Origin of the sequence: Agromyces protaetiae, assembly GCF_004135405.1 — a bacterium.
Taxonomy (GTDB): Bacteria; Actinomycetota; Actinomycetes; order Actinomycetales; family Microbacteriaceae; genus Agromyces; species Agromyces protaetiae.
This window is the reverse complement of sequence record NZ_CP035491.1, coordinates 3,596,316-3,652,397: the sequence shown is the minus strand read 5'-3', so window position 1 is coordinate 3,652,397 and position 56,082 is coordinate 3,596,316. Positions and strand designations below refer to the sequence as shown.

Genomic DNA, 56,082 nt, shown 5'->3' with positions numbered 1-56,082 from the left:
TGGCGGCGTTCGGTTCAGCAGGTCGTCGGAAGACTCGTGGATGCGGTCGCCCGCAGCGCACAGGATGCGCGTCGCGAGTTCGTCGGCGTCGTCGCCGTCGTGCACCATCCCGACGAGGCTCTGCGGGCCTGTCGCACGCTCGATGAGGAGCGCGTCGCCCTCGCACCGCAGCACGCGCGCCGCCCCGCGGCCGTCGAGTGCCAAGAGCAGCGCGCCGCCGCGACGCTCCTCGTCGATGCGCGAGAGCTTCAGCATCGCGGGCACGCCATCCGCGGTGCGCACGGGGATGACCCGGCTCGACGGAGTCGTGAGGGGTTCGCCGTCGGGGCGAAGCGACCACTTCGAGAGGAGCGCCGACTCGGCCCCGTAGCCGGGGTCGATCGGACCGACATCGCTCATACGGGCATGCTCGCACGTTCCTCCGACACGCGGCGTACCGCGTTCAGCGTGCCGCGAGGCGCCACGTCCGGTCGCGGTCATCGAGCGCGAAGCGTCGGGCGGATGTCTCGTCGAGCGGCACGTCTCGCAACCACATCGTCTCGTCGGGGCCCCACCCCGCGACGACGCTCGCGCGCCCGTCGCCGAGGTCGATCGCGCGCCCGGCCGCGGCGAGGTAGCCCGCGACGGTCAGGTGCACGGCGTCGAACTCGTCGGCGACACTCGCCCAGTCGGGCACGGCCCACGCGCCGTCGCGGCCGGTCGTACGGAACCAGTCGTGGCGGCGCGAGGCCGTGACCTCGATCGGATGTCTCGCGCACAGGTCTGCCCACGCATCGGTGCCGTCGATCTCGAGCACACGAGTCGAGTCGGGCACGACGACCCGGAGCGCCGTCGCCCGCTCCCACCCCATCCCGTCTTCGACGGCATCGAGCGCGACGGGGCCGAGCCCGTCGTCGCGGGTCGACCGCGCGAGCGTCGACGGGGGAGTCGACCACCACGTGCCGCTCCACCGCGCGTGCGGGTCGGTGGGACGGTCGCGGGCGGCCGTGCGCTCCTCGATGTCGACGCCGAGGCGCCAGCTCGCGAGCACGTCGGCGGACGGTTCGGCTCCGGCCGGCCCCGGGCTGCCCGGGGCGACCGAAGAGGGCTCGCGGCGGAGCATCCATTGGCCGTCGTGCGCGATCGGCGCGCGCCACCATCGCGCCGCCTCCGCCGACTCGACCGCCTCAGCGACGCGCGCGAGCGCCTCGACGACCTCGGGCTCGGCGGCGAGCACGTCTTCGCCGTCGGGCTCCTGCCAGTACCGCGCCGAGTCGGTCGAAGCGACGAGGGCGGTGCGCAGCGTGCGTGCGTCGTCGAGGGCTGCGAGGTCGGCGGCGTCGATGAGCCGGGCGACCTCGGCCGGGCTCGGTTCGGGCGGAGCCTCGCTCGCTGCGGCGCCCCACCCGAACAGCACGACCGACGACCCGCGGCCGGGGTCGAGGGCGTATGCCGCGAGGAAGACGGCCGTGCCGAGCTCCGACGCACCCGTGAGCGGGTCGGCGCCGAGCGCGCGCACGAGTTCGAGGCACACGCGGCGGCCGCGCGGGCCCGCGAGGAGGTCGTGCACGGCATCGGTCACGCGCCCACGCTAGCGGGAGCCGTCGGGGTCACGGCACCCGGTTCGCGCCGTTCCGGCCCTCGTGGTCCGAGACGGCGTTAGGGTGAGGGCATGGTGAACGGAGCCGTTTCCATGCGGGCCGCGGTCGTGATCGTCTCGAATCGCAGCGCGCGGGGCGAGCGCGCCGATACGGTGGGGCCGACGCTCGTCGGCAGGCTGCGCTCGGCGGGGTTCGACGTCGCCGATCCGCGCGTCGTCCCCGACGGCGTCGACACCGTGCGGCGCGCGATCGCCGCCGAACTCGCAGCCGGATCACGTCTCATCGTCACGAGCGGCGGCACGGGCATCGGCCCGCACGATCGCACGCCCGAGGGCACCGCACCGCTCCTCGCGCACCACCTGCCGGGCATCGCCGAGGCGCTCCGCCGCGAGGGCATGACGCGCACGCCGCACGCCGCGCTCTCCCGCGGCCTCGCAGGCGTCGCCGACCAGCCCGGCACGGGCGGCGCGCTCGTCGTCAACCTTCCCGGTTCGCCGGGCGGAGCGGCCGACGGCATCGCGCTCGTGCTCGAGCTCGCGCCGCACGCCATCTCTCAGCTCGACGGCGGCGACCACTGATGGACGCCGGCATCGAGACATCCGCTTCGAGAGTCGTCATCGCGGCCGTGACCGACGCGCCGCTCGACGTCGCCGCTCACCTCGCGGCCGTCGAAGACGCGCGTGCCGGCGCGGTCGCGACGTTCATCGGCGTCGTCCGCGACCACGACCCCGGCACCGTTGGAGAGGTCGTCGAACTCGACTACACCGCCCATCCCGATGCCGAGCGGTTCATGCTCGAGCTCGCCGAACGGTTCGCGGCACCGCTTGCGGATGTCCCGGGCGACGACCTTCCCGATGGCGCAGACCTCGTCCGCATCGCCGTGAGCCACCGCATCGGCACGCTCGGCGTGGGCGACCTCGCGCTCGTGTGCGCGGTCGCGACCGCGCACCGCGCCGACGCGTTCGACCGCTGCCGGGCGCTCGTCGAGGCGATCAAGGCCGAGCTCCCCGTGTGGAAGCGCCAGCGCACCGCCGACGGATCGACGAACTGGGTGGGACTATGACGATCGTGCAGCGGCTCCCGATGCCGACGATGCGTCCGGCGCTCTCGCCGGTGGAGACCCGCGGTCCGCTCGTCGACCGCTTCGGGCGCGTGCACCGCGACCTCCGGATCTCGCTCACCGACCGCTGCTCGCTGCGCTGCCAGTACTGCATGCCGGCCGAAGGTGTGCCGTGGCTCGCGAAGGACAACATCCTGACGACCGACGAGCTCGAACGCGTCGCGCGCGTCGCCGCGTCGCTCGGCATCACCGAGGTGCGGCTCACGGGCGGCGAACCGCTCATCCGGCGCGACGTGGTCGACGTCGTGCGCCGCATGGCCGCGATCGAGGGGCCCGACGGCCCGCTCGAGGTGTCGATGACGACGAACGGGCTGAAGCTCCCCGAGCTCGCGCCCGCGCTCGCCGAGGCGGGGCTCACACGGGTCAACATCTCGATCGACACGCTCAAGCCCGAACGGTTCGCCGAGCTCACCCGCCGCGACCGCCTCGACGACGTCCTCGCGGGCATCGACGCCGCGCGCGCCGCCGGGTTCTCGCCCGTGAAGCTCAACGCCGTCGCGATGCGCGGCGTCAACGACGACGAACTCGTCGACCTCGTGCGCTACGCCGTGTCGATCGGCGCCGAGATGCGCTTCATCGAGCAGATGCCCCTCGACGCCGGACACATCTGGTCGCGCGTCGAGATGGTGCGCGGCGAGGAGATCCTCGAGCATCTCGCCGAGGCGTTCACGCTCACGCCCGTCGGTCAGCGTGGCGCGGCGCCCGCCGAACGGTTCCTCGTCGACGACGGTCCCGCGACCGTCGGCGTCATCGCGTCGGTCACGGCGCCGTTCTGCGGGGCGTGCGACCGTGTGCGCCTCACCGCCGACGGGCAGCTCCGCAACTGCCTCTTCGCGCGCACCGAAGACGACCTGCTGCCGCTCCTCCGCGGCGACGGCGACGGGAACGGGATCGGCACCGACGACGATCTCGCCGCCGTGTTCGTGCGCTCGATCGGCGCGAAGCTCGCGGGCCACGGTATCGACGACGAGGGCTTCCTCCAGCCCGACCGCCCGATGAGCGCGATCGGCGGGTAGCGGCGTTCCTGTCGCTCTCGTCGACCTGCCCCGCTCCGCAATTCAGGAAGAACCGGGACACTCGCGGTGTGTCGGGACCCGACCCGCCGACGAACAGCCGATTCGTCCTGAATTGCGTTTCGGGGTCGCGGGGTCGCGGGGTTCGCGGGTTCGCGGGTTCGGGGAGTGCGGTGACTGTGGCGGCTCAGCCGCCCGCGAAGGGCGGCAGCACGTCGACGGTTGCGCCGTCGGGGATGCGAACGGATGCCTCGCCCGCGCGCACTCCGTCGACGAGGAAGCTGCACCGGCCGAGCACGCGCTCGAGCGCGGCGCCGTGCCGGGCGACGAGGGCGGCGCGGAGCGCGCCCAGGTCGAGCGACCCAGGACCGGAAGATACGAGACCGGATGTGTCGAGCGGCTCCTGCTCGAGCCCCGCGGCCTCGGCGGCCGCCGCGAAGTACCTCACCGTCACCACGAGTCCGTCACGCCTCCCGCTTCCACTCGCCCGACTTGCCGCCCGTCTTGGCGACGAGCCGCACGCCCTCGATGGAGACATCCTTGTCGAGTCCCTTGACCATGTCGACGACCGCGAGCGCGGCGACGGTCACCGCCGTGAACGCCTCCATCTCGACGCCCGTGCGGTCGGCGGTGCCGACGGTCGCCCGGATGCGCACGCCCTCGTCGACGACCTCGAGGTCGACCGAGGCCGCGTGCACGCCGATCACGTGCGCGAGCGGCAGGAGTTCGGCAGTGCGCTTCGCGCCCTGGATGCCCGCGATGCGTGCGACGGCGAGCACGTCGCCCTTCGGTACGGTCCCGTCTCGGAGCGCGGCGACGACCGCGGGCGGGCAGTGCACGAACCCCTCGGCGGTCGCGCGGCGGACGGTCGGCGCCTTCTCCGTGACATCCACCATGCGCGCGTGCCCCGCGGCGTCGAGGTGCGTGAAAGGCTGGGCGGGCTCGGTCACGAGGAGACCTCCAGGACGGGCAGGATGTCTCCCGCGGCGACTTCTGCGGTTCCCGACGGCACGATCGCGAACCCCTCGGCCGACGCGAGCGCGCCCGCGAGGTGCGAGGCCGATCCGCCGCCTGTCGCGGGCCGGATGCGCCCCTCCTCGTCGAACCGGACGGGCATGTACTGACGGCGCTCGTCGCGCGGACGCCAGCCCTCTGCGACCACCGCCTCGCGCGCGGGAGACGCGACGGGCGGCAGCCCTTGCAGCGCGCGGATCGCGGGCCGCACGAACACCTCGAACGACACGGCGACGCTCACGGGGTTGCCCGGCAGTCCGAAGAAGAGCGCACCCGACGGCAGCGCGCCGAACGCCTGCGGACGCCCGGGCTGCATGTCGACCGTGCGGAACGCGATGCGTCCGCCGGGCGCGAGCGCGGCCTTGACGGGGTCGTGCGCGCCGACGCTCACCCCGCCCGTCGAGATCACGACGTCGGCGGATGCCTCGGCCACGACCCGTTCGACCTCGGCGAGGAACCGCGGCGGATCGTCGCCGACGCGCGACACCGAGACGATCTCGGCGCCCGCGGAGGCGACGACGGCGGCGAGGAGGACGGCGTTCGAGTCTGGGATCCGGCCGCGTCCTGTCGCGCGACGGCCGGGCGCGACGAGTTCGTCGCCCGTCGTGATGATCGCGACCCGTGGCGCGCGGTGCACGGCGACTTCGCCGACCCCGCCGCGGCGATCGCGCCGAGCCGGTAGGGGTCAGCAGCGATCCCGCCGGAACCACGAGGTCGCCGGGGGAGAGGTCGGCTCCGGCATCCCGCACGAAGGCGTGCGGACGCGCGGGGGCGAGCACCTCGACGGTCTCGCCCACCTCGGCCCACGACCGGTCGACCGCGTACGCAGCGGTCTGCTCGACCGGCACGACGGCGTCGGCCGCCGACGGGAGCGCGGCGCCGGTCATGATCCGCACGGCCTCGCCCGGTGCCAGAGGCGGGTCGTCGGGGCTGCCCGCGGCGACCTCCGCGACGACCCTGAGTGCGACCGGTTCGGCCTCGGTCGCGCGGGAGGTGTCGGCGGCGCGCACCGCGTAACCGTCCATGGCGGAGTTGTCGAACGGAGGCACGGCGGCCCATGCGCGCACGACGTCATGGGTCGCCCGGCCCGCGGCGCGTTCGAGCGGCACGACGACGGTGTCGAGCGGGCGCGCCGCGGCGAGGATGTCGGCGAGGTGCTCCTCGACGGGGATGCCGGGGGCGTGGCCGTGATGGTCGTGGCTCATGCGGTCGCTCGCGGAGCGTGGCCGTCTGCGACAGGTGCGGCCCCGACGCGAACCGGCCCCGGCCAGTCCACGAACCCGCCCGCGAGCACCCGCACGCGCACTCCCGATTCGACGCCGGCCCGTGCGAGCGCGATCGCCGCGCGCTCCGCGCGCGCTTCGAAGTGGCAGTGCACGACGACCTCGGTGCCGGCGAGCGCCTCGAGCGACGCCAACGCCGCGTCGGGGTCGCGGAGCACCTCTCCGAGCGGCAGGAGCACGGCGCCGTCGATCGCGCCCGCCGCGAACTCGCCCGGCTCGCGCACGTCGACGAGCGCGAAGCGCGCCGCCCCGGCGGTGCGGGCTGCGAGCAGGTCGGCGAGTGCGGCGGGGTCGACGCGCTCGATGTCGGGGAGCGGAGCAGGCGCCGGTTCAGGCGCAGGAGTGCGCCCGGATGCCTCGGACACGGCCCGCACGACGGGCAACGCGCCGCTCGAGACATCCGCCCGCTTCAACGGGATCTCGCGCTGGCGCGCGGTGAGCGAATCGATGACGAGCACGCGACCGAGCAGCGGCTCGCCGATGCCCGCGATGAGCTTGATCGCCTCGCTCGCCATCATCGCGCCGACCTGCGTGCACAGGGCGCCCATGACACCGGCCTCGGCGCACGACGGCACCTCGCCCGGCGCGGGCGGCTCGGGGAAGAGGTCGCGCAATCGAACCGGATCGCCGCCCGTCGGGCGCGACCAGAACACCGACAGTTGCGCATCGAAGCGCAGCACGCTCGCCCACACGAGCGGGATGCCGAGCTCGTCGCACACGTCGCCGATGAGGTACCGGGTCTCGAAGGTGTCTGTGCCGTCGAGCACGAGGTCGTACTCGGCGAGGATCTCGCTCGCGTTCGACCGGTCGATGCGCACCTCGTGCGTGCGGATCGCGGTGTCTGGTGCGATCGCCGCGATGGTCTCGGCCGCGCTCACGACCTTCGGCCGACCCACGTCGGCGACGCCGTGCACGGGCTGGCGGTGCAGGTTCGAGAGCTCGACGACGTCGTCGTCGACGATGCCGATCGTGCCGACGCCCGCCGCGGCGAGCGACAGGAGGGCCGGCGCGCCGAGCCCGCCGGCGCCCACGACGCACACGCGCGCGGCGCGCAAGCGGCGCTGCCCGAGCTCGCCGAGTTCGGGAAGGCGCAGTTGTCGGTCGACGCGCGCCTGCTCTCTCGGGGGGAGCGCGTCTGCGGGTTCGACGAGCGGCGGCAGTGCCATGTCCCCACGCTAGCCCCGTCGCGGGCCGATGGGTGGAGTCGTGATGATTCCGCGGCCGTGGATCGCGTGACTTGCCGCAGATGCGGCGATATGCTCCGGATCATGCCGCAGTTTCGGATCGCCGAGGTGGCAGGCCTCCTCGGAGTCAGTGACGACACGGTTCGTCGATGGGTCGATCAAGGTGCGCTCGCCGCGTCGACCGACGACCACGGACGACTCGTGGTCGACGGCGCCGACGCCGCGCGGCGCGCGGTCGAGGTCGCCGACGCCGCCGACGACCCGTCGAGCGTCGGCCGGAGCGCCCGGAACCGCTTCGTCGGCCTCGTGACGCGCGTCATCCGCGACGGCGTCATGGCCCAGGTCGACATCCAGGCGGGGCCGCACCGCGTCGTCTCGCTCATGTCGGCAGAAGCGGTCGACGAACTCGGACTCGAAGTCGGCACCCTCGCGGTCGCGGTGGTCAAAGCCACGACCGTCATCGTCGAAACCCCAGGAGGCTCAAGATGAACCGGATGTCCCGCACCGCACGTTCCCGTCGCTCCACCCTCGTCGGCGTCGCCGCGCTCGCCGCGGGCGCGACGCTGTTCGCATTCTCGGGCTGCGCCTCGGGAGGCGGCGCACCGGCGACGGAGTCGCCGACGCCGACGGCGACCGAGGAGGCCGACACCCTCACGGGCGACCTCACGATCTACGCGGCGGCGTCGCTCAAGGCGGCGTTCGACGAGCTCGCGGGCGAGTTCGAGAAGGCGCACCCCGACGTCACGATCGTGCCGATCGTCTACGACGGCTCGTCGACCCTCGCGACCCAGCTCGTCGAGGGCGCACCCGCCGACGTCTTCGCGTCGGCCGACGAGAAGAACATGACGACCGTCTCCGACGCGGGCCTCCTCGAGGGCACGGCGCAGCTCTTCGCGACGAACACCCTCGTCATCGCAACGCCGCCCGACAATCCCGGCAACGTCCAGTCGCTCGCCGACCTCGCGAATCCGGATGTCTCGGTCGTGCTGTGCGCCCCCGAGGTGCCCTGCGGCAACGCTGCGCACCAGCTGCTCGACCTCGACGGTGTCGCCGTGACCCCCGTGAGCGAGGAGCAGAACGTCACGGCCGTGCTCACGAAGGTGACCGCGGGCGAGGCCGACGCGGGGCTCGTGTACGCGACCGACGCCGCTGGCGCGGGCTCGAGCGTCAAGGCGATCGTGCCCGAGAACGCCGACCAGGTCGTGAACAAGTACCCCATCGCGGCGCTCGCAGGGGCGGCGAACCCCGACGCGGCGGCGGCGTTCGTCGAGTTCATCCTCGGCGACGAGGGCCAGGCGGTGCTCGAGCGCCTCGGGTTCGGCCGGCCCTGAGACATCCGAAGCTTCGCGCTGCCGCGCCGACCGCGCGGGGCGGAGCCGCAGCCATATGATCCGCGTATGACCCGCGCCCGACGAACCGAGCCCTCGCCGCTCGGTGCGATCCCGCCGGCCGTCCTCGTGCCGGCGGTGATCGCGATCGCGGTGCTCGTGCTGCCGCTTCTCGCGCTCGTCGGGCGCGTCGACTGGTCGACGTTCTGGGCGGATGCGACCTCGCAGGCCGCCCTCGAGGCGCTCGGGCTCTCGCTCGTGACGGGCGTCGTCGCGACGCTCGTGTGCCTCGTGCTCGGGGTGCCGCTCGCGCTCCTCATCGCGCGTGCGACGCCCCGGGTCGCGGGGCTCCTGCGGGCGCTCGTGACGATCCCGTTGGTGCTGCCGCCCATGGTCGGCGGCATCGCGCTGCTGTTCCTCCTCGGCCGCACGAGTCTCGTGGGCGGGTGGCTCGACACGGCGTTCGGGTTCCGGCTGCCGTTCACGACCGCGGCCGTCGTCATCGCGCAGGTGTTCGTCGCGATGCCGTTCCTCGTGCTGTCGGTCGAGGGCACGTTGCGGGCGACGGGCACCGACTACGAGCGGGTCGCGTCGACGCTCGGCGCGTCGCGGTGGACGGCGTTCCGCCGCGTGACCGTGCCGCTCGCGGCGCCCGGACTCATCGCCGGAACCGTGCTGTGCTTCGCGCGCGCGATCGGCGAGTTCGGCGCGACGGCCCTCTTCGCAGGCAACGCCGCGGGCACGACGCGCACGATGCCGCTCGCGATCTACACGGCGTTCAACGGCGCGGGCGTCACGCAGGGCACGGCCGTCGCGCTCTCGATCGTGCTGCTCGTCGTCGCGGTCGCGATCCTCCTGCTGGTGCGCGGGTGGCGGCCGGGGAGCGTGCGATGAGCGCTTCGCAGTCGACGGATGTCCCGGTGTCGCAGCCGACCGCGCGCGGGGCGCTCGCCGCCCGCATGCGGATCACGCGCGGCGCGTTCTCGCTCGACGTCGCCCTCGACGTGCGTCCCGGCGAGACGCTCGCGCTCCTCGGCCCCAACGGCGCCGGCAAGTCGACCGTGCTCGGCGTGCTCGCGGGGCTCCTGCACCCCGATGAGGGGCGCCTCGAGCTCGACGGGCGGGTGCTCGTCGAGGCATCCGCCGATTCGTCTCGAGCCGAGATCGAGACCCGGCCCGAGCGGCGCGGGATCGGGCTCCTCGGGCAGGAGCCGCGGCTCTTCCCGCACCTCACGGTCGCGCAGAACGTCGCGTTCGGGCCGCGATCGGCGGGCATGCCGCGCGGTGACGCGCACGAGCTCGCGCTCGACTGGCTTCGACGCGTCGACCTCGACGGATTCGGCCCGCGCCGCCCCGCGCAGCTCTCGGGCGGCCAACGACAGCGCGCCGCGATCGCCCGCGCGCTCGCCGCAGGCCCGTCGCTCCTCCTCCTCGACGAGCCGTTCGCGTCGCTCGACGTCGAGTCGGTGCCGGCGATCCGCGCGCTCCTGCGCGAACGCCTCTCCGACACGGGCACGTCGGCGATCGTCGTGAGCCACGACGTGCTCGACGCCGTCGTGCTCGCCGACCGCACGGCCGTGCTCGACGCCGGACGGGTCGTCGACGACGGGCCTACGCGCGACGTGCTCGCGTCGCCCCGGAGTCCCTTCACGGCGGCGCTCGCGGGCGTCAACCTCGTCGCGGGCGTCGCCGACCACGGTGCCGTCGTCGCACGGCGCAGCATCGGCGCCGACGTGCGGTTCACGGGCGCCGTCGGCGAAGACGGAGCACCGGATGCCTCGGAGCCGCTCGCCGACGGACAGCCCGCGGCCGCGGTGTTCCGGCCCTCGTCGGTCGTGGTCGCGACGACCCGGCCCGAGGGCACGAGCCTCAGGAACGTCTGGAGCGACCGGCTCGTCGCCCTCGAGCCTGCGCCGAGCGGCGTGCGCCTGCGGTTCTCCGATCCGCCCGTCGCCGCCGACGTGACGGCCGCCGCCGTCGCGGAGCTCGGGCTCGCGCCCGGCCAGGAGCTGTGGCTCGCCGTCAAGGCCGCCGAGGTCCGCGTGCACCCCCTCGGCGGGGGTGCTCGCTAGGCTTCCCGTATGTCCGATGCGGTCCAGCAAGCGAAAGACGCGGCCGCGGCGGCAGCCGCCGCAGCCCAGGCGCTCCAGGCGCAGGCGCAGGAGGCGATCCGCAAGGCCGAGGAGGCGCAAGCCCTCGCGCAGGCCGCGATCGAGGCGCAAGAGCGGGCCGCGACGGCGCAGGCCGAGGCGGATGCCGCGTCGGCGACGCCGCCCGCAGGTGCTCGGCCCGAGGCATCCGCGCAGCCAGAGGCATCCGCCGTCCCTTCGCCCGTCGCAACCGGCCCGCTCGCCGAAGCCGACGTCGAAACCATCCGAGCCGGGTACGCGTTCGACGGGCTCGCCCTCGAACTCGGCGCCCTCGTCAACGGCGACCCGCGGCCCGACGTGCAGGTACGCATCCCGATCGCGATGACGAACCGCCACGGGCTCGTCGCGGGCGCGACGGGCACGGGCAAGACGCGCACGCTCCAGGTGCTGGCCGAGCAGTTGTCGGCGGCGGGCGTCGCCGTGTTCGCGGCCGACGTCAAGGGCGACCTGTCGGGCATCGCGACGCCGGGCGAGGCGAGCGCGAAGCTCCTCGAACGCACCGAGGGCATCGGGCAGTCGTGGTCGGCCGAAGCCTTCCCGACCGAGTTCTTCTCGCTCGGCGGCATCGGCCGCGGCGTGCCGATTCGCGCGACCGTCGCGGGCTTCGGGCCGCTCCTGCTGTCGAAGGTGCTCGGCCTCAACGACACGCAGGAATCGAGCCTGCAGCTCGTCTTCTCCTACGCCGAGAACGCGGGGCTCGCCCTCCTCGACCTCGAAGACCTGCGCGCCGTGCTGCAGTACCTCACGAGCGACGACGGCAAGGCCGAGCTCGAGGGCGTCGGCGGGCTCAGCAAGGCGACCGTCGGCGTGATCCTCCGCGAACTCGTCGTGTTCGCCGAAGCGGGCGCCGACGTGTTCTTCGGCGAGCCCGAGATCGACACCGCCGAGTTCATCCGCCAGGCGTCCGACGGTCGCGGCATCGTGAGCCTCCTCGAAGTGCCGGGCGTCGCCGACCGGCCCGCGCTCTACTCGACGTTCCTCATGTGGCTCCTCGCCGACCTGTTCAACGACCTCCCCGAAGTCGGCGACCTCGACAAGCCCAAGCTCGTCTTCTTCTTCGACGAGGCGCACCTGCTGTTCACGGGCGCCTCGAAAGACTTCCTCCAGCAGATCGTGCAGACCGTCAGGCTCATCCGCTCGAAGGGCGTCGGCGTCTTCTTCGTCACCCAGACACCCAAAGACGTGCCGGGCGACGTGCTCGCCCAACTCGGCTCGCGCATCCAGCACCAGTTGCGCGCGTTCACGCCCGACGACGCGAAGGCGCTCCGCGCGACGGTGTCGACCTACCCGACGTCGGCGTACGACCTCGAAGAGGTCCTCACGACGCTCGGCACGGGCGAGGCGGTCGTCACGGTCATGAACGAGAAGGGCGCTCCCAGCCCCGTCGCGCGGACGAGGTTACGTGCGCCCCAGGCGCTCATGTCGCCGACTCCGGATGCCTCGATCGACGCCGCCGTCGCGGCCTCGCCGCTGCAGGCCCGATATGGGGTCGCCGTCGACCGCGAGTCGGCCGCCGAGCTCCTCACCTCGAAGATGAACGCCGCCGCCGAGGCCGCCCGCGCCGCCGACGAAGCCTCGGAGCGGGCCAAGGCCGACGCCGAGTACGAGCGGCAGGTCGCCGAGATCGAGAAGCAGCGGCGCAAAGAGGAGAAGGCGGCCCAAGCCGAGTACGACCGACTCATGAAGCGCACGGGTTCGTCAGGGTCGTCGCGTTCGTCTGGTTCGTCGCGCGCGCGTTCGACGCGCGGGTCGCAGTCGGTGCTCGAACAGGTGCTCGGCTCGAAGGCGACGCGCGACGTGCTGACGAGCGTCGTCGAGGGCATCTTCGGCACGAGGCGCCGCCGGTGAGCGGGGCCGAGCCCGAGGCATCCGTCGCCTTCGCACCGATCATCCGCCTGTACCGCCCCGCCGACCGCGACCAGGTCGCCGAGGTGTGCCTCAAGACCGCCGCGTCGGGCGGCGACGCGACCGGGAAGTACTTCGACGACCTGCTCATGCCCGACGTGTTCGCGCTGCCGTACGTCGAATACGCGCCCGACCTGGCCTTCGTCGTCGCCGAGACGACAGCCGACGGGCGCCCCGACCGTGTGCTCGGGTACTGCATCGGCGTCGCCGACACGGCCGACTTCATCGACTGGTGGACGCGCGAGTGGACCCCAGGCTTCGCCGCGAGGCATCCGCTCGCCGACGCCGTCGCACGCCCGTTCGGTCAGGGGATCTTCGACTTCGGCCTCGACCCCGAGCGCATGCGCATCGCCGAGCTCGCCGACTATCCCGCGCATCTGCACATCGACCTGCTGCCCGAACTGCAGGGCCTCGGGTTCGGGCGGAAGCTCATCGACACCATGCGCGCCGCGCTCGCCGCACGCGGCGTGCCCGCCCTGCACCTCGGCGTGGACCCGCGCAACACGGGCGCGCGGGCGTTCTACGAGCGGCTCGGATTCCACGAGCTGCCGTCGAGCACGCCCACGGCGCCGCTCTACGGGATCGCGACGAGCGACTGACGCTCGGCTCGCTCGCGGCTCAGCCGCTGAATCGCTCGAACCAGTACAGGAAGCCCGGGTCGCTGCGCCGCAGTTCGCCGACCGTCATCGGGTTCGTGCGCACGACCTCGTCGACCTCGAGCGTCGCCGCGACCTCGTCCATCGCCTCGCACTCCCAGAACGCCCCGCGCATGCGCAGCAGGCAGCGGCCGTCGCGGCCGACGACGAAGAGCTGGGCGGATGTCTCGTCGCTCGCCCCGCGGTAGAGGTCGAGCCGCACGACCGACGCGACGTCACGCGCGGCGACCGAGTTGATGCGGCCGAAGAACCCGCGCTCGACGACGCCGTACCGACTGATCGAGACCTCGGTGCGCCGGTACCGCACGAGCGCGAACGCCGTCACGGCGAACACGACGATCGCGCTCGCGGCGAGCGCCGAGCGAAGCCCGGGATCGGGCTGCTGCAGACTCCACGCGGCGATCCCGACGAGCGGAAGCGCGACGATCGCGATCTGCAACCCGATGCTGCGAGCAAGCGAGCGACGCGGCCTCAGGGTCAGAACCCTGAGGCCGTCGCCCCCTACTGCCGTCGATACCGTGACGGAGCCCCCTGCGTCCCCACTCCTCAGATTCATCGGTATCGCTGACATCGAGTACATGATGCGGAATCACGAGGATCCCGCGCTATTCGGCATTAATGAGGACACGGGAGTTTCGAGGGGGCGGGGGCGCGTTGTTTCGGCGGATGTCGCGGGGTCGGCACAGAATGCGGATCCCCTTGTGCAGGAGTATCTTGCCGCCGTGAGGGCTGGTCGACCGTGCCTTCGGGTGCGTGCCGACACCTGGACTTGGGGGTCGCCATGAACGCCGTCAGCGTGCGCCGCTCGTGCTCTGTTCTCGGGGCGATCGCTCTCCTGCTCACCGCGGCCGGTTGCGCCGATGGCGCGAGCGGGCCGTCGCCATCGCCAACCGCCTCCGAGCCCGAGGAGCCTCCGGACGTCGACATCGGCGAGCTCGGTGCCGAGTCGATCGAGGTGGAGCCCTTCGGCGACTTCCTGATGTCTTCGGGCGACCTGGTGTGGGTCTCGGGCGTCGCTCCGGGCATCGTCGCGTACGACGACACCATGTCGCCGGTGTTCCAGGTCGAAACGGGGACCGTGTGGTCTGCGCTCGAGTTCGGCCACGGGTACATCTGGGCGGCTGAGGCGGCCGACGACCTCCAGGCGACGGCGCTCGTGCGGATCGCGCCCGCAGACGGGACCGCGGTCCGCTTCGCTGTGCCGTCGCCCGGTGTACCGCAGGAGTCGTCGATCGCCGTCACGGAGGACGCCGTCTGGGCGGGCATCCCGCCGGCCGCGGACGGCGCCTGGTCGCTCGTCGGTCTCGACCCGGAGTCGGGAGCCGTGGTCCACACCTTCGACGCCGGCTCCGACGCGATCGCGGCCGTGCGCGGCGGGTTCGGGTCGCTGTGGGTGACGAGGCCGACCGGTGTGCTGGCGCGCTTCGACCCCGGCACCGGTGAGCTCGTCGCCGAGATCGAGCTCCCGCCCAGTTCGACGTTCCTGTCGGTCGGTCCCGACGCGGTCTGGGTGATGGATCAGCGCGGCCGGGTGTCGAAAGTGGACCCCGAGACGAATGAGGTGTCGGCGACGATCGACGCGAATCCGCTCGGCATCATCGGCGGGGACATCGTCGCCACGGCCGATGCGGTGTGGCTGCAGGCGACCAGCCGCCTCGCGGTCGAGATCGACCCTGCAACGAACGCCGTCGTGCAGCGACTGCTTCCCGCGGAAGGCAGCGGCAGCGTCGCGGTCACCGCCGACGGCGCCGTCTGGATCACCGCCCACGACGTGCTGAAGCTCTATCGGATCCCGCCGGGATAGTCGCTCGGAACGCCGAACGCCCCGGGCTTCATGCCGAGGGGCGTTCGGGTGGTGAAATCGGCGGAGGATGGGGTGTCTGAGTTCGCGACATAGGTCACAGGTGATGTGTCGCTCATGAGTCGCGTCATAGGTCACAGTCGGCGGCATGTCGAAGCACCGGGTGATCGTGTTGAAGATCGTCGCGAAGCAACTCACCGTCACCGAGGCGGCGGAGCAGTACGGACTCTCTCGGCGGCATCTGCACCGGCTCCTCGCCCGTTACCGGGAGGAGGGACTGGATGGCCTGGAGTCTCGTTCCCGAGCCCCTCGAACCTCACCGCAGAAGACGACAGACCGGGTGCGGGACCGCATCGTCGAACTGCGCCGCGCTCTGACCGACGCCGGAAGCGATGCCGGGCCGGTCACGATCGCCTGGTATCTGCGCACGGAAGGGCTGCGACCGCCGTCGACGTCCACGATCCGACGGGTCCTGCACGCCGCCGGCCTGATCATTCCCGAGCCGAGGAAGCGTCCGAGATCCTCCTACGTGCGGTTCGAAGCATCCCAGCCCAACGAGACCTGGCAATCCGACTTCACCCACTGGCGCCTTGCCGACGGCACCGATGTCGAGATCCTGAACTGGCTCGATGACCACTCCCGCCTGCTGCTGTCCTGCACCGTCCACCACCCGGTCACCGGCCAGGACGTCGTGGACACGTTTCTCGCCTGCGTCGACGACTACGGCCCGCCGGCGTCCACGCTGACCGACAACGGCCGCGTCTACACCGCCCGACATGGCGGAGGACGCAACGCGTTCGAATACGTCCTGGCCGTACTGAACATCGTGCAGAAGAACGGCGCCCCGAACCGCCCGCAGACTCAGGGGAAGATCGAACGCTTCCACCAGACCCTCAAACGCTGGCTGACCGCCCGACCCCGCGCGACCACGATCCCCGAGCTGCAACATCAGCTCAATCAATTCCGGGAGCACTACAACCAGCACCGCCCGCACCGCGCTCGAGAAACGACTCCCGCGATCGCCTACGCAGCCTCACCGAAAGCCGCGCCCGCCAGCAGCCGCCCCGACACCATCCACTACCGCGTCCGCCACGACCACGTCGGCAGCAACGGCAAGATCAGCTTCCGCCGTGCCGCCCGCATGCACCACCTCGGAATCGGCGCGAACCACCGCGGCACACCCGTCATCCTCATCGCCGACGAACACACCGTCACCGTCATCGCACTCCGCACCGGCGAAATCATCGCGACCAACACCATCGACCCCAACAAGGCCTACTGGCGCAACACGATGAGAGCCCCAGGCCGATGGCCCGGGGCTCTCAAAACGTGACCTATGTCGCGACTCAGGTGAGACCTATGTCGCGACTCATCACATCGGCGGAGGATGGGGGATTCGAACCCCCGAGGGCTTTCACCCAACACGCTTTCCAAGCGTGCGCCATAGGCCACTAGGCGAATCCTCCAGGGACCCCTCACGCACCCGCCAGAGCCCGGTTACCCTTGCTGCGTTTCCGCCCTGGGGGAGTTGGCCTGGATGGCGCCACGTGAGGAGCCTGGGACAGTCTACCTGAGCGCGATGCTCCCGCCGAACCACGGGCGGTCGCACCCGACCGGCAGCCCGACCCGCCGCCCGCACGGTCCGGCCCGCACGGCCCGCCCCGCCCACGCGCGCCGTAGGAGATTCGGCGCGGCGCGCCGGGTCGGCCCCGGCGTGGTGGCAAGAATCTCCTACGGCGTGGACGGCGGCCGCCGGGAAGGGCGGAGACGGCAGGGCGGAGACGGCAGGGCGGAGACGGCAGGATGGGCGTCAGACGCCCGGGTACCGCTCCGCGACGAAGGCCTCGAACGCCTCGCGGCTCGTCTTCTGCGGCGTGTAGCCGAGTACGGTCTTGAGCCTCGTGTTGTCGAGCACGGGCCGGTACCGGAGGAACCCGACGCGTTCGGGGCCGTGCACGGTCAACCGCAGCGCGTGTCCGACGCGGAGCGCGAACGCGAGGAGCCCCGCGGGCACGACGAGCGTCTTCTTGCCGAGCCGGGCGGCGATCTCGGGCACCGTGACCTTGCCGTCGCCCGCGACGTTGAACGCGCCGCTCACCGAAGACGAGCCCACAGCGCCCGCGACGATCGCACCGACGACGTCGTCGACCCACACGAACACGAACGGGCTGTCGCTGCCGCGCACGACGAGGAGCCGCGGGCCGTCCCAGAGCGCCGTGATCTGGTTGCGAACGGTCGGGCCGAGGATCGTGCCGATGCGCAGCACGACTTGCGAGAGCGACGGGTGCGATGCCCGATACGAAGCCAGCATCTCCTCGACGAGCCGCTTGTGGCGCGAGTAGCTGAACTCCTCGTTGCCGCGGATCGGGTCGTCCTCGGTGAGCCACTCGGGCGCGTCGGCGTGGTAGCCGTAGGCGGCGCCCGACGATGACACGACGATGCGGGTCACGCCCGCGGCGACGGCGGCTTCGAGCACGTTGCGGGTGCCGTCGACGTCGACCCGGCGCTCGACGTCTTCGCCGACCGTGCCGGGGTTCACGATCGCGGCGAGGTGCACGATCGTGTCGATCGAGTGGGCGGCGAGGGCGGCGGCGATGTCGCCGGGCACCGTCACGTCGACGCGCTCGAAGACGACGCCGTCAGGCAGCGCGGCGGAGTCGGCAGGCGACCGCACGTCCGCGGAGACGACGAGCGAGACATGCGGATGCTCCGACAGCGCCCGAACCGCAGAAGACCCCAGGAACCCGCTTCCGCCCGTGACGAGGATGCGCTTCATGCAGTCGCCTCAGGCGCGGAAGCGGAAGAGGCGACGCCCGAGGCATCCGCCCCCTCGCGCTTTTTCGAATGCCGCGCCCACAGCGTCGCGACGATGAGGCCGGCGATGATGTCCCACACGCCCCACCAGCCGGCGACGACGGCCATGCCGCCGAGCCCGTGGAAGAACGTGAACACGAGGCCGAGGCCGAGGCCCGCGTTTCGGATGCCGACCTCGAACGTGATGGCCTTGCGGTCGCGCGGCGGCAGCCCGCCGATGCGCGCGGCGCCGTAGCCGAGGGCGAGCGCGACGGCGTCGTGCAGGAACACGACCGACAGCACGATGCCGAGCACCGACACGAACACCGCCCAGTTGCCCGCGAGGGCGGCGACGATGAACCCGACGAGGGCGAGGAGGCTGATCCAGCGCGCCCACGGCTGCACCTTCGCCGCGAACCTCGGGAAGCGCGCCCGCAGGAGGAACCCGACGGCGAACGGCAGGCCGATGATGAGGAGGATCTCGAGCATCATCTGCCACCCGTTGAGGCTCACCTGCTCGAGGAACGCCGAGCCGGTCGGGTGCAGACCGCCCCAGAACGCGAAGTTCAGCGGCAGCACGAAGATGTAGATGACGTTCGTGACGGCCGTCATCGACACCGACAGGGCGACGTTGCCGCGCGAGCGGTAGGTCAGCACTTGCGAGATGTTGCCGGGCGGGCAGCACGCCACGAGGATCATGCCGAGCGCGATCGACCCCTGCACCTGCAGCAGCAGCGTGAGCCCGAACGTCACGGCGGGCAGCAGGACGATCTGCGTGACGAGCGCGATGATCATCGCCTTCGGCGCCTTCGCGACGGCCTTGAAGTCGTCGACGGTCGTGTCGAGCGCGATGCCGAACATGATGAACCCGAGCACGACGTTCAAGATCACGAGCGAGCCGGGGGCGAAGTTCACGACGACGTCGTCGACGTTCATGCGCGGGTCCCTTCAGGGGTGGGAGAGGCGGAAGGAGCGGTGGCGGATGTCTCAGCCGCCGCCTGCGGCAATGCAGGCAGCGTACGCGCCAGCTTCTTGACCGTGCGGCGGTAGGCGTCTTTGTTGACGTAGTACGACATGCGGTCGAGCCCCAGGTACTTGTACCCGCCCGTCAGGTCGGGCCACGGGGCATCCGCCCGCGCTCTGAACGCGGCCGCCCGCTCGGGCGCGTCGCGCACGGCGGCGAGGTAGGCGGCGACGAGCTCGGCCTGCTCGGCGCGCCCCTGCCAGCCGATGCCCGACGCCTCGATCATGCCGAGCACGAACAGCCCGTTGAACGACGGCGGGAACACGTTGAGGTAGAGCGTCGGCGACGCGTTCGTCCAGTTGAGGAGCTGCTTGTCGACGAACGGGTAGTCGAGCGTGTAGCCCGTCGCGAGCATGACGAGGTCGTAGTCGGCGCTGCGTCCGTCCGTGAAGTGCACGGTCGTGCCGTCGAACCGCTCGATGTCGGGCATGATGCGGAGGTCCCCTGGCCGAGGTGGTGCAGCACGAGCGTGTTCACGATCGGGTGCGACTCGTAGATCTTGTAGTCGGGCTTCGGGAACCCGAACTTCACGGGGTCGCCCGTGAACAGCTTCAGCACGCGCGAGTCGAACGCCTGCTTGAGGCGCGCGGGCAGCGGACGGCCCTGGTTGAGCGTGTCGGCGGGCTTGCCGAACAGGTAGCGCGGCACGAAGTAGTAGCCGCGGCGCACGCTCAGATCGACGGATGCCGCGTGGTGCACCGCGTCGACGGCGATGTCGCACCCCGAGTTTCCGGCGCCGATGATGAGCACGCGCTTGCCGTCGAAGACGCTCGCCGACTTGTACGCGCTCGTGTGCACGATCTCGCCCGTGAACTCGCCCGCGAACGTGGGCACGTTCGGTTCGGCGAGGGTGCCGTTCGCGAGCACGACGGCCGAGAAGGTCTCGGTTGCTTCGGCGGATGTCTCGGCGTCGCCGTGTGCGGACACCGTCGTCACGAGCCATCCGCTCTTCCCGGTCGCATCGCCGTCGACGGGCTCGACCTTCGTGACCTTGCGACCGAATCGGATGTGCTCGCGGAGGCCGAACCGGTCGGCGAACTCGCGGAAGTAGCGGTGCAGTTCGCGGTGGCCCGGGTAGTCGGTCTCGGAGTCCATCGGGAACTCGGCGAACTCGGTCGTCGTGCGCGACGAGATGAGGTGCGCCGACTCGTACACCGTCGAGCGGGGGTTGTCGATGTTCCAGAGTCCGCCCACGTCGTCGGCGGCTTCGAAGACGACGAACGGAAGGCCCGCGCGGGCGAGGGCGCGCGCACCGGCGAGGCCGGACGGCCCCGCGCCGATGACGGCGATGGGGTTCACAGAAGACTCCTGTGTCTCGAGTGGAGCGTGCCGCTTCGGGTGCGGCGGCACCGCGTGGGGAGCGCGGGCGTCAGGACAGCATAAGCCGGATGTCTCGGCGCCGAGGTTTCTCCCTCCCGCGGCGCCCCCTGCGCCAATAGGCTGGTGCCGTGGCGCACAGCATCTACATCTGTTCCGCCGAGGGCAACACGGGCAAGTCGACCGTCGCGCTCGGAACGCTCGACACGCTCGTGAGAAGGGTCTCGCGGGTCGGTGTCTTCCGCCCGATCACGCGGTCGGTCGACGAACCCGACTATGTGCTCGAACTCATGCTGGGCTACGACGGCGTCGTCGACATCCCGTACGACGAAGCGATCGGGGCGACCTACGACGAGGTCCACACCGACGCCGACGCGGCGCTCGCGAAGATCGTGCGTCGGTTCAAGGCGGTTGAGGCGAAGTGCGACGCCGTCGTCGTCATCGGCTCCGACTACACCGACATCGGCAGTCCGACCGAGCTGGGGTACAACGCCCGCATCGCGGCGAACCTCGGCGTGCCGGTGCTGTTCGCACTCGGCGGACGTCGGGCGCGGTCGGGTCCGACCTCCGAGGGCAAGGGCACGACCGAGGCGCGCACCCCCGACGAGCTCGCCCAGCTCGCCGAGATCTCGCTCGACGAGCTCGCGCGCGAGCACGCGACGATCCTCGGCGTCGTCGTGAACCGCGCCGACGCCGAGAAGCTGCCCGAGATCATCGCGGCCGTGAGCGCGACGTCCGCGCTCGCCGAGGCCGACGTGCTCGCCGCGGCGGGCGGTCGCCCGCACGTGTGGGCGATCCCCGAAGACCAGTACCTCGTCGCGCCGTCAGTGCGCACGATCATGCAGGCCGTGCACGGCGAGCTCGCGTCGGGCGACACGGGCCTGCTCGAGCGCGAGGCGCTCGCGGTCGTCGTCGCGGCGATGTCGATGGAGCACGTGCTGGATCACCTTGTGGAGGGCGCGGTCGTCATCGTCCCGGGCGACCGCAGCGAGGTGCTCCTCGGCGTGTTGACGGCCCACCACGCGGCGACGTTCCCGTCGATCTCGGCGATCGTGCTGACGGGCGGATTCCCCCTGCCCGAGACGGTCGATCGTCTCGTCGAGGGCATCCGATCCGGACTGCCGATCATCCGCACCGATTCGCCGACGTACGAGACGGCGGTCGCGATCACGCAGACCCGCGGTCGGCTCGCGGCCGAGTCGCAGCGCAAGCGCGACACCGCCCTCTCCCTCTTCGAGACCCATATCGACGGGCAGGCGCTCCTCGACGCGCTCGACGTCGCCCGAACCGACGTCGTGACGCCGCTCATGTTCGAGTACGGCCTGCTCGAACGCGCACGGCGCGCGAAGAAGCACATCGTGCTGCCCGAGGGCTACGACGACCGCATCCTGCGGGCTGCCGCGACGCTCCTCGCGCGCGAGGTCGCCGACCTCACGATCCTCGGCGAGGAGATCGAGATCCGCGCGCGCGCGATCGGGCTCGGGCTCGACATCTCGAAGGCGAAGGTCGTGTCGAACCACGACCCCGTGCTCGTGCTGAAGTTCGCCGAGGAGTACCGCCGGCGTCGCGCGCACAAGGGCGTGACGTTCGAGGCGGCGCGCGACACGGTGCAAGACGTGTCGTACTTCGGCACGATGATGGTCGAGCTGGGCCTCGCGGACGGAATGGTGTCTGGCGCGATGCACACGACGGCGCACACGATCCGTCCGGCGTTCGAGATCATCAAGACGAAGCCCGACGTGTCGGTCGTCTCGAGCGTGTTCCTCATGGCGCTCGCCGACCGCGTGCTCGTCTACGGCGACTGCGCGGTCGTGCCCGATCCCACGGCCGAGCAGCTCGCGGGCATCGCGATCTCTTCGGCGGGTACCGCGACCCAGTTCGGCATCGAGCCGCGCGTCGCGATGCTGTCGTACTCGACGGGGGAGTCGGGGTCGGGCGTCGACGTCGACAAGGTGCGCACGGCGACGGATCTTGTGAAGCTGCGGGCTCCCGACCTGCCGGTCGAGGGCCCATCCAGTACGACGCGGCGGCCGACGTCGCGGTGGCGCGTGCGAAGCTGCCCGATTCGACGGTCGCGGGGCGCGCGACGGTGTTCATCTTCCCCGACCTCAACACGGGCAACAACACCTACAAGGCGGTGCAGCGTTCGGCGGGCGCGGTCGCGATCGGGCCGGTGCTGCAGGGTCTCCGCAAGCCGGTCAACGACCTGTCGCGGGGGCGCTCGTTCAGGACATCGTGAACACGGTCGCGATCACCGCGATCCAGGCCGAGGGGGATGTCTCGTGAGGGTCGTGCTGGTCGTGAACTCGGGTTCTTCGTCGTTCAAGTACCAGCTCATCGACGTGGAGTCGTCGACGACTCTCGCGAGCGGGCTCGTGGAGCGCATCGGCTCGGGCGACGCGGCGGCGCGGCATTCGAATTCGAGCGGCGACGGCGACGGGCGGTGGGATTCGGATGTCTCGGCGCCCGACCATTTCGCGGCGTTCGACGTCATGGTCGCGGCCTTCGCCGAGCACGGCCCGTCGCTCGCCGAGTTCGCGCCGGCGGCGGTGGGGCACCGTGTCGTGCAGGGCGGCGCCCGGTTCTTCGAACCGACGATCGTGACGCCGCTCGTGAAGATCAACATCGACGAGTTGTCGGCGCTCGCGCCGCTCCACAATCCCGCGAACCTCGCGGGCATCGAGGCCGCGCAGCGGGCGTTCCCCGATGTGCCGCATGTGGCGGTGTTCGACACGGCGTTCCACCAGACGATGCCTCCTGCGGCCTACACCTACGCGATCGACAAGAAGCTCGCCGCGAAGCATCGCATCCGCAGGTACGGCTTCCACGGGACATCCCACCGCTTCGTGTCGCACGCGACCGCCGAGTTCCTCGGGAAGCCGCTCGAAGACCTGCGGCTCATCATCCTGCACCTCGGCAACGGGGCGTCGGCGTGCGCCGTGTCGGGCGGGCGCTCGGTCGACACGAGCATGGGGCTGACGCCGCTCGAGGGGCTCGTGATGGGCACGCGGTCGGGCGACCTCGACCCCGCCGTCCTCGTCTACCTGCAGCGCCGGGCGGGGCTGTCGGTCGACGCCGTCGACGCATTCCTCAATTCGCAGAGCGGTGTCCTGGGGCTCAGCGGACACGCCGACATGCGCGACGTCGAGCAGGCCTCGGCCGCGGGCGACCCCGACGCGACGCTCGCGCTCGAGGTGTACGCGCATCGGCTGCGCGGCTACATCGGGGCGTATGCGGCACAGCTCGGGCGGGTCGATGCGATCGTGTTCACGGCGGGGGTCGGCGAGAACTCGTCGCTCGTGCGCGAGTGGGCGCTCGCGGGCCTCGAGAGGTTCGGCGTCGAGCTCGATCCGTCGCTGAACGCGGTGCGCGCGTCGGTCGCGCGGCGGGTGTCTTCGGATGCCTCGAAGGTCGAGGTGCTCGTCGTGCCGACGAACGAAGAGCTCGAGATCGCCCGGGAGACGGCGGCCGCGGTCGGGGGGTAAGCGGGAGACCTCCGAAGTTCTACAAGAAGACTTGTACAACAGTTCTTGTAGAATTATCGTGGAGGCATGACCGAGCCCACGAGCACCGAGCCCACGAGCATCGACGTCCGCGACCCCGGGCCGCTGCGCGCCCTCGCGAACCCCGTGCGCCTGCGCCTGCTCGGCATGCTGCGCGTCGACGGCCCGGCGACGGTCGGGCAACTCGCCGAACGCTCGGGCGAAGCCGCGGGATCGGTGAGCTACCACCTCCAGACCCTCGCGAAGCACGGGTTCGTCGTCGAGGTGCCTGAACTCGCGCGCGACCGCCGCGAGCGGTGGTGGCAGGCCGTGCACGACTTCACGCACGTCGGCGCCGAGAGCGCGGCAGGAGATCCCGAGCGGCGCGATGCGTCCGAGGCCATGCGTCGCGCCGTGCTCGACTCGTACCACCGCGAGCTCCTCGACGCGCTCGAGGCCGAGCTCACCCTCGAACCCGAGTGGATCGAGGCATCCGATTCGAGCGACATCGCCGCGCACCTGACCCTCGACGAGTTCCGCGAACTCGCCGCGGACCTCGCCGCCGTCCGCGACAAGTGGTTCGCGCGCGGTCGCGACCGCCGCGACGGCACGCGCACCGTGCGGCTCATCACGCACGCCTTCCCGAGGGTCGAGCGATGAGCGAGCGGCGTGCGGCCGAGGCATCCGTCGACGGCGGCGCAGCCGCCTTCCCGACGCGCGAGATTCCGGATGCTCCCCGCCGACGTCTGCCGCTCGTGGCCCTGTTCACGGCGCAATTCGCATCGCTCTCGGGCAACGCGCTCGCGATGGTCGCGATCCCGATCCTCGCCCTCCAGCAGACCGGATCGCCGCTCGCGGCGGGCACTGCGGGTGTCTTCGCGACCGTCCCGCTCGTCATCGGGGGAGCGCTCGGCGGAGTGCTCGTCGACCGGTTCGGGTTCCGCATCTCGAGCATCGTCGCCGACCTCGCGAGTGCGCTCGCCGTCGCCGCCGTCCCGCTCCTGCACGCGACCGTCGGGCTGCCGTTCGGGGCGCTCCTCGCGCTCGTGTTCCTCGGCGGGCTCCTCGACACCCCGGGCGACACCGCGAAGACCTCGCTCATGCCCGACCTCGCCGCGCTCGCGCGCACCCCGCTCGCCCGCGCCGCGGGCGCCCAGTCGGCCGTGCAGCGCACGGCGTCGATGATCGGCGCGGGCCTCGCGGGCGTGCTCGTCGCGTCGTTCGGGGCGATGTCGGCGCTCGTCGTCGACGCGATCGGGTTCGCGGTCGCGGCGGGCGTGATCGCTGCGTTCGTGCCACGGGCCGTCGAGACGCAGGCCGTCGCGCCGGACGCGCGCGAGGCCGGCGCCGACGCGAGCGCGGCCGACGGCGAGCGCCCCTCGGCACTGCTCGGCAGCTTCGCCGCAGGCATCCGGTTCGTCTGGCGCACGCCGCTCCTGCGCGCGCTCGTCGCGCTCGTGACCCTGACGAACGCGATCGACGCGGCGGGCGTCACGGTCTTGAAGCCCGTCTATGCGACGCGCGTGCTCGGCGACCCGGCGCTCCTCGGATTCATGCTCGGATGCTTCGCCGCAGGCGCCCTGGCCGGGTCGGCGCTGTTCGGGGCGGTCGGGCACCGCGTGTCGGGGCGCGTCATGTTCGCCCTGTGCTTCGTGCTCGCGGGCGCACCGCCCTACCTCGCGATGGCGGCGGGCGCCGAGGCATCCGTGCTGTTGCCCGTGCTCGTGCTCTCGGGCTTGGCGGCGGGTTCTCTGAACCCCATGATCTCGACGGCGATGTACGGACTCGTCCCCGAGGGCATGCGGGCGCGCGTCTTCGGGGCGACGACGGCAGGGGTCGCCGCGACGATGCCGCTCGGGGCGCTCTGCGGCGGGCTCGCGGTCGAGGCGTTCGGACTCGTGCCGACGCTCGCGGGTGCTGGACTGCTCTACGCCGCCTTGGGCGCCAGTCCGCTGCTGTTGCGGACGTTCTCAGGGCTCGCGGCCGCCCGGGCGTGAGCCGGGCCGTGGGACATGCGCAGGCCGGGTCGTGCGCGGGTCAGCGCTCGCGCCTCAGCGCTGGAGCCGGGCGCAGTCGATGCAGAGCGTCGCGGTCGGGCGGGCTTCGAGCCGCGCGACGGCGATCGGCTTGCCGCAGCGTTCGCAGACCCCGTAGGTCCCGTCGGCGAGGCGCGCGAGCGCGCGGTCGACATCGGTGAGCTCGGCTTGCGCGTCGGCGAGGACGGCGGTGCGCTGCGACCACTCCTGGGTCATCGTGGGGCCCTCGGGGTCGTGCTCGTCGTCGGCCTGCGTGCCCGCGCGCGCGGAGCGCACTTCGGCCATGCCCTCGCGGTGCTCGGCGAGTCTGCTCGAGGCCTCGGTGAGTTCGGCCTGCAGGAGGCGCTCGAACTTCGCGATGCGTTCTGGGGTGAAACTCCTCGTCATGGGGCGCTCCCTTCTGCCGGCGTCATCGCGCGGCACCCGTCGCGCCATGCTACGCCGGAAGTGTGCCTCACAGCCTGAGCGGCACGCAGGGCCGGGTGTCGGCGGGGCTGACTAGCATTGGGTCGTGGTCACCGCCCTGTATCGCCGCTATCGGCCTGAGACGTTCGCCGAGATGATCGGCCAGTCGCAGGTCACCGACCCGTTGATGACGGCGCTCCGCACCGACCGGGTGAACCACGCCTATCTCTTCAGCGGCCCGCGCGGCTGCGGCAAGACGACGTCGGCGCGCATCCTCGCACGCTGCCTCAACTGCGCCGAGGGCCCCACCGATTCGCCGTGCGGGGTGTGCCCGAGCTGCGTCGAGCTCTCGCGCGGCGGCGGCGGGTCGCTCGACGTCGTCGAGATCGACGCCGCGAGCCACGGCGGCGTCGACGACGCCCGCGACCTGCGCGAGCGCGCGGTGTACGCCCCCGCACGCGACCGCTACAAGATCTTCATCATCGACGAGGCGCACATGGTCACGTCGGGCGGGTTCAACGCGCTCCTCAAGATCGTCGAAGAGCCGCCCGAGCACGTGAAGTTCATCTTCGCGACGACCGAGCCCGACAAAGTGCTCGGCACGATCCGTTCGCGCACGCACCACTACCCGTTCCGGCTCGTGCCGCCGGCTCCCATGCTCGAGTACGTGCAGAAGCTGTGCGACGAAGAGGGCATCGGCGTCGAGCCGGGCGTGCTCGCCCTCGTCGTGCGGGCGGGCGGCGGGTCGCCGCGCGACACGCTCTCCCTCCTCGACCAGCTCATCGCGGGCTCCGAGGGGTCGACGATCGACTACGAGCGCGCGGTCGCGCTCCTCGGCTACACGCACGGCGCCCTGCTCGACGAGGTCGTCGACGCGATCGGCGCGCACGATGCGGCGGGCGCGTTCGCGGCGGCCGACCGGGTCGTGCAGACCGGGCAAGACCCGAGGCGATTCGTCGAAGACCTGCTCGAGCGCCTGCGCGACCTCATCGTCGTCGCGGCGTCGTCGCCCGAGGCCGCCGCGGCGGTCCTGCGCGGCGTGCCCGCCGACGAGCTCGCCCGCATGGCGTCGCAGGCGCGCGCGTTCGGCGCCGCCGAGCTCTCGCGCACTGCCGACCTCGTGAGCCAGACCCTCACCGAGATGACGGGCGCGACTTCCCCGCGCCTCCACCTCGAGCTCATGCTCGCGCGCGTGCTCGTGCCCGCCTCCGACGACACCGAGCGCGGCGCGCTCGCGCGCGTCGAGCGGCTCGAGCGACGGGTGGGCGTCGAGGGGGCTGCCGGTGCGTCGAGTGCGCCGGTCGCGTCGCGTGACGAGCGGGCGGATGCCCCGGCCGCACGCGCTGCGCAACAGGCGCCGACTGCGGCTCCCTCCGAGCCTGCGGCTCCTCCCGCTCCCGCGGCTCCCGCCGAGGCGGTGAAGCCCGAGCGTGCTGCCGAGGCCGAGCCTGCGGCTGCGGCGAAGCCCGTGCGGGTCGGCCCCGTGACGCTCCAGCTCGTACGCGACGCGTGGCCCGAGATCCTCGGGGTGCTCGAGCGCACCAAGCGCACCGCGTGGATGGCGGCGCTCACTGCGCAGGTCATCGAGTACCGCGACGGAGACGTGCTCGTCCTCGGGTTCCCGAGCCAGAACGACGTCGACGACCTCCGCAGCGGCGCCCCCGGGCAGAACCCGGCCGAGTTCCTCCGCACCGCGATCGCCGACGTGCTCGGCGTGCAGGTCAAGTTCCTGCCTCGCGTGATCGGCGCGGGCGGCGGTCGCGACCAGTCGTCGGCTCCTGCAGCCCCGCAAGGCGGCCCGACCGCGCCTCCGGCGCCTGCGCCCGCGCCGGGGCAGACCGCGCGGGCCGCGCCTCCGGTGCAACGGCAGGCACCGCCCGCCCCGGCCTCATCGTCCACGGCGTCGCCGAAGCAGTCGTCCCCGTCCGCGTCGGCGTCCTCGCCCGCGCCCTCGCCCGCGCCCGCGCTGCAGGCGAGCGGCCCCGTCGATTCATGGGCGACGGTCTCGATCCCGGCCGACCCGGCCGCGGTGACCGGCCCCGAGGCATCCGCGTCGCCTTCGCGCACCTCGACCGCGCTCGCCGAGCGCCCGTCGCCGAGCCGTGCGCCCGCCGACGTGCCCCCGCCGAGCGACGACGACGCGCCGCCCTTCGACGACGAGCCGCCGTTCGATCCCGACTACGACCGCGACCCGGGCGACACGCCGAAGGCGCCACCCCGACAGGCGCCGCGTCCGGCACAGGCCGCGCCCGAGGCATCCGCCGCGAAGGCCGCGCCGACCGCGCCCGCGCGCCAGGCGCCGAAGCGCGCCGAACCGCGCCGCCCGAACGCGCCTGCGGCGCCCGCCGACGGCATCCAGCGCTACGGCGAAGCCGTCGTGCGCGAGGTGCTCGGTGCGACCTTCCTCGAAGAGGTCGACGTCGACGGGGAGCGTGGCTGAGCGTGTACGAAGGCATCGTCCAAGACCTCATCGACGAGTTGGGCCGGCTCCCGGGCATCGGGCCGAAGTCGGCGCAGCGCATCGCGTTCCACATCGTGCAGACCGAGCACTTCGACGTGACGCGGCTCGCCGAGATCCTCCTCACGATCCGCGACAAGGTGCGGTTCTGCGAGATCTGCGGCAACGTCTCCGAAGAGGCGACGTGCTCGATCTGCCGCGACCCGCGCCGCGACCCGGCGCTCATCTGCGTCGTCGAAGAGGCCAAAGACGTCGTCGCGATCGAGCGCACGCGCGAGTTCCGCGGGCTGTACCACGTGCTCGGCGGGGCGATCAGCCCCATCGACGGCGTCGGCCCCGACGAGCTCCGCATCCGCCAGCTCATGCAGCGCCTCGCCGACGGCAGCGTGCAGGAGGTCATCATCGCGACCGACCCGAACCTCGAGGGCGAGGCGACGGCCACCTACCTCAGCCGCCTGCTCACGACGCTCGAGATCAAGGTCACGCGCCTCGCGTCGGGGCTTCCCGTGGGCGGCGACCTCGAGTACGCCGACGAGGTCACCCTCGGCCGCGCGTTCGAAGGGCGTCGCGTCGTCGGCTGAGCAGGCTCCTCGTCAGCCCTTGTGCGGCCGCGGCATGTACCACTCGGTGAACTCGGTCGCGCGGCCGTCGTCGGCCAGGCGCAGCACCCACAGGTTCACGTAGTCGTTGCCGCGCGCCGGGTACACGGTGCGTCCTTGGATGAACGCGATGCCCGGTGCCTCGTGCAGGAGACGCCAGTCGAACGCCCACGTCCCCGGCTCGTCGAGGTCTTCGAGCCATCCGGCGACGATCGCATCGCGCCCGCGTCGAGGGGTCGCGTCGGGGGCTGTGAGGTAGACGGCGTCGTCGGTGAAGAGCGCCCCGATGTCGGCGGGGTCGTTCGTCTGCCACGCCTGCACGTATCCGGCGACCCATTCGGCTGCTGCGCTCGGCATGCCGCCATTCCATCGGGCGCGCGCCGCGGCGTCAAGCGAAGCGCGAGGATGTCTCGGGAGCGGCGGGGCCCGGGCGCGAGCCCGGAGACATCCGCTCGGCGACGTTTTGCGCGCGCAACCCGGTGACTGCAGCAATTCAGGAAGAAGCCGACCGGATGCGGCGTGTCGCGCCGCGACACGCCGCCTCGGCGGCGGTTCGTCCTGAATTGCGCGAGGGGGAAGAGGCGAGGGGATCAGCGCAGCACTTCGACGAGCACGATCCACGCGTGCACGATCGCGGAGGCGATCGCGACGATCGCGCCGAGACCGATGAGCCACAGGCCGGCCGACGCGGTCGCGGCATCGGGCCCACCCCCGCCCACGAGCACCGCGATCGCCCCCGCGAGGTAGACGACGACGGGCGCCGCGCCCGCGACGATCTTCGAGACGCGCTCGCGCGCGGTCACCGACCGTTCGCGATCGGCGAGGATCGTGCGGATCGCGTGCCCCTCGAAGCCTGCCGCAGCGAGTGCGACGACGAGCACGACGAGCCCGTAGACCCGGATGGGCTGGTCCGGGACGAGGCCGAACGCCGTCGCGGCGATCGCCGCAACGAGGGTCGCGAGCGTCGAGGCGACCCGGGCGGGCAGCGACTTGCTCGACGTGATCGTCTGGATGTTGACCGACATCGCGACGATCAGCAGGCCCGCGAGCGCGGCCGTCGCGCCCGCCATCGCGACGTTGAACTCCGACCATCCCTCGAGCAGCCCGTCCATGGCCGCATGCTACCGGCGCGAAGCGCCGCAGCACGAGGCATCCGACGCCCGTCCGTCACATGGCAGAGCGCGCATTCCGGCCGCCGTATGATGAAATCTCCCAACCCCACCCCATCCTGTGGAGACCACGTGAGCTTGATCGTGCAGAAATTCGGCGGTTCGTCCGTCGCCGACGCCGAGAGCATCAAGCGTGTCGCCAAGCGCATCGTCGAGACCCGCAAGGCGGGCAACGACGTCGTCGTCGCGGTGTCGGCGATGGGCGACACGACCGACGAGCTCATGGACCTCGCGAACGAGGTCACGCCCATCCAGGCGCCGCGCGAGCTCGACATGCTGTTGTCGGCCGGTGAGCGCATCTCGATGGCGCTCCTCGCGATGGCGATCAAGGGCATGGGGCACGAGGCGCGCAGCTTCACGGGCAGCCAGGCCGGCATGATCACGGATGCCACGCACGGCGCCGCACGCATCGTCGACGTCACTCCGGTGCGCCTCCGCGAAGCGCTCGACGAGGGCGCGATCGTCATCGTCGCGGGCTTCCAGGGCTTCAGCCGCGAGTCGCGCGACATCACGACGCTCGGCCGCGGCGGCAGCGACACGACGGCGGTCGCGCTCGCCGCGGCGCTCGACGCCGACGTGTGCGAGATCTACACCGACGTCGACGGCGTGTTCACGTCCGACCCGCGCGTCGTCAAGAAGGCGCGCAAGCTCGACAAGGTCACGAGCGAAGAGATGCTCGAACTCGCGGCCTCGGGCGCCAAGGTGCTGCACATCCGTGCCGTCGAGTACGCGCGCCGCCACGGCGTCACGCTCCACGTGCGTTCGTCGTTCAACAACAACGAGGGGACGATCGTCTACGACCCCTCGCGGCTTCCCGAAGGAGCAGCTGTGGAAGATTCCGTCATCGCCGGTGTCGCGGTCGATCTGAGCGAAGCGAAGATCACCGTCGTGGGCGTGCCCGACAAGCCCGGCGCAGCCGCCGCCATCTTCAAGACCGTCGCGCAGTCGAACGCGAACGTCGACATGATCGTGCAGAACGTGTCGGCCGCGACGACGGGCCTCACCGACATCTCGTTCACGCTGCCGAAGACCGACGGCGAGAAGGCCCTGCAGGCCCTCAACAGCGTGCAGACGCTCGTCGGGTTCGAGTCGCTGCAGTACGACGACCAGATCGGCAAGCTCTCGCTCGTCGGTGCGGCCATGCGCTCGGCGACGGGCGTCTCGGCGCGGCTCTTCGAGGCGCTCTTCGAGGCCGGCATCAACATCGAGATGATCTCGACGAGCGAGATCCGCATCTCGGTCGTGACGCGCGCCGACAGCGTCCACGCGGCGGCGCGCGCCGTGCACACGGCGTTCGACCTCGACGCCGAAGAAGACGCGGTCGTCCACGCGGGCACGGGTCGCTGAGCAGTCAGGATGTCTCGTCCGAGGCATCCGGGAATGGCCGACCCTCATCCGTGGTTTGTCGGACAAACGGCTGTTTGTCGGACGTATTCGCCCCAACGTGTCCGACATTGCCGCAGATGTCCGACAAACTGATTGGGCTGGGGGCGGGGGGCTGGGGGCGGGCTGGGGGGCTGGGCTGGGGCCGGATTGGGTGGGGTGGCTGGGCGCGAGCAGCACATGAGCAGCATGAGCTTGAGCAACACGCAACACGAACAAGTCTGAGGAGCAAGAGATGGTTGACGGAGTGAACATCGGAGTCGTCGGCGCGACCGGTCAGGTCGGCGCGGTCGTGCGCAAGCTGCTCGAGGAGCGCGCGTTCCCCGTGGCATCCATTCGCTACTTCGCCTCCGCGCGCTCGGCCGGCACGACCCTTCCGTGGAAGGGCGAGGACGTCGTCGTCGAAGACGCCGCGACCGCCGACCCCACGGGCCTCGACATCGCGATCTTCTCGGCAGGTGCGACGACGTCGAAGGCGCAGGCGCCCCGCTTCGCCGCGGCCGGCGTCACGGTCATCGACAACTCGTCGGGCTGGCGCATGGACCCCGAGGTGCCGCTCGTCGTCGCCGAGGTCAACCCGCACGCGATCGACGAGGCCGTGAAGGGCATCATCGCGAACCCCAACTGCACGACGATGGCCGCGATGCCCGTGCTGAAGCCCCTCGACACCGAGGCGGGCCTCGAGCGGCTCGTCATCTCGACCTACCAGGCCGTGTCGGGGGCGGGTCTCGCGGGCGGCGAAGAACTCTACGAGCAGGCGAAGGCCGCGCTCGAGCAGAACACCCTCGGCCTCGTGCACGACGGTCGGGCGGTCACGCTGCCCGAGCCCGAGAAGTTCCCGCGCCCGATCGCGTTCGACGTCATCCCGCTCGCGGGCTCGATCGTCGACGACGGCGACCTCGAGACCGACGAAGAGAAGAAGCTCCGCAACGAGAGCCGAAAGATCCTCGAACTGCCGGGCCTGCGGGTCGCGGGCACGTGCGTGCGCGTGCCGGTCTTCACGGGCCACTCCCTCTCGATCCACGCCGAGTTCGCGAACCCCATCACGCCCGAGCGCGCGACCGAGATCCTCGCGTCGGCGCCGGGCGTCGAGCTCAGCGACATCCCGACGCCCCTCCAGGCCGCCGGCCAGGACCCGAGCTACGTGGGCCGCATCCGTCAAGACCAGTCGGCGCCCGACGGCAAGGGCCTCGTGCTCTTCATCTCGAACGACAACCTGCGCAAGGGGGCGGCCCTCAACGCCGTGCAGATCGCCGAGCTCGTCGCGGCGAAGCTTCCCGCGAGCGTCTGAGACATCCTCTGCGCGAAAGCGCGAAAGCGCGAAAGCGCGAAAGCGCGAAAGCGCGAACGAACGGCCGGTCCCTTTGGGGGCCGGCCGTTCGCCGTCCCGGGCGCACCCGGCCAGTAGGCTCTGAACATGCCGGGTTCGGGGGAACCGCAGGGGCGGAGCGCCACGTTCGACCGCTCGGTCGTGCTCTCGCAACTGTTGTTCGGCGTCGTCCTCGTGGTCGTCGTGTTCACCCTTCAGCTCCTCGCCGCATCGCGGGTCACCCGGCCTGAGATCCTCGCGGGCGTCGCGCTCGCCTTCGTGACGACGGGCGTCACGGTCTTCGTGCCGTGGCATCGGCTGCCGCGTTCTCTCGTCATGATCGTGCCCGTGCTCGATATCGTCGCGGTCACGCTCGTGCGCGTGGGGGATCCGACTTCGGGCATCGGGCTCTTGTGGGTGTTCCCGACGATCTGGCTCGCGAGCTACTTCGGCCTCCGCGGGGCCGTGACGGCGATCGTGCTCACGAGCGGTGCCGTGTGGGGGTCCGAGATCGTGGCCGACCGCGAGTTCACGCCCGCGAGCATCGCGGCCGTCGTCCTGCTGCCGATCGCGCTCGTGTTCGTCGCGACGAGCGCGTACCTCACGAGCCGGCGCGCGAGGGCGCAGCGCGTGCTGCTGCGCGCGCAGACGCGGCAGCTCGAACGGGCGCTGCGGCGGGCGAACCGGCAGGAGGCGCTCCTCGCCGACGTGCTCGACGCCGTCGACTTCGGCGTCATCCGGCAGGGCCGCGACGGCAGCGGTGCGATCATGAACCGCTCGTACGCGCGCCTGTACGGGCTCGACGTCGGCGACCCGGATTCGGCACGCGACGGCGTCGCCTTCGGCGAGGACCGTGCGACGCCGCTTCTCGCCGAGGCGCTGCCGTTCAACCGGGCTGCCGCGGGGGAGGAGTTCGACGACGTCGTGACGTGGGTGCCCGACGGGTCGGGCGGCCTCCGGGCGCTCGCGGTGACGTCGAGGCGCCTCCACGACGAGGACGGCGAGGTCGACGGAAGCGTCACCGTCGCACGCGACGTGACCGCCGAACTCCGCGCGGTGCGCGCGCGCGATGACCTCGTCGCCTCGGTGTCGCACGAGCTCCGCACGCCGATGACGTCGGTGCTCGGCTACGTCGACCTCTCGCTCGAAGACCCCGCACTGCCCGACGGCGTGCGGCGGAACCTCCAGATCATGGAACGGAACGGCGAACGCATGCTCGACCTCATCGGGGCGATCCTCCAGGGGGCGAAGCAGACGGGCGGCCCCGAACCGCTCCGCCGCGAGGACGTCGACCTCGGGGAGATCGTCGTCGAGGCGGTCGAGGCGCTGCGTCCGAGATCGGACGAGCGAGGCATCCGCGTCGTCGTGACGGCCGCCGAGCACGTGCGCGCCGAGGTCGACGGATTCCGCATCCGGCAGGTCGTCGACAACCTGCTCTCGAACGCGATCAAGTACAACCGCGACGGCGGCGAGGTCGCGATCGGGGCGACCTCCGACGGGTCGACGGCGTGGATCGTCGTGCGCGACACGGGCATCGGCATCCCCGAGACCGAACTGCCGCGCGTCTTCGACCGGTTCTACCGCGCCGACGGCGTCCGGCAGGGCACCGAGCACGGCAGCGGGCTCGGGCTCGGCATCACGCGCGAGATCGTCGAGCGGCACGGCGGAACGATCGAGATAGACAGCGAACCGGGGTCGGGCACGACGGTCGTCGTGCGGCTGCCGGTCGCGGGAGCGGTCGGCGAGGAAGGGGCGGATGTCTCGTGACCCTCGATCTCGCGACCATCCAACTCGCGCTCAACACCGTCGGGATCACGGCGGGCGTCGTCTTCATCCTCGACACACTGCTGCGGCGGCCCGACGCGGCCGGGCGCATCTGGACGGTCGCGTTCATGGCGGGCATCCTCGCGTCGATCGCGAACGAGATCTGGGTCGCCCTGCCCGGCGCGTGGTGGGCGGTCGTCGTCGCCGACGCGGGCATCGTCATGACGGTCGGACTGCTGTGGTCGGGCGCGCGCGCGTTCAACGGCCGCCGCGATCTCGTGTGGGTCCCGGCGCTCGGCGCCGCCGCGACGGCGATCGCGGTGCTCGCCGCTGGCCCGGCGGGGGGCGCATGGGCGGGCGGCGCCGTGCTCCTCGGACTCGTCGTCGTGTTCGCCGTGCTCGGCGCGCTCGAGACGCTGCGGGCGCCCATGCGCGAGAGCTGGGCGGCGCGAGGGCTCACGGCGGTCTTCGCGGTCGTCGCGGTGTTCACGACCGCCCGGCTCACAGTGTTCGTCATCGGCGGCCCCGACGACCCGTGGTTCACGACGTACTTCTCGAGCGAGGCGACGGCGCTCGTGTTCATCGCCCTCATCGTGCTCGCGGTGTCGTGCCTGCTCATCCTGCAGGCCGAGCGGCTGCCGCGGAGCGGCGGTCGCGGTACGTTCGCGTCGCTCTTCACGCCCGAGGGGGTGCTGACGGAGGCCGCGTTCCGGGTGGTCGCGGGGGACCGGCTCGAACGGGCGGACTTCCACGACGAGCAGCTCGTCGTCGCGCGTGTGCGGCTCGACGAGCTCGACGCGATCACGACGGCGTTCGGCCGGTCGGCGGCCGACGAGATCGTCGCGCGCTTCATCGTGGGTGTGCGCCGGTACGCTCCGGCGGATGCCGCGATCGGCGCGCCTTCGCCGGGGGAGCTCGTCGTCGTCGCGGGCTTCGTGCGCCTCGAGGAGGCGCGCCGTGCCGCCGAAGCGATGCAGGCCGGGTTGCGGGATCGTCCGATCGATCAGGCTCAGGGCCTCAGGATGTCGGCGAGCATCGGCCTCGCCGGCACCGACGAGCACGGGTACGACCTGGCGACACTGCTCGCGGCCGCGGGGCGCGCGGCCGAGGGCGCGCGGGCGGCAGGCGGCGACGCGGTCGAGATCGCGTCGGGCGAGTGAGCGGTGAGAACGGCGAGCGGATGCCTCGTGCCGGGCCCTACTCGGCCGGCGCGAGCCCGATCATGAGCACGTCGACGGCGGTCTGCTTCGCGTAGTCGGTCGAGTCGGGCGCTGACTGCTGGAGCAGTTCGAAGTGCATCGACAGCTCGATGCTCGTCGCGGCGGCGTCGACGGGCGGCAGGGTGAAGGTCTGGCTGAAGCTGTACGGGTCGAGGATGAGATAGCCGGGGGAGACGCTCGCGGAGTCGACGAGATACTCGAACCCGGGCAGCTGCTCGCCGTTCGCGTCGCGCACGACGGGTTCTGCGGAGACCCGCGAGAGGTAGAGCTTCTGCCCGTCGGCAGGTTCGATGGTGCCGTGCAGCGCGAAGCTCAGCGGCTTCGCCGCGTCGGGCGTCCACTGATCCATCGGCAGCGTCGACCAGTAGTCGATCGTGAGGGTGACGGCCCCCGCTTGCACCGTGCGGGTGAGGGAGCCTGCGGCGAGGTCGTTCTGCACCGGCGGGGTGGTCGTCGTGCGGGTGGGCGTCGGGGTGGTGGTCGCGTTCGGGCCGAGCCACGGGGCATCCGAACAGCCCGCGAGCAACGCGGATGTCGCGATCGCGACGATCGCGAGGGCGAACCGGATGTCTCGGCGGCGCCCGCCGGATCGCTCGTGCCGCACGCGATTCCTTCCGCTCGGCGACGCCCGGCCCCCCGAACGCCGAATCCTGAGGAGATCTTGAGGCGACGCTATCGCATCCCAAGGCCGACATGAGGCTCGCTCGGGAAGGATCGACGCAGCGGCCGGGTCCGCAGCGGACGACCCGAATCCGAACCCTGCACCAAGGACCCGGCCGCGACCCGAACCCCTGGAGCCCTGCCTTGCCCGAGACCCCCTCGCCCTCGACCGCCGCACCCGCCGCCTCGCGCTACGCCGACGACTTCCTCGCGGTCGTTCAGACGCTGCCCGAATCGCGCGCGACGATCGGCTGCGTCGTGCCGGCGTACAACGAGGAGGAGTCGATCGGCCAGGTGCTCGAGGCGCTCCTCGCCCAGACCCGTCTGCCCGACGTCATCCACGTCGTCGTCAACAACACGACCGACCGCACGGTCGAGCGCGCCGCCCGCTTCGCGGGCCTCCACACGGTCACCGACGAGCACGGCGGCGAGCGGTTCACCGAGGTGTTCGTGCACGACATCGGCGAGAACCCCGACAAGAAGGTCGGCGCGCTGAACTACGGCTACACGCTCGTCGAGGGCCTCGACTACCTCCTCGGCGTCGACGGCGACACGGTCGCCGACCCCCGCGCGGTCGAGTTCCTCGAGGCCGAGATCGCGTCCGACAGCCGTATCGGCGGCATCTCGGCGATCTACTCGATCGACGACCGGCCGTTCACGGGCGTCGTCGCGCCGTTCCTCATCGCCGGCCAGCGCGCCCAGTTCGCCGCGTTCAACATGCAGAACATGCTGCGCGGACGCAACATGGCCGTGCTCGGCGGCCAGTACTCGATCTTCGCGACGCGAGCGCTCCGCGACGCCATGGCGGCCAACCGCCAGACGACGCCGTGGGTGAAGGACAGCGAGGTCGAGGACTCCCTGCTCTCGCTCCAGATCAAGAGCGCCGGATACCTCACGAAGATCTCTGCGCGCGCCCGTGCCGACGTCGGCGGCATGACGACCCTGAACGGGCTCGACGCCCAGCAGGTCAAGTGGAACTACGGCGCGATCGAGCTCATGTGGCCGGGTCAGCGCGGCGACACGAAGGGCCAGCCCTTCCACCCGAACCTCCGCCTGCGCTGGTTCGAGAACCTCTCGATGGCCGTCAACGCGCTCACGCGCGTGCTCTTCCTCGTGCTCCTCGCGGGCTCGCTGTCGATCGACGCGTTCGTGTTCAGCCCGATCTGGCTCGTGCCGCCCGTCGTCGCGGTGCTCCTGAACCTGCGGACGGCGCTCTCGATGCAGAACCGGAACTGGCGAGACATCCTCTTCGCCGTGCTCATCTTGCCCGCCGAGGTCTACATGTGGATCCGACTCGGGCACTTCGTGCGCGCGTGGACCAAGTTCGCGAGCCGCAAGCAGGTCGACAACTGGGCGGCCCAGGCCAAGGCCGAGCGCGGCGGCGGCCATGCCTACCTCGCGCCCGTGCTCGTCGCGCTCGCCGCCGTCGTCGCCATGGTCGCGATCTGGTTCCAGCTGACCCCGGTCGTGCAGTCGTCGATCCTGTGGATCGGGTGGCCCGTGCTCGGCGTCATCACGGTGCTGCAGACCCTCGGGATGTTCGGCAAGCTCGTGCGCCGCCACCACGGCTACCGGGTCTGATCCCGTTCAGCCTTCGTCGGCCGTCAGCCGATAGCCGACGCCGCGCACGGTCTCGATCCACTGCGGCTGCGTCGCGGACTCGCCGAGTTTGCGTCGGAGGTTCGCCATGTGCACTTCGACGGCGCGCTTGTCGGCGTCGCTCACGTAGTACGACGTGACGTAGCTCTCTCCGCGGAGCGCGAGCGCGAGATCGGCCTTGCTGCGCACGCGTCGCCGGGTCGTCATGAGCAGGTTCAGCAGCTCGAACTCGCTGCGCGTGAGCTCGATCTCGTCGCCGTCGAGGGTGACGAGATGCATCTCGGGGTGCAGGCGGAGGCCGCGGTGCTCGAGCCAGCCGTCGGTTTCGTTCGGCTCGGCAGGTGACGACTCCGTGGCTGCGTCGGCCGTCGCGAGGACCTCCGCGGTCTCGTCGTCGACGTCACGGGTCGCGGTGGCGTCGACGCCCCGGTCGTATCGCGCGGCAGGGATCGGCACCGAGGCATCCGCTCGCCTCTCGCGCGCGCGGCGCCGCAGCATCGCATCGATCCGCGCCCGGAGCTCGCGCGGTCGGAACGGCTTCAGCAGGTAGTCGTCGGCGCCCGACTCGAGGCCCATGAGGGTGTCGATCTCGTCCCCGCGCGCCGTCAGCATGATGAGGTACGTGTCGCTGATCGCGCGGATGCGCTTCGCGGCTTCGAAGCCGTCGATCCCCGGCATGCTGACGTCGAGCGTCGTCACGGTCGGACGGTGCGCCCGCACCAGTTCGACGCCTTCGAGCCCGTTCGCCGCACTGTGCGTCTCGAAGCCGCCCTGTGCCAGCACCTCCGCGAGCAATCGGCGGATGTCGGCGTCGTCCTCGATGACGACCGCCACACGGTGTTCGTCCGCCCCCATTGCCACCCCTCCGGCTGTTCCCCTGCGTCCAGTCTGGCCGAATCAGCCCGCGTTGCGCACGAGTTCGACGGCTTGTCTCGGCCACCACTCGCCCGCGGGCGGGCCGCCGTTGCACTCGCCGTCGCTCTCCCCGGGCGGCTTCACCCACAGCACGCCGTCGAGCACGTCGTCGCCCTCGATCGCGTGCGGGTCCTCGCCGATCGCCCGCCCCGGCACGTTGCACCACGCGCCGTCGCCCGGAGGTCCGTTGCCGTTCCGAGAGACGTCGACGACGGCGTGGGCTCCGTCGATGCCGTGCGCGTCGCGGAGCGCGGTCGCGACCGCTGCGGCGTAGGTTCGCTCAGCCTCCGTCGTCTGGGTGTTCGACACGTTCGTCGCGAAGCCGCGCGCGCCCGCGACGCCCGCATCGGCGAGGAGCGTCGCCATGCGGTCGGCGGGCAGCCACGCCGAGTGCCCGCCGTCGAGGTAGAGGATCGCGCCCGTGCCGTCGAAGCGTGCGAGGGCGTCGGCGACGAGAGCGACCCGCCCGTCGGGGTCGGGGCACTCGGGTGCGAGCGCGAGCGCGTCGGGTTCGAGCACGACGACCGCGGCGCGCTGGCCGAGCGCTGCGGCGATCTCGTCGACCCACGCAAGGTACTCGCGTGGCGGCAACCCGCCCGCCGAGTGGTTGCCGCAGTCCCGGTCGGTGATGCCGTACACGGCGAAGACGGGCAGCGCGTTCCTGGTCGTCGCGGCCGCCACGACGGCGGCGACCGTCTCGCCGGCGCGGCCCGCGGGGTCGCGCTCGGGGGTCAGCCAGATCGCCGTCGCGCGTGCGGCGAGCACAGTTGCGGCATCGCGCTCGGCGGCGGTCTCGCCGTCGAGCGCTGCGCGCGCCGCCAACGAGTCGGGGTCGACGTAGAGCGCGCGCTGCGCGAGCGGGCCGCCGCCGCCGCGGCCGCCCCACAGCGTCCACGCGATGACCGCGAGCCCTGCGACGATCACGACCGCGGCGACGATCGCGACGACCGTGCGGCGGGTGCGCCGCCGCCCGACCTGAGTGCTCGCCTCGCTCACCGGCCCTCCCCGCTTCGCAGTCTAGGAGGGCGAGGCCCGGCGCCGCGCGTCAGCCCTGCGGCACCGCCGCGACGACGTCGATCTCGACGAGGATGTTCGCGAGCCGCGAGCCGACGGTCGTGCGCACGGGGTACGGCTCGGTGAAGAATTCGGCGTAGGCCTCGTTGTACTCGGCGAAGTCGGCGAGATCCTCGAGGTGCGCCGTGACCTTCACGACGTCGTCGAACGTCAGGCCGTACTCGGCGAGCACGGCGCCGACGTTGCGCAGCACCTGGCGGGTCTGCTCCTTCGCACCGCCCTCGACGACGAGCCCGGTCGCCGGATCCTGCGGCCCGAAGCCCGCCGTGAAGAGGAACCCGTTGGCGACGACGCCGTGGCTGTACGGGCCTGCGGGCTTCGGGGCGTTGGGGAGGGTGACGGCGGTCTTCGGCATGGGGTGCTCCTGCTCTGATCGGTTGCGGGTGGGTGGGTGGTCGAGGGGCTCAGCCGAGTTCGCGCGAGATCGCCTGTGCGGCCTCGCGCATGCTCGGAAGCAAGGATCGCAGGGCGTGGAGGTCTGCGACCATGCGGATCGCGGTGACCGAGATCGCGCCGACGACGCCGACGCTCGACGCGATGGGGACGGCGAGGCAGTTGACGAACGGCTCGAATTCGCGGTCGTCGGTCGCGTACCCGCGGGCCTTCACGATCGCGAGCTCGCGGTCGAAGCGCTCGCGCGTCGTGATGGTCGTGTCGGTGAACCGCTCCCACGTCGCGTCGGCGAGGATCGCATCGCGCGACCCGCGGTCGAGGTCGGCGAGGATCGCCTTGCCGACGGCCGAGCAGTGGGGGATGACGGCCTTGCCGATGCGCGAGTACATGCGCCCGCCGGACTCGTCTTCGGCCTTGTCGACGTACACGATCGAGCGGTCCATGAGGGCCGCGAGGTGCACGGTGTTCCCCGTGCGACGGTGCAGGCGGCGCACGTGCTCGCCGCCGACGTCGCGAAGGTCGAGCGAGTCGAGCGCCTCCTTCGCGAGCGCAGCGAGGCGCGTGCCGAGCGCGTAGCGCCCGGTCGGGCGGCGGCGCACCCAGCCCACCTGCTCGAGCGACTGCAGCTCGCGGAACATCGTCGAGCGGTGCAGTCCGAACTCCTCGGCGAGCTCTGAGACGGTCGGCGGCGCCGCCGCGACGCGGTCGACGATGCGCGCGGCGCGCTCGACCGACTGCGACATCAGGCGGCCCCGGTCTGCGAGGTGGTGCGAACCGCGCGGCGGATGCCCCGGCCGGGCGTCTTCCCCGTGAGCGCGCCGTCCGCGAGCACCCGGACCCCCGCGACGAGCACGTCGTCGATGCCTTCGCCCAGGCCGAGGGGCGCGTCGTAGGTCGCGCCGTCGCGCACCCGGCCGGGGTCGGCGAGGACGAGGTCGGCGATCTCCCCGACGCGCACGCGCCCGCGCTCGCCGAGTGCGAATCGGTCGACGGCGCGCGTGGAGACGAGGGCCGCGAAGCCTGCGAGGTCGAGCACGCCGTGCCGCCGCACGAGTTCGGCGAAGTAGCGCGGGAACGACCCGCGCGCCCGCGGATGCGGGTGTCTGCCCACGAAGATGCCGTCGGAGCCGCCCGTCGCCGCGGGCTGCGAGAGGATCTGCGCCAGGTCGTCGTCGGTGCGGCGGTACCGCACCGCCATGACGACGTTGACCTCGAGGCGGCTCGCGACGAGCACGTCGAGTGCGAACTCGGCGGGGGAGCGTCCGGCGCGGGCGGATGCCGCGGCGATCGTGAGCCCGTGCGCCCAGCCGTACTCGGCCGCGGCGATGTGGCCGAACGTCAGCATGCCGGGCCAGTCGGGCCCGAGGCTCGGGTAGTCGACGATCGAGGGGAACCACTCGGCGAGCAGACGCGCGCGCTCTCCGGGGTCGACGAGCAGCGCGAGAGCTTCGTCGACGGGTCGCACGGTGATCGCCGGCGGCAGGATCGGCATCGCGAGGAGCGAGCAGCCGCGCGCGTACGGGTAGGCGTCGAACGTCGCATCGATGCCGGACGCCTCGAGCTCGTCGAGAAGCCCGAGCACGAGGTGCGGCTCCGCGTGGAAGTGCGACACGTGGATCGGCGCGCCCGAGACGCGCGAGATCTCGGCGAGCTCGGCGATGCCCGCGGCCGACCCCGTTTCGTATCCGCCGCGCATGTGCGACACGAAGACCCCGCCGGCCTCTGCGAGGGGCCGGGCGAGGGCGGCGAGCTCGGCCGTCGACGCGAAGATGCCCGGCACGTAGTCGAGCCCCGTCGAGAGGCCGACCGCGCCCGCGGCGAGCCCGTCGGCCACGAGCGCCGTCATGGCCGCGAGGTCGGCGGGCGAGGGGGCATCCGTCGACCTCCCCATGACCTCGAAGCGCACCGTGCCCGCGGGCACCAGTGCCGCGACATTGAGCGGCGTCGCGTCGTCGTATGCCGCGAGGAGCGCGCCGATGCCGCCGCCGGCATATGCGGGGTTCGCGCCGTCGATCGCCGCGAAGTACTCGGTCGCATACGCGCCGTCGCCGGGGGCGTAGCCGACGCCGTCTTGGCCCGCGATCACGGTCGTGACGCCCTGTCGCAGGAGCGCGAGCTGCACGTCGGGATCGAAGACCCGCCCGCCCGCGTGGGAGTGCGCGTCCACGAGTCCCGGCAGGAGCACGCGGCCGGCGGCGTCGGTGACGGATGTTTCGGTGCCGGCCTGTGCGGTGAGCGAGCCGGGCTCGCCGATCGCCGCGATGCGGTCGTCCGCGACGAGCACGTCGCGCGGGCCGTCGGACACGCCGTCGCCGTCGGCGAGGAGTGCGTTCGCGATCAGCACGGTCGAGGTCGTCGTCACGCGGGCCGCCTCAGAAGAACGTCCGCACGAGGCCGACGACGGTGTCGTCGCCGTCGCCCGCGATGACGGGCAGCAGACGTCGCTTGTCGAACGCCGTGCACGGGTGCGAGAGGCCGAGCGCGACGACGTCGCCGATCTCGAGGGCGAGCGCCGCGCCCGATGGCGCGCTCTCGCGGACGCGGACGAACGCGTGCTGGTCGTTGAGGGCGGTGACGGATGCCTCGGTGAGCGGTGTGCCGGGAGCGCTCGTCAGCCTCGCTTGCTCGGTCGTATGGAGCGGCACGGGCAGGCCCTCGTCGTACGGGAAGTCGCGCTTGCCGCCATCGAGGAGGGCGAGCCCCGGCTCGGGGTGCGACACGACGCGCGCGTACCCCCGCATGGCCGCGACGAGTTCGCCGCCCAGCGGCGAGATGCCGCGGTAGAAGCCATCGTCGTGCACGAGCGAGGCGCCCGAGCGCAGCACGAAGCGGCTCGAGTCATCCGCCGTTCTTCCGGCCGCAGCCTCGATCGCCGGCGCGAACGCCTCGGCGACGACGTCGAGGTACGCGCTGCCGCCCGCCGTGAGCATGAGCTCGCCGTCGTGCCCCGCGCGGATCCGTTCGAAGAGCGCGACCATGCGGTCGAGGTAGTCGCGCACGGCGGCCAGCGCGCCGGGTGAGCGATCGTGCCCGAGGCTGCCCTCGTAGCCGGCGACGCCCCCGAGGCGCAGGACGGGAGAGGCATGGATGCGCCGTGCGACGTCGAGCGCCGCGTCGTCGGATCGCGCGCCCGTGCGCCCGCCGGGGGCGCCGAGCTCGACGAGCACGTCGATCGGGCGGGGGAGAACGGCGCCGGATGTCTCGAGTCCGCGCTCCATCGCCTCGACGGTCTCGATCGAATCGGCCCAGCACCAGAACGAGAAGCCCTCGTCGGCGAGCTCGCCTGCGAGCCACGCGAGCGCGTGCGGGGCGACGAGCGCGTTCGCGAGCTGGATCGAGCTCGCGCCGAACCCGCGCGCGATGCGCACCTGACCCGGCGTCGCGAGCGTCAGACCCGTTGCGCCGCGGGCGAGTTGGAACTCCCACAGCTCGGGCGCCATCGTCGTCTTGCCGTGCGGCATGAGCTCGAGGCCGTGCGCCGTCGCCCACGCCTGGATCGCATCGGCGTTCCGCGCGAGCGCGCTGCCGTCGAGCACCGTGAGCGGCGTCCAGAACTCGTCGAGGGTCGGCGACGTCGCGAGGAACTCGCGAACCGTGAGCCCCGCCGCCCGAGCCGGAACGCCCTGATCGGCGAGCGACAGCTCGAGATCGCCGAGGGCTGCGAGTGCGGCGGTATCGAGTCGCGCGGCGGTGGCTCGAGGCATCCGGAGTCCTTTCGAGACGATCCGAGAACGGGGTGTTTCCCAGCCTAGGGGCCGGTCGGAACGGCCATCGAACCGCGGGCTACGTACGTAGTCACCGCAGATTCCACAGGTTTGATCACGAATCGAAAACGTTGTTTCTCAATAGTTCCATTTCTGTTAGGTTCGCTTCCAGTTACGCCGGCACCAACCCTGCATCACAGCGGCGTCACTGCACTTTCCACGCAATGAAGCACTGAAAGGAACGACGGAACGATGATTCGAACCAAGCGCTCCGTGGCGGTCGCCCTGGCCGCCGGAGCGGCTGCAGTCACGCTGGCCTTCTCCGGCTGCGCTCCCTCGAACGGCGGTGACAGCGCGGACTCCGCCCCGGTGCTCCGCGTCTGGGCCGGCAGCCAGACCCCCATCACGGCGAACTTCAACCCCTTCGCGCCGACGGTGCTCCACGCCGCCCTCGGCCCGATCTACGAGACCCTCGCCTACTTCAACAAGACGGCCGACGAGGCGCCCACGGGCCTCCTCGCCGACTCGTACGAGTACAACGAAGACGGCACCGAGATCACCGTCCACCTCAAGGACGGCGTGAAGTGGAACGACGGCGAGGCCTTCACGGCCGACGACGTCGTGTTCACGTTCAACTACGAGGCCAACGGCTACGCCGACAAGGGCCTCGTGAGCGCCGAGGCGACCGACGACACGACCGTCGTCCTCACCTTCTCGTCGCCGCAGTTCACGAACGAGTTCTCGATCCTCGGCTCGACCTGGATCCTCCCCGAGCACGTCTGGAGCAAGGTCGACGACTTCCTGACCTTCACCGACGAGGCCCCGGTCGGCACCGGCCCCTACAAGGTCGACACGGTCAACGAGCAGTCCTACACGATCGTCGCGAACGAGAACTACCGCGAAGAGGGCAAGCCCGCGATCAAGAAGGTCCAGTACGTCGGCCTCGACGCGAACCAGTCGGCGCAAGACCTGCTGACCGCAGGCAAGCTCGACTGGACCGGCATGTTCGTCCCGAACCCCGACGACGTGACGTCGAACGGCATCATCTCGACGATCAACACGCCGCAGGACCCGACCGTGCTGTACACCTGCGCGAACGCCGACCTCGGCTGCGTCGGCGAGCAGACCGACGTCGCCGTCCGCCAGGCGCTCAACGTCGCGATCGACCGCGGCACGATCAAGGAGAAGGCCTTCGTCGGCCTCACCGGTGAGATCTCGCCGACGTTCGCGCTCCTCCCGCGCGACGAGAAGTGGGTCGCCGACTCGGCGAACTCGGTCAGCCCGCAGTCGGCCGACGCCGCCGCAGCCGGTGCGATCCTCGAGGCCGCCGGCTACACCAAGGGCGCCGACGGCTTCTACGGCAAGGACGGCGCGCCGATCGAGCTCGACCTCATCTCGGTCGACGGTTGGACCGACTACAACGACGCCGCGAAGCTCATCTCGGAAGAGGCCGCTGAGGCCGGCATCAAGGTGAACGCGTCGACCGTGCAGTGGCAGGAGTTCTCGGACGCCCGCCAGACCGGCAACTTCGAGCTCATCGTCGGCGGCGTCATCGGCACCTCGGTCGCCGACCCGTTCCAGATCTACAAGGACTGGTTCGCCGGGTCTTCGACGGTCAAGGTCGGCGAGCAGCTCGCCCCGGAACGTGGAACTTCACGCGCTACTCGAACCCGATCGTCGACGAGGCCGTCGCGGCCGCTGCGGCGACCAACGACGAGGCCGCCAAGAAGGCCGCGTACGCCACCATCCAGACCGAGATCGTGCGCGACCTGCCGTACATCCCCGTCGTGATCAACGCCACGCAGACCTTCTTCAACTCGAAGGACTACGCGGGCTGGCCGACCGAAGACGACCTGTACGCCTTCCCGCCCGCCTGGGGCGCGTCGGCCGCGGGCGTCATCCTGGCCAACCTCACCCCGGTCAAGTAACACCGGCGTCGCCGGAGCCCAGCCGAGTTCGAAGAGGAAATCGAGCAGCACCATGAAGTTCTACGCACGACGGATCGCGTTCTATCTCGTGACCCTGTGGGCGGCCATCTCGCTCAACTTCCTCCTCCCCAGGCTCATGCCCGGAAACCCCGCCGATATCTTCATCGCGAAGATGCAGCAACGCGGCGAGGTCACTCCGACCATGGTCCGGAACATCCACCTCATGCTGGGCTCCGGCGACGACGAGCCCGTCTGGAATCAGTACATCGAGTACTGGGGCCGGATGCTCCACGGAGATCTCGGGATCTCCGTGACGAACTATCCGGCCCCGGTCACCGAACTCATCGCGGGCGCGCTGCCGTGGACGATCGTCCTCGTCGGGCTCGCGACGGTGATCTCCTTCATCCTCGGCGTCGGCATCGGCGCCGTGGCGGGCTGGCGTCGAGGCACGTGGGTCGACCACCTCGTGCCCTCGACGACGGTCCTGCAGTCCATCCCCTACTTCTGGCTCGCGCTCATCCTCGTCGCGACCTTCTCGGTCGCGCTGCAATGGTTCCCGATCGTGGGCGGCTACGACGTGTTCGCTTTCCCCGGCGGACCCGAGTGGAGCTGGACGTTCTTCGGGGACGCGATCTATCACGGCATCCTCCCGGCCCTCACGATCGTGCTGAGCTCGGTGGGCGGATGGCTCCTCGGCATGCGGAACATGATGGTCTCGACCCTCAGCGAGGACTACATCGTGACCGCGGAAGCCAAGGGCCTCCGCCCCCGGCGCATCCTCACCACCTATGCGTCGCGCAACGCCGCGATCCCCTCGATCGCCGGATTCTCCATCACCCTGGGATTCGTCGTCGCGGGCTCGATCGTCATGGAGCGCGTCTTCAGCTATCCCGGCATCGGAAAGCTCATGTTCCAGGCGGTCACGAACAACGACTTCGCGCTCATGCAGGGCATCTTCCTCGTGATCACGCTGACGGTGCTCGCCGCCAACTTCCTCATGGATCTCGTCTACGGATTCATCGACCCGAGGGCTCGTCACAATGTCTGAACGTCTCGCCGTCGACGGCGCATCGACGGATGCCTCGCACGACCCCGTCGCCGAGGTCGACGCCTCGGGGGTGCCCACGGGATACGTGAGCGCCGCCGCCGTCGCCCAGGCCGAAACCACAGCACGGCCCGCACCCCGCGGCATCCGCCAGTTCCTTCCTCGGATGTCGGCCAAGCTCGGAACCGGCCTCGGCCTCGTCGTCGCCATCGTGCTCTTCGGCATCGTCGCGCCGCTGTTCTCGCAAGACCCGCGAGACAGCGACAACCCCGTCCTCGCGCCTCCCGGTGCCGACCACTGGTTCGGCACCACCAAGCTCGGGTACGACGTCTTCGCGCAACTCGCGCACGGCACGGCCGGCTCCCTGCAAGTGGGCTTCACAGCAGGCCTCATCGCCCTCGTGCTCTCGATCGTCTTCGGCATCGTTGCGGGCTACGCGGGCGGTTGGACCGACGAGATCCTCTCGCTCTTCACGAACGTCATGCTCGTGATCCCCGGCCTCCCGCTCGCGATGGTCATCGCCAACTACGTCGACTCCCGCGAGTGGTGGCTCGTCGCCCTCGTGCTCGGCATCACCGGATGGGCCGGCTCGGCGGTCGTCCTGCGGGCGCAGTCCAGATCGCTCCGCACCCGCGACTACGTCGCCGCATCCCGCGTCGCGGGCGAGAAGACCGGTCGCGTCATCGCGGTGGAGATCCTCCCGAACCTCCTCCCGCTCCTCGCCGCACAGTTCCTCTTCGCGATCATCTTCGCGGTGCTCGGCGAGGCCGGCCTCTCCTACCTCGGCCTCGGACCGACCGACTCGATCACGTGGGGCACGATCCTGAACGACGCGCAGAGCGGTCAGGCGCTCGGCCAGAAGGCGTGGTGGTGGTACGTGCCGCCGGGGCTCATGATCGCGCTCCTCGGTGCGGGCCTGTCCCTCATCAACTTCTCGATCGACGAGATCATCAACCCCAAGCTGCGCCTCGCCCCCAGAACGCGCGCAGCGTGCGCAAGGCGCGAAGCGCGGGCCGCGGCATCGCGGGCGCCGAAGGGAGCGCAGCATGAGCCCGAACCCGGCAGCACGGAGCCACCTGCCCGAGCCCGTCCTCACGGCCACGAACGTGTCGATCGAGTACGAGGTCGAGCCGCCCGTGAAGGCCGTGCGCGACGTGTCGATCACCCTCCACCGCGGCGAGATCCTGGGCCTTGCGGGCGAGTCGGGCTGCGGCAAGACGACCCTCGCCTACGGCCTCAACCGGCTGCTCAAGGCGCCCGCGCTCATGACGAGCGGCGAGGTCGTGTTCCACGACCGCGACGGCCACGACATCGATGTCGTCGGCCTCTCCGCCGAAGGCCTCAGGGCATTCCGCTGGGACAAGATCTCGATGGTCTTCCAGGGCGCGATGAACTCGCTCAACCCCGTCATCAGCATCAAGGCGCAGCTCTTCGACGTGCTCACGACCCATCGCCCGGGCATGGGCAAGAAGGCGAAGCTCGCTCGCGCGCAAGAGCTCCTCGAACTCGTGGGCGTCGACCCGAAACGCCTCACGAGCTTCCCGCACGAACTGTCGGGGGGCATGCGCCAGCGCGTCATGATCGCGATGGCGCTCGCGCTCGACCCGCAGGTCATGATCATGGACGAGCCGACCACGGCGCTCGACGTCGTCGTGCAGCGCGGCATCATCAAAGAGATCATGCGCCTGCGCGAACGCCTCGGCTTCGCGGTCGTGTTCATCACCCACGACCTTCCGCTCCTCATCGAGATCAGCGACCGCATCGCGGTCATGCTCCAGGGCGAGATCGTCGAGGAGGGAACGGCCGAAGAGGTCTACCGCACCCCGAAGCACGAGTACACGAAGAAGCTCCTCTCGAGCTTCCCGAGCCTTCGCGGCGAACGCGGCGACTTCGTGCGCACGGGCGTCCAGGCGCAGGCACCCGAGGAGATCGCATCATGAGCGAGCACGACGCATCCGCGAGCCGCACGGGCACCCTCGAGGTGCGCGAGGTCGAGAAAGACTACCGACTGCGCGCCGGCCTCAGATTCTCGACCCTGCACGCGGTCAAGGGCGTCTCGTTCACGCTCGAGCCGGGCAAGACGATCGCCCTCGTGGGCGAGAGCGGCAGCGGCAAGTCGACGATTGCGAAGATGCTCCTGAAGCTCGAGACCCCCACACGCGGCGAGATCCTGCTCGACGGCAAGCCGACGGGGCGGCGCGGGAAGTCGCTCGCGGCCTACCGCGGTGACGTGCAGATGGTCTTCCAAGACCCGTTCGCATCGCTCAACCCGTTCCACACGATCGGGCACCACATCGAGCGGCCGATCCGCATCCACCACCCCGAGCTCTCGAACGACGAGGTGCGGGCCCGTGTGCTGCAGCTCCTCGAGCGCGTGCGGCTCTCGCCGGCCGAACGGTTCGCCGAGCGGCGTCCGCACGAGCTGTCGGGCGGTCAGCGCCAGCGCGTCGCGATCGCGCGGGCGCTCGCGCCGGGCGCGCGGTTCATCATCGCCGACGAGCCCGTGTCGATGCTCGACGTGTCGATCCGTCTGGGGGTGCTCAACCTACTGGCCGAACTCCAGCGGGAGGAGCAGCTCGGCGTGCTGTACATCACGCACGACCTCGCGACGGCGCGCCACTTCTCCGACGAGATCCTCGTGCTCTACCGCGGCGAGGTCGTCGAGCGGGGAGCGTCCGACGAGGTCATCCTGAACCCGCAGCACGCCTACACGAAGCGTCTGCTCGATGCCGCGGCCGACCCCGACCGGCTCGGGCAGCTCCGCGACGAGGTGCGCAGCGAGGCGTGAGCGGCGGGCCGCGGCTGCCCGAACCTCGAATCGGGGACGCGCGCCTCAGTTCAGGAAACATTCTTTTCAGATAGAGTGACGGAAGACCCGAGCGGGAGAGGAGAGCAGTGAGCCAGATCGACCCCGGTACCCCCACGTGGCTGCGTACCCACAACGACCGCACGGCCTTCCGGCTCCTGCTCGAGCACGGTCCGCTCACGCGCACGCAGCTCGGCGAACTGTCGGGCATGTCCAAGCCGACCGCGGCGCAGATGATCTCGCGTCTCGAACGCGTCGACCTCATCCACGCGGTGGGCGAGGTGTCGGGCGGCCGTGGCCCGAACGCCGTGAGCTACGGCGTTCGCACAGATCGAATCGTGGGCGTCGCCGTCAGCATCCTGGCCGACGGCAGTCATGCGGTCGTCGTCGATGCGGCCGACGCCGAGCACCCGATCGTCGCGGTGCCGCACGAGCCGTCGGGCCGCACGCCCGAAGACGACGTCCGTCGCGCGGTCCGCGCCGCGAGCGAGGCTGCGGGCGTCGACCCGGCGAACGTCAGCCACGTCGTCGTGGGCGTGCAGGCGGCGGTCTTCGCCGAACGCGACGCGCTCTCGCTCACCGACACGCTGCCGGGGTGGCCTGCGACGGGCGCCCGCGGGCGCATCGAGGAGGCGCTCGGACTGCAGGTCGTCCTCGAGAACGACGTCAACCTCGCGGCGATCGCCGAGCGGGCGGTCGGCATCGCGGCGGATGTCTCGAGCTTCGCCGAATTCTGGATCGGCGACGGTCTCGGCGTCGCCCTCGACTTCGACGGCGTCGTGCACCGCGGCGCCTCGGGCGGCGCGGGCGAGATCGGCTACCTCGAGGCATCCCGGAGCGCCATCCGGCTCGTGCCCGAGGCGCGCGACTTCACCGATCTGCTCGGCGGCCCCGTGGTCGCCGACCTGCTCGGGGCGCGCGACGGCGAAGGCCTCGCCGACGTGCTGCCGAGGCTCGCGGGCGACGAGGCGGCCCTCGACGCGATCGCCGAACGGGTGGCGATCACGATCGGGCCGGTGGTCGCGGTCGTCGACCCGGCCCTCGTCGTGCTGGCCGGGCCGACGTCGCTCGCGGGCGGCGAAGCACTCGCGGCCCGCGTCGCGGAGCGCATCGACCGGTCGGCGCATCCGACGCTCGCGGTCCGCGTGTCGGGCACGGGCGATCAACCCGTGCTGCTCGGGGCGCGCCGACTGCTCGTCGATCGCATCCGAGATCTCCTCGAGGCCGACATCACGACGGCCGCCTGACCCGCGCGCCACGCTCCATCCTGCGCGATCGCACGAGTGCCGACGAGGCATCCGATGTCGAAGCGTGCCCGCACGACCTGCACTCCCCGCACGACCTGCACTCCCTGCACGACCTTCCCTGCACGACCTGCTCCACCGCACGGCACCGAACGTAAGGAACAGCACCATGAAACTCGCCATCGTCGGCGGCGGCTCGACCTACACTCCCGAGCTCATCGACGGCTTCGCGCGGCTGCGCGACGTCCTGCCGCTCGAGGAGGTCGTGCTCGTCGACCCCGATGAGGAGCGCTTGGCGTTGGTCGGCGGGATCTCGCAGCGGATGCTGGCCCATGCCGGGCACCCCGCGCGGCTCACGACGACGACCGAGCTCGTCGCGGGCGTGACCGACGCCGACGCCGTGCTCGTGCAGTTGCGGGTCGGCGGCCAAGACGCCCGGCACGCCGACGAGACCTGGCCGCACGAAGCCGACTGCATCGGCCAGGAGACGACCGGCCCCGGCGGGTTCGCGAAGGCGCTCCGGACCGTGCCGGTCGTGTTGCGGATCGCAGAGGCCGTGCGTCGGCACGCGAAGCCCGACGCGTGGATCGTCGACTTCACGAATCCGGTCGGCATCGTGACGCGCGCACTGCTGCAAGAGGGGCACCGCGCGGTCGGGCTGTGCAACGTCGCGATCGGCTTCCAGCGCCGGTTCGCGCGGATCCTGGATGTCGCGCCCGACCAGGTGCAGCTCGGGCACGTCGGCCTCAACCACCTGACGTGGGAGCGGAGCGTGACGGTCGCGGGGCGCGACGAACTCCCGGGGCTCATCGAGGGCCGCCTCGGGGAGCTCGCGGGCGATGTCCACCTCGCGCCCGAGCTCGTCTCGGGGCTCGGCGCCCTGCCGTCGTACTACCTGCGCTACTTCTACGCGCACGACGAGGTGCTGCGCGAGCAGCGCACCGAGCCGACGCGCGCCGAGGCGGTGCGGGCGATCGAACGGGAACTTCTCGCCCTGTACGCCGACGAGTCGCAGGTCGAGAAGCCCGCGGCGCTCGAGGGGCGCGGCGGCGCGTTCTACTCCGAGGCGGCGATCGAACTCCTCGCGGCGATCCACGGCGGCGAGGCCGAGCGTGCGGTTCCGCGTGTCGTGAACCTCCGCAACGACGGCGTGCTGCCGTTCCTCCCCGACGACCACGTCATCGAGGTCCCCGCGCGCTACCGCGAGGGCCGGTTCGTCGCCGAGTCCGTCGCGGCGCTCCCCGACGACTTCACGGGGCTCATCTCGTCGGTGGCGGGCTACGAGCGGCTCGCACTCGACGCGGCCGTGCACGGCGGTCGCGGGCGCGTGCTGCGGGCGATGCGCGCGCATCCTCTCGTGCGCGACCACGACCGGGCCGAGCGACTCACCGACCTCCTGCTCGCCGAGAACGCGCGCTTCCTGGAGTGGGCGGCATGAGCGGGGCGCAGTTGCGAACGAGACCGGATGCCTCGTGGCCGGCCGACGCGGTCGTCGTCGGCGTCGACGGCGGCGGGTCGAAGACCGACGTGGTGGCACTGAGCCTCGACGGCGAGATCGTCGGGCGCGAGCGAGGAGAGGGTTCGAGTCCGCACTTCGAGGGGCTCGAGGCATCCGTTCGCACCGTCGACGCGCTCGTCCGCGCCGTCGCCGGCGGCCGACCCGTCGTGCAGACCGACCTCTATCTCTCGGGTCTCGACCTGCCGATCGAGATCGACGACTACCGGGCGGCGATCCGTGGTCTGTCGTGGGCCAACGAGTCGACGGTGCTCGCGAACGACCTGTACGCGCTGCTGCGCGCCGGAACCGACGAGCCCGACGCGGTGGTCGTCGTGTGCGGCACGGGCATGAACGCCGTGGGCGTGCGGGCCGACGGATCCGATGTGCGATTCCCGTCGCTCGGCGGCATCTCGGGCGACTGGGGCGGCGGCAGCGGGCTCGGCGAGCAGGCGCTGTGGCACGCCGCCCGCGACATCGACGGGCGCGGCGTGCAGACGGCGCTGACGGCGGCGATCGTCGAGCGGCTCGGCGCCGCCTCGCTCATCGAGATCATCGAAGACCTGCACTTCGGGCGGCGCGCGGGCAGCGAGCTCGCCGTGCTCGCGCCGCTCGTGTTCGAGTGCGCGCGCGACGGCGACGCGGTCGCGGCGGCGCTCGTGGATCGTCAGGCCGACGAGATCGCGGCGTTCGCGCGCGCGTGCCTCACTCGGCTCGACCTGCTCGATCGGCCCGTTCCGGTCGTGCTCGGCGGGGGAATCGTGAGTGCGCGCGACGCGCGCCTCTTGGACGGGATCGCGGCGGGACTGAGCCCGTCGGCGCCCCACGCGCGGATCGAGATCTTCGAGGGTCCGCCGATCGTGGGTGCGGCGCTGCTCGCGCTCCAGCACGCGGGCGCGGGGGCGCCCGAGCTGGCGCGCGCCCGGTCGGGGTGGCCGGGGTCTCGCAGCGAGACGTCCGCCCTCGTCGCGATCCCTTGAGCGCGTCGCCTCCTCCGGGTCAGGGCCGAGGGAGGCGGCGCGCAGCTAGCGCAGAACCCGCCCGCGGTCAAGGGCACCCCTTCCGTCGTCTTAGACTGGAAAGCGTGCATTCTGAGGAAACCGTCGACGTCGTGCTCATCGGCGGGGGCATCATGAGCGCCACGCTCGGCTCCCTGATCTCCCGGCTCCAGCCCGACTGGAGCATCCGGGTCTACGAGCGACTCGGCGAAGTGGCGCAGGAATCCTCCAACGCGTGGAACAACGCGGGCACCGGCCACGCGGCCCTGTGCGAGCTCAACTACATGCCCGAGGCCAAAGACGGCACGGTCGATGCCTCGAAGGCGATCTCGATCAACGAGCAGTTCCAGATCAGCCGCCAGTACTGGGCGTACCTCGTGGAGCAGGGCGATCTGCCCGAGCCGACGAACTTCATCAACACGGCCCCGCACATGACGTTCGTGCGCGGTCAGAAGAACATCGAGTACCTGCGTAAGCGCGTCGCGGCGCTGAAAGACCAGCCGCTCTTCCCCGGCATGGAGTACACCGAAGACCTCGAGCGCATCGCGCAGTGGACTCCGCTCCTCGCGAAGAGGCGCAACCCCAAGCAGAAGGTCGCGGCGACCCGCATCGAGTCGGGCACCGACGTCGACTTCGGCGCCCTCACGCGCTCCCTGTTCGCCGACCTCGAGAAGCGCGGCGCGCAGGTGAACACCGACACGCAGGTCACGTGGCTGAAGCGCCGCAAAGACGGTGTCTGGAACCTGAAGCTCCGCCGACTCGTGGGCAACACCCCCGACTCGGTGCGCGCGCGCTTCGTGTTCGTCGGCGCGGGCGGCGGCGCCCTCGCGCTGCTGCAGCACTCGGGCATCCCCGAGATCAAGGGCTTCGGCGGGTTCCCGATCTCGGGCCAGTTCCTCCGCACGACGAACCCCAAGATCGTCGCCCAGCACCAGGCCAAGGTCTACGGAAAGGCCGCCGTCGGCGCGCCGCCGATGTCGGTGCCGCACCTCGACACGCGCGTCGTCGACGGCGAGACAGCGCTGCTCTTCGGCCCGTACGCGGGCTTCACGCCCAAGTTCCTGAAGTCGAGCACGTGGTTCGACCTGCCGTTCTCGATCCGTCTGCACAACATCGGCACGATGCTCGGCGTCGCGTTCAAGAACTTCGACCTCGTGAAGTACCTCGTGGGTGAACTCCTCGCGGGCCGCGAGAAGAAGATGCGGGCGCTGCGCGAGTTCATGCCGACCGCGAAGTCCGAAGACTGGGAGCTCATCACCGCCGGTCAGCGCGTGCAGGTCATGAAGCACGAAGACGGCAAGGGCGGCGTGCTGCAGTTCGGCACCGAGGTCATCACGGGCGCCGACGGCTCGATCGCGGGTCTCCTCGGCGCGTCGCCGGGTGCATCGACGGCCGCGCCCATCATGCTCGACGTGCTCAAGCGCTGCTTCCCCGACCGCATCGACGGCTGGGCGCCGAAGATCCGCGAGATGATCCCGTCGTACGGGACGACGCTCAACGGCGACCCCGAGGTCGCCGCCGCATCGCTCGCGCGCACGGCGAAGGCGCTGCAGCTCCAGGCGTAGGCGGTCCGCGCGCCCACCGCGTCTGCATGCGCTCATGCTCGCGCGTGCGCGTGCGCGTGCGCGTTCGCGCTCGCGCGTGCGCGTTCGGTCGAGGTGTTTGTCGGACATCCGGCCGATTGTCGGACGAATTCGCGCCGAATCGTCCGACAAACCTGCGAATGTCCGACAAACCCGGGCTGGACGATGCCGCAAGGTTGGATCACGCGGATGTCCCGTGCTAGCCTCGTGCCCGCTATGAAGAAGTGAGCACACCCACGTCCCGCGCCTGAGGCGCCGTTGACCCGTGGTGTGCCCGTTCCGAGGTCGCGCAGTTCGCGTTCGATCTCGCGTGCTCGCACCTTCGCGTACGGCAGATGCCCGGCGGGAATCATCCGACCCTGCTCGACGGGGAATCGCGAAAGGGCGGTCGCCCATGCCGGTGCAATTCCATCTCTCAGACCATCTCCGTGCCGACGGACTGTCGGTCGCCTACGGCGAACGACGTGTGTTCGCCGACCTCTCGTTCGCCGTCTCGCCCGGCGAGCGCCTCGGACTCATCGGCGAGAACGGCGTCGGCAAGTCGACGCTCCTGCGCCTGCTCGCGGGCGGCGCGCAGCCCGAGGCATCCGGTCGTCTCACGCGCCCGTCGCGCGTCGGCCTCCTGCTCCAGGAGGTGCCGTTCGC

At 71.3% G+C, this 56,082-nt stretch carries 51 protein-coding genes, 1 tRNA gene, 1 other RNA gene and 4 pseudogenes (2 of these 57 running past the window's edge); 33 read left to right on the top strand and 24 right to left on the bottom strand.

The window, feature by feature from the left end; genetic code table 11:
• Positions 1–399, bottom strand: the 5' portion of a protein-coding gene (locus ET445_RS16935) for an aminoglycoside phosphotransferase family protein (RefSeq protein WP_129192311.1). It extends 465 nt beyond the left edge of the window; 399 of the gene's 864 nt are visible here — the first part of the coding sequence; its start codon is at positions 397–399; its stop codon lies beyond the left edge, outside the window.
• Positions 400–442: 43 nt separating this feature from the next.
• Entirely contained in the window at positions 443–1,561 is a 1,119-nt protein-coding gene (locus ET445_RS16930; protein WP_129192310.1) for a hypothetical protein, read from the bottom strand.
• 90 nt (positions 1,562–1,651) lie between these two features.
• Here ET445_RS16930 and ET445_RS16925 point away from each other — a divergent pair, with 90 nt between their 5' ends.
• The 3 genes from ET445_RS16925 to moaA are packed head-to-tail and all read left to right on the top strand — an operon-like array spanning position 1,652 to position 3,716.
• Positions 1,652–2,158 (top strand): MogA/MoaB family molybdenum cofactor biosynthesis protein, encoded by a 507-nt coding sequence (locus ET445_RS16925; protein ID WP_129192309.1) that lies wholly within the window; start codon positions 1,652–1,654, stop codon positions 2,156–2,158.
• Complete coding sequence (locus ET445_RS16920) at positions 2,158–2,643, top strand: molybdenum cofactor biosynthesis protein MoaE (protein WP_129192308.1); 486 nt, start codon at positions 2,158–2,160, stop codon at positions 2,641–2,643. The genes ET445_RS16925 and ET445_RS16920 overlap by 1 nt, the downstream gene beginning before the upstream one ends.
• Positions 2,644–2,663: 20 nt before the next feature.
• Positions 2,664–3,716, top strand: coding sequence for a GTP 3',8-cyclase MoaA (gene moaA, locus ET445_RS16915; RefSeq protein ID WP_243695434.1), 1,053 nt, complete (start codon positions 2,664–2,666; stop codon positions 3,714–3,716).
• Positions 3,717–3,900: 184 nt separating this feature from the next.
• Here the strand turns inward: moaA and ET445_RS16910 are convergent, their stop codons facing one another.
• The 5 genes and pseudogenes from ET445_RS16910 to ET445_RS16895 all read right to left on the bottom strand — a co-directional run bounded on the left by ET445_RS16910 (position 3,901) and on the right by ET445_RS16895 (position 7,176).
• Positions 3,901–4,170: a MoaD/ThiS family protein gene (locus tag ET445_RS16910; protein ID WP_243695256.1), complete on the bottom strand. Its 270-nt coding sequence runs from the start codon at positions 4,168–4,170 to the stop codon at positions 3,901–3,903.
• A 7-nt stretch (positions 4,171–4,177) separates the two neighbouring features.
• Positions 4,178–4,609, bottom strand: coding sequence for a cyclic pyranopterin monophosphate synthase MoaC (gene moaC / locus ET445_RS16905; protein ID WP_129192630.1), 432 nt, complete (start codon positions 4,607–4,609; stop codon positions 4,178–4,180).
• 50 nt (positions 4,610–4,659) lie between these two features.
• Positions 4,660–5,364, bottom strand: coding sequence for a molybdopterin molybdotransferase MoeA (locus ET445_RS18200; protein ID WP_243695255.1), 705 nt, complete (start codon positions 5,362–5,364; stop codon positions 4,660–4,662).
• Positions 5,365–5,464: 100 nt separating this feature from the next.
• A pseudogene (locus ET445_RS18195) lies at positions 5,465–5,932 on the bottom strand (gephyrin-like molybdotransferase Glp); the annotation flags it as partial.
• Positions 5,929–7,176 (bottom strand): ThiF family adenylyltransferase, encoded by a 1,248-nt coding sequence (locus ET445_RS16895; RefSeq protein ID WP_129192305.1) that lies wholly within the window; start codon positions 7,174–7,176, stop codon positions 5,929–5,931. The pseudogene ET445_RS18195 and the gene ET445_RS16895, both read right to left, overlap by 4 nt.
• Before the next feature lie 102 nt (positions 7,177–7,278).
• Here ET445_RS16895 and ET445_RS16890 point away from each other — a divergent pair, with 102 nt between their 5' ends.
• The 6 genes from ET445_RS16890 (at position 7,279) to ET445_RS16865 (ending at position 13,176) form a co-directional block, all read left to right on the top strand.
• Entirely contained in the window at positions 7,279–7,683 is a 405-nt protein-coding gene (locus ET445_RS16890) for a TOBE domain-containing protein (RefSeq protein WP_129192304.1), read from the top strand.
• Positions 7,684–7,688: 5 nt separating this feature from the next.
• Complete coding sequence (gene modA, locus ET445_RS16885) at positions 7,689–8,525, top strand: molybdate ABC transporter substrate-binding protein (protein WP_129192303.1); 837 nt, start codon at positions 7,689–7,691, stop codon at positions 8,523–8,525.
• Positions 8,526–8,591: 66 nt separating this feature from the next.
• Positions 8,592–9,416 (top strand): ABC transporter permease, encoded by an 825-nt coding sequence (locus ET445_RS16880; RefSeq protein ID WP_129192302.1) that lies wholly within the window; start codon positions 8,592–8,594, stop codon positions 9,414–9,416.
• On the top strand, positions 9,413–10,594 hold the full coding sequence (locus ET445_RS16875; RefSeq protein WP_129192301.1) for a sulfate/molybdate ABC transporter ATP-binding protein: 1,182 nt from the start codon (positions 9,413–9,415) through the stop codon (positions 10,592–10,594). The genes ET445_RS16880 and ET445_RS16875 overlap by 4 nt, the downstream gene beginning before the upstream one ends.
• A gap of 9 nt (positions 10,595–10,603) precedes the next feature.
• A complete protein-coding gene (locus ET445_RS16870; protein WP_129192300.1) occupies positions 10,604–12,520 on the top strand; it encodes a helicase HerA-like domain-containing protein in 1,917 nt (638 codons plus the stop codon).
• The gene (locus tag ET445_RS16865; protein ID WP_243695254.1) at positions 12,517–13,176 is read left to right on the top strand and encodes a GNAT family N-acetyltransferase; all 660 of its coding nucleotides are present in this window, start codon (positions 12,517–12,519) and stop codon (positions 13,174–13,176) included. The genes ET445_RS16870 and ET445_RS16865 overlap by 4 nt, the downstream gene beginning before the upstream one ends.
• 19 nt (positions 13,177–13,195) lie before the next feature.
• On the opposite strand, the gene ET445_RS16860 is transcribed toward ET445_RS16865, so the two are convergent.
• Positions 13,196–13,672: a hypothetical protein gene (locus ET445_RS16860; RefSeq protein ID WP_129192299.1), complete on the bottom strand. Its 477-nt coding sequence runs from the start codon at positions 13,670–13,672 to the stop codon at positions 13,196–13,198.
• 342 nt (positions 13,673–14,014) lie between these two features.
• On the opposite strand from ET445_RS16860, the gene ET445_RS16855 reads away from it, so the two are divergent.
• On the top strand, positions 14,015–15,037 hold the full coding sequence (locus ET445_RS16855) for a Vgb family protein (RefSeq protein ID WP_129192298.1): 1,023 nt from the start codon (positions 14,015–14,017) through the stop codon (positions 15,035–15,037).
• A 145-nt stretch (positions 15,038–15,182) separates the two neighbouring features.
• A complete protein-coding gene (locus ET445_RS16850; RefSeq protein ID WP_129188301.1) occupies positions 15,183–16,367 on the top strand; it encodes an IS481 family transposase in 1,185 nt (394 codons plus the stop codon).
• A 48-nt stretch (positions 16,368–16,415) separates the two neighbouring features.
• Here the strand turns inward: ET445_RS16850 and ET445_RS16845 are convergent.
• The 6 genes and pseudogenes from ET445_RS16845 to ET445_RS18350 all read right to left on the bottom strand — a co-directional run.
• Positions 16,416–16,500 (bottom strand) — tRNA-Ser (locus ET445_RS16845).
• Positions 16,498–16,594, bottom strand: an RNA gene (gene ffs / locus ET445_RS16840) — signal recognition particle sRNA small type. The genes ET445_RS16845 and ffs overlap by 3 nt, the downstream gene beginning before the upstream one ends.
• Positions 16,595–16,844: 250 nt before the next feature.
• Positions 16,845–17,810: an NAD-dependent epimerase/dehydratase family protein gene (locus ET445_RS16835; protein WP_129192297.1), complete on the bottom strand. Its 966-nt coding sequence runs from the start codon at positions 17,808–17,810 to the stop codon at positions 16,845–16,847.
• Positions 17,807–18,763 carry a bile acid:sodium symporter family protein gene (locus tag ET445_RS16830; RefSeq protein ID WP_129192296.1) on the bottom strand — a complete coding sequence of 319 codons (957 nt, stop codon included), beginning with the start codon at positions 18,761–18,763 and terminating at the stop codon, positions 17,807–17,809. The genes ET445_RS16835 and ET445_RS16830 overlap by 4 nt, the downstream gene beginning before the upstream one ends.
• Complete coding sequence (locus ET445_RS18355) at positions 18,760–19,281, bottom strand: NAD(P)/FAD-dependent oxidoreductase (protein WP_279433483.1); 522 nt, start codon at positions 19,279–19,281, stop codon at positions 18,760–18,762. The genes ET445_RS16830 and ET445_RS18355 overlap by 4 nt, the downstream gene beginning before the upstream one ends.
• Before the next feature lie 179 nt (positions 19,282–19,460).
• A pseudogene (locus ET445_RS18350) lies at positions 19,461–20,150 on the bottom strand (flavin-containing monooxygenase); the annotation flags it as partial.
• Positions 20,151–20,299: 149 nt separating this feature from the next.
• Here ET445_RS18350 and pta point away from each other — a divergent pair.
• The 4 genes and pseudogenes from pta to ET445_RS16805 all read left to right on the top strand — a co-directional run bounded on the left by pta (position 20,300) and on the right by ET445_RS16805 (position 25,647).
• Positions 20,300–22,454 (top strand): annotated as a pseudogene (gene pta / locus ET445_RS16820) (phosphate acetyltransferase).
• Positions 22,451–23,653, top strand: a complete 1,203-nt coding sequence (locus ET445_RS16815) for an acetate/propionate family kinase (protein ID WP_129192295.1) — start codon at positions 22,451–22,453, stop codon at positions 23,651–23,653. Before pta ends, ET445_RS16815 begins: the two are co-directional and overlap by 4 nt.
• Before the next feature lie 66 nt (positions 23,654–23,719).
• A complete protein-coding gene (locus tag ET445_RS16810) occupies positions 23,720–24,310 on the top strand; it encodes an ArsR/SmtB family transcription factor (protein WP_129192294.1) in 591 nt (196 codons plus the stop codon).
• Positions 24,307–25,647, top strand: a complete 1,341-nt coding sequence (locus tag ET445_RS16805) for an MFS transporter (protein WP_129192293.1) — start codon at positions 24,307–24,309, stop codon at positions 25,645–25,647. Before ET445_RS16810 ends, ET445_RS16805 begins: the two co-directional genes overlap by 4 nt.
• Positions 25,648–25,701: 54 nt before the next feature.
• On the opposite strand, the gene ET445_RS16800 is transcribed toward ET445_RS16805, so the two are convergent.
• Positions 25,702–26,073, bottom strand: a complete 372-nt coding sequence (locus tag ET445_RS16800; RefSeq protein ID WP_129192292.1) for a TraR/DksA family transcriptional regulator — start codon at positions 26,071–26,073, stop codon at positions 25,702–25,704.
• A gap of 124 nt (positions 26,074–26,197) precedes the next feature.
• On the opposite strand from ET445_RS16800, the gene ET445_RS16795 reads away from it, so the two are divergent.
• Both ET445_RS16795 and recR read left to right on the top strand, forming a co-directional pair.
• On the top strand, positions 26,198–28,531 hold the full coding sequence (locus ET445_RS16795; protein ID WP_129192291.1) for a DNA polymerase III subunit gamma and tau: 2,334 nt from the start codon (positions 26,198–26,200) through the stop codon (positions 28,529–28,531).
• Between the two features lie 2 nt (positions 28,532–28,533).
• Entirely contained in the window at positions 28,534–29,130 is a 597-nt protein-coding gene (gene recR, locus ET445_RS16790) for a recombination mediator RecR (RefSeq protein ID WP_129192290.1), read from the top strand.
• Positions 29,131–29,142: 12 nt separating this feature from the next.
• Here recR and ET445_RS16785 read toward each other — a convergent pair whose 3' ends face one another.
• Together ET445_RS16785 and ET445_RS16780 are read right to left on the bottom strand one after the other, a co-directional pair.
• A complete protein-coding gene (locus tag ET445_RS16785) occupies positions 29,143–29,505 on the bottom strand; it encodes a YybH family protein (protein WP_129192289.1) in 363 nt (120 codons plus the stop codon).
• Positions 29,506–29,738: 233 nt separating this feature from the next.
• Positions 29,739–30,260: a hypothetical protein gene (locus tag ET445_RS16780; RefSeq protein ID WP_129192288.1), complete on the bottom strand. Its 522-nt coding sequence runs from the start codon at positions 30,258–30,260 to the stop codon at positions 29,739–29,741.
• 129 nt (positions 30,261–30,389) lie between these two features.
• Here ET445_RS16780 and ET445_RS16775 point away from each other — a divergent pair, with 129 nt between their 5' ends.
• The 4 genes from ET445_RS16775 to ET445_RS16760 all read left to right on the top strand — a co-directional run bounded on the left by ET445_RS16775 (position 30,390) and on the right by ET445_RS16760 (position 35,933).
• The gene (locus tag ET445_RS16775) at positions 30,390–31,664 is read left to right on the top strand and encodes an aspartate kinase (protein WP_129192287.1); all 1,275 of its coding nucleotides are present in this window, start codon (positions 30,390–30,392) and stop codon (positions 31,662–31,664) included.
• A gap of 271 nt (positions 31,665–31,935) precedes the next feature.
• A complete protein-coding gene (locus tag ET445_RS16770) occupies positions 31,936–32,991 on the top strand; it encodes an aspartate-semialdehyde dehydrogenase (RefSeq protein WP_129192286.1) in 1,056 nt (351 codons plus the stop codon).
• A gap of 126 nt (positions 32,992–33,117) precedes the next feature.
• A complete protein-coding gene (locus ET445_RS16765) occupies positions 33,118–34,776 on the top strand; it encodes a sensor histidine kinase (protein ID WP_129192285.1) in 1,659 nt (552 codons plus the stop codon).
• Positions 34,773–35,933: a GGDEF domain-containing protein gene (locus ET445_RS16760; protein ID WP_129192284.1), complete on the top strand. Its 1,161-nt coding sequence runs from the start codon at positions 34,773–34,775 to the stop codon at positions 35,931–35,933. The genes ET445_RS16765 and ET445_RS16760 overlap by 4 nt, the downstream gene beginning before the upstream one ends.
• Positions 35,934–35,970: 37 nt before the next feature.
• Here ET445_RS16760 and ET445_RS16755 read toward each other — a convergent pair whose 3' ends face one another.
• Positions 35,971–36,597, bottom strand: coding sequence for a hypothetical protein (locus ET445_RS16755; RefSeq protein ID WP_243695253.1), 627 nt, complete (start codon positions 36,595–36,597; stop codon positions 35,971–35,973).
• 89 nt (positions 36,598–36,686) lie between these two features.
• On the opposite strand from ET445_RS16755, the gene ET445_RS16750 reads away from it, so the two are divergent.
• Positions 36,687–38,234, top strand: coding sequence for a glycosyltransferase family 2 protein (locus tag ET445_RS16750; RefSeq protein WP_129192283.1), 1,548 nt, complete (start codon positions 36,687–36,689; stop codon positions 38,232–38,234).
• Positions 38,235–38,240: 6 nt separating this feature from the next.
• Here the strand turns inward: ET445_RS16750 and ET445_RS16745 are convergent, their stop codons facing one another.
• Genes ET445_RS16745 through ET445_RS16720 form a run of 6 tightly spaced genes read right to left on the bottom strand, consistent with a single transcriptional unit; the run spans position 38,241 to position 44,338 of the window.
• Positions 38,241–39,107 (bottom strand): response regulator transcription factor, encoded by an 867-nt coding sequence (locus ET445_RS16745; RefSeq protein WP_129192282.1) that lies wholly within the window; start codon positions 39,105–39,107, stop codon positions 38,241–38,243.
• Between the two features lie 42 nt (positions 39,108–39,149).
• Complete coding sequence (locus ET445_RS16740; protein ID WP_129192281.1) at positions 39,150–40,163, bottom strand: glycoside hydrolase family 6 protein; 1,014 nt, start codon at positions 40,161–40,163, stop codon at positions 39,150–39,152.
• A gap of 49 nt (positions 40,164–40,212) precedes the next feature.
• On the bottom strand, positions 40,213–40,596 hold the full coding sequence (locus ET445_RS16735) for a RidA family protein (protein ID WP_129192280.1): 384 nt from the start codon (positions 40,594–40,596) through the stop codon (positions 40,213–40,215).
• 49 nt (positions 40,597–40,645) lie between these two features.
• Complete coding sequence (locus tag ET445_RS16730; RefSeq protein ID WP_129192279.1) at positions 40,646–41,377, bottom strand: IclR family transcriptional regulator; 732 nt, start codon at positions 41,375–41,377, stop codon at positions 40,646–40,648.
• Positions 41,377–42,996: an N-acyl-D-amino-acid deacylase family protein gene (locus ET445_RS16725; protein ID WP_129192278.1), complete on the bottom strand. Its 1,620-nt coding sequence runs from the start codon at positions 42,994–42,996 to the stop codon at positions 41,377–41,379. Before ET445_RS16725 ends, ET445_RS16730 begins: the two co-directional genes overlap by 1 nt.
• Before the next feature lie 10 nt (positions 42,997–43,006).
• Entirely contained in the window at positions 43,007–44,338 is a 1,332-nt protein-coding gene (locus ET445_RS16720) for a type III PLP-dependent enzyme domain-containing protein (protein WP_129192277.1), read from the bottom strand.
• A 252-nt stretch (positions 44,339–44,590) separates the two neighbouring features.
• Here ET445_RS16720 and ET445_RS16715 point away from each other — a divergent pair, with 252 nt between their 5' ends.
• From ET445_RS16715 to ET445_RS16670, 11 genes and pseudogenes are all read left to right on the top strand, one after another.
• Positions 44,591–46,129, top strand: coding sequence for an ABC transporter substrate-binding protein (locus ET445_RS16715; RefSeq protein WP_243695251.1), 1,539 nt, complete (start codon positions 44,591–44,593; stop codon positions 46,127–46,129).
• On the top strand, positions 46,099–46,266 hold the full coding sequence (locus ET445_RS18190) for a hypothetical protein (RefSeq protein WP_243695250.1): 168 nt from the start codon (positions 46,099–46,101) through the stop codon (positions 46,264–46,266). The genes ET445_RS16715 and ET445_RS18190 overlap by 31 nt, the downstream gene beginning before the upstream one ends.
• Before the next feature lie 52 nt (positions 46,267–46,318).
• A complete protein-coding gene (locus ET445_RS16710) occupies positions 46,319–47,314 on the top strand; it encodes an ABC transporter permease (protein WP_129192276.1) in 996 nt (331 codons plus the stop codon).
• Positions 47,307–48,218 (top strand): annotated as a pseudogene (locus ET445_RS16705) (ABC transporter permease); the annotation flags it as partial. The gene ET445_RS16710 and the pseudogene ET445_RS16705, both read left to right, overlap by 8 nt.
• 139 nt (positions 48,219–48,357) lie before the next feature.
• The gene (locus ET445_RS16700; protein WP_129192275.1) at positions 48,358–49,251 is read left to right on the top strand and encodes an ABC transporter ATP-binding protein; all 894 of its coding nucleotides are present in this window, start codon (positions 48,358–48,360) and stop codon (positions 49,249–49,251) included.
• Positions 49,248–50,099 carry an ABC transporter ATP-binding protein gene (locus ET445_RS16695; protein WP_129192627.1) on the top strand — a complete coding sequence of 284 codons (852 nt, stop codon included), beginning with the start codon at positions 49,248–49,250 and terminating at the stop codon, positions 50,097–50,099. Before ET445_RS16700 ends, ET445_RS16695 begins: the two co-directional genes overlap by 4 nt.
• 107 nt (positions 50,100–50,206) lie before the next feature.
• On the top strand, positions 50,207–51,364 hold the full coding sequence (locus ET445_RS16690; RefSeq protein WP_129192274.1) for an ROK family transcriptional regulator: 1,158 nt from the start codon (positions 50,207–50,209) through the stop codon (positions 51,362–51,364).
• A 166-nt stretch (positions 51,365–51,530) separates the two neighbouring features.
• A complete protein-coding gene (locus ET445_RS16685; RefSeq protein WP_129192273.1) occupies positions 51,531–52,799 on the top strand; it encodes a family 4 glycosyl hydrolase in 1,269 nt (422 codons plus the stop codon).
• The gene (locus ET445_RS16680) at positions 52,796–53,836 is read left to right on the top strand and encodes an N-acetylglucosamine kinase (protein WP_129192272.1); all 1,041 of its coding nucleotides are present in this window, start codon (positions 52,796–52,798) and stop codon (positions 53,834–53,836) included. The genes ET445_RS16685 and ET445_RS16680 overlap by 4 nt, the downstream gene beginning before the upstream one ends.
• A gap of 152 nt (positions 53,837–53,988) precedes the next feature.
• Complete coding sequence (locus ET445_RS16675) at positions 53,989–55,419, top strand: malate:quinone oxidoreductase (protein WP_243695433.1); 1,431 nt, start codon at positions 53,989–53,991, stop codon at positions 55,417–55,419.
• A gap of 412 nt (positions 55,420–55,831) precedes the next feature.
• Positions 55,832–56,082 carry the 5' portion of an ABC-F family ATP-binding cassette domain-containing protein gene (locus ET445_RS16670; RefSeq protein WP_129192270.1) on the top strand. 1,441 nt of this gene lie beyond the right edge of the window, so 251 of the gene's 1,692 nt are visible here — the first part of the coding sequence; its start codon is at positions 55,832–55,834; its stop codon lies beyond the right edge, outside the window.

What these genes read in the sequence shown, in the direction of transcription:
- modA (WP_129192303.1), top strand. Translation starts at nt 7,689, where the DNA reads ATGTCCCGCACCGCACGTTCCCGTCGCTCCACCCTCGTCGGCGTCGCC.
- ET445_RS16695 (WP_129192627.1), top strand. Translation starts at nt 49,248, where the DNA reads ATGAGCGAGCACGACGCATCCGCGAGCCGCACGGGCACCCTCGAGGTG.
- ET445_RS16770 (WP_129192286.1), top strand. Translation starts at nt 31,936, where the DNA reads ATGGTTGACGGAGTGAACATCGGAGTCGTCGGCGCGACCGGTCAGGTC.
- ET445_RS16830 (WP_129192296.1), bottom strand. Translation starts at nt 18,763, where the DNA reads ATGAACGTCGACGACGTCGTCGTGAACTTCGCCCCCGGCTCGCTCGTG.
- ET445_RS16785 (WP_129192289.1), bottom strand. Translation starts at nt 29,505, where the DNA reads ATGCCGAGCGCAGCAGCCGAATGGGTCGCCGGATACGTGCAGGCGTGG.
- ET445_RS16750 (WP_129192283.1), top strand. Translation starts at nt 36,687, where the DNA reads ATGAGGCTCGCTCGGGAAGGATCGACGCAGCGGCCGGGTCCGCAGCGG.
- ET445_RS16920 (WP_129192308.1), top strand. Translation starts at nt 2,158, where the DNA reads ATGGACGCCGGCATCGAGACATCCGCTTCGAGAGTCGTCATCGCGGCC.
- ET445_RS16745 (WP_129192282.1), bottom strand. Translation starts at nt 39,107, where the DNA reads ATGGGGGCGGACGAACACCGTGTGGCGGTCGTCATCGAGGACGACGCC.
- ET445_RS16735 (WP_129192280.1), bottom strand. Translation starts at nt 40,596, where the DNA reads ATGCCGAAGACCGCCGTCACCCTCCCCAACGCCCCGAAGCCCGCAGGC.
- ET445_RS16890 (WP_129192304.1), top strand. Translation starts at nt 7,279, where the DNA reads ATGCCGCAGTTTCGGATCGCCGAGGTGGCAGGCCTCCTCGGAGTCAGT.
- ET445_RS16850 (WP_129188301.1), top strand. Translation starts at nt 15,183, where the DNA reads ATGTCGAAGCACCGGGTGATCGTGTTGAAGATCGTCGCGAAGCAACTC.
- ET445_RS16675 (WP_243695433.1), top strand. Translation starts at nt 53,989, where the DNA reads ATGAGCGCCACGCTCGGCTCCCTGATCTCCCGGCTCCAGCCCGACTGG.
- ET445_RS16800 (WP_129192292.1), bottom strand. Translation starts at nt 26,073, where the DNA reads ATGACGAGGAGTTTCACCCCAGAACGCATCGCGAAGTTCGAGCGCCTC.
- ET445_RS16810 (WP_129192294.1), top strand. Translation starts at nt 23,720, where the DNA reads ATGACCGAGCCCACGAGCACCGAGCCCACGAGCATCGACGTCCGCGAC.
- ET445_RS16925 (WP_129192309.1), top strand. Translation starts at nt 1,652, where the DNA reads ATGGTGAACGGAGCCGTTTCCATGCGGGCCGCGGTCGTGATCGTCTCG.
- moaA (WP_243695434.1), top strand. Translation starts at nt 2,664, where the DNA reads ATGCCGACGATGCGTCCGGCGCTCTCGCCGGTGGAGACCCGCGGTCCG.
- ET445_RS16805 (WP_129192293.1), top strand. Translation starts at nt 24,307, where the DNA reads ATGAGCGAGCGGCGTGCGGCCGAGGCATCCGTCGACGGCGGCGCAGCC.
- ET445_RS16730 (WP_129192279.1), bottom strand. Translation starts at nt 41,377, where the DNA reads ATGTCGCAGTCGGTCGAGCGCGCCGCGCGCATCGTCGACCGCGTCGCG.
- ET445_RS16680 (WP_129192272.1), top strand. Translation starts at nt 52,796, where the DNA reads ATGAGCGGGGCGCAGTTGCGAACGAGACCGGATGCCTCGTGGCCGGCC.
- ET445_RS16720 (WP_129192277.1), bottom strand. Translation starts at nt 44,338, where the DNA reads ATGCCTCGAGCCACCGCCGCGCGACTCGATACCGCCGCACTCGCAGCC.
- ET445_RS18355 (WP_279433483.1), bottom strand. Translation starts at nt 19,281, where the DNA reads ATGCCCGACATCGAGCGGTTCGACGGCACGACCGTGCACTTCACGGAC.
- ET445_RS16835 (WP_129192297.1), bottom strand. Translation starts at nt 17,810, where the DNA reads ATGAAGCGCATCCTCGTCACGGGCGGAAGCGGGTTCCTGGGGTCTTCT.
- ET445_RS16895 (WP_129192305.1), bottom strand. Translation starts at nt 7,176, where the DNA reads ATGGCACTGCCGCCGCTCGTCGAACCCGCAGACGCGCTCCCCCCGAGA.
- ET445_RS16870 (WP_129192300.1), top strand. Translation starts at nt 10,604, where the DNA reads ATGTCCGATGCGGTCCAGCAAGCGAAAGACGCGGCCGCGGCGGCAGCC.
- moaC (WP_129192630.1), bottom strand. Translation starts at nt 4,609, where the DNA reads ATGGTGGATGTCACGGAGAAGGCGCCGACCGTCCGCCGCGCGACCGCC.
- ET445_RS16780 (WP_129192288.1), bottom strand. Translation starts at nt 30,260, where the DNA reads ATGGACGGGCTGCTCGAGGGATGGTCGGAGTTCAACGTCGCGATGGCG.
- ET445_RS16875 (WP_129192301.1), top strand. Translation starts at nt 9,413, where the DNA reads ATGAGCGCTTCGCAGTCGACGGATGTCCCGGTGTCGCAGCCGACCGCG.
- ET445_RS16710 (WP_129192276.1), top strand. Translation starts at nt 46,319, where the DNA reads ATGAAGTTCTACGCACGACGGATCGCGTTCTATCTCGTGACCCTGTGG.
- ET445_RS16880 (WP_129192302.1), top strand. Translation starts at nt 8,592, where the DNA reads ATGACCCGCGCCCGACGAACCGAGCCCTCGCCGCTCGGTGCGATCCCG.
- ET445_RS16715 (WP_243695251.1), top strand. Translation starts at nt 44,591, where the DNA reads ATGATTCGAACCAAGCGCTCCGTGGCGGTCGCCCTGGCCGCCGGAGCG.
- ET445_RS16685 (WP_129192273.1), top strand. Translation starts at nt 51,531, where the DNA reads ATGAAACTCGCCATCGTCGGCGGCGGCTCGACCTACACTCCCGAGCTC.
- ET445_RS16700 (WP_129192275.1), top strand. Translation starts at nt 48,358, where the DNA reads ATGAGCCCGAACCCGGCAGCACGGAGCCACCTGCCCGAGCCCGTCCTC.
- ET445_RS16855 (WP_129192298.1), top strand. Translation starts at nt 14,015, where the DNA reads ATGAACGCCGTCAGCGTGCGCCGCTCGTGCTCTGTTCTCGGGGCGATC.
- ET445_RS16765 (WP_129192285.1), top strand. Translation starts at nt 33,118, where the DNA reads ATGCCGGGTTCGGGGGAACCGCAGGGGCGGAGCGCCACGTTCGACCGC.